Genomic DNA, 57,671 nt, shown 5'->3' on the forward strand with positions numbered 1-57,671 from the left:
CATCAGAAATATAGAAAACATGGCGATCAACAACATTATCCATTCTGTTCATCCTGAAGAGTAAACATAATTATCTGAAAGCATAAATTAAAAGTAACGGGAAACGTATAACTTGTCGCTTATTTTATAAAATGACAGGCGCTTTTTATAATTAATGAAAAGTGTGTTTCATTTCCTGGAAACGCAGTTTATACCGGGGGTTATTCAGGGAATGCCGTGCTATGCGCGGGTTTGCGCAACTACGTAAACAATCTGAAAAAATGAAAAAATAAATTTGCTTGAACGATTCACCGTTTTTTTCGCGGGTTTAAGTATGCCAGGATAAATACGCAACTATGTGTTTCTTAAACTCGTTCATTTATCACAAAAGGATTGTTCGATGTCCAACAATGGCTCGTCACCGCTGGTGCTTTGGTATAACCAACTCGGCATGAATGATGTAGACAGAGTTGGGGGCAAAAATGCCTCCCTGGGTGAAATGATTACTAACCTTTCCGGCATGGGCGTATCCGTTCCGAATGGTTTTGCAACCACTGCCGATGCGTTTAACCAGTTTTTGGATCAAAGCGGCGTAAACCAGCGCATTTATGAGCTGCTGGATAAGACAGATATTGATGATGTCTCCCAGCTGGCGAAAGCGGGCGCGCAGATCCGCCAGTGGATTATCGACACTCCTTTCCAGCCGGCGCTGGAAAACGCCATCCGCGATGCCTATGCGCAGCTTTCGTCGGATGATGAAAATGCCTCTTTTGCCGTGCGTTCCTCCGCCACGGCGGAAGATATGCCAGATGCTTCGTTTGCGGGTCAACAGGAAACGTTTCTTAACGTTCAGGGCTTCGACGCGGTGCTGGTGGCAGTGAAACACGTATTTGCTTCTCTGTTTAACGATCGCGTCATCTCTTATCGCGTTCACCAGGGATATGATCATCGCGGCGTAGCGCTTTCCGCTGGCGTGCAGCGGATGGTTCGCTCCGATCTCGCCTCGTCAGGGGTGATGTTCTCTATCGATACCGAATCCGGCTTTGACCAGGTGGTCTTTATCACCTCGGCATGGGGACTGGGTGAAATGGTGGTGCAGGGCGCGGTTAACCCGGATGAATTTTATGTCCATAAGCCAACCCTGGCGGCAGGCCGTCCGGCCATCGTACGCCGCACCATGGGGTCGAAAAAATCCGCATGGTTTACGCCGCCACCCAGGAGCACGGCAAGCAAGTGAAGATTGAGGATGTGCCGCAGCAACAGCGCGACATTTTCTCGCTCACCAACGAAGAAGTGCAGGAACTGGCGAAACAAGCGGTGCAGATTGAGCAGCACTATGGTCGTCCGATGGATATCGAATGGGCGAAAGACGGTCATACCGGTAAGCTCTTTATTGTGCAGGCACGTCCGGAAACCGTGCGCTCCCGTGGCCAGGTGATGGAGCGTTATACGCTACATGCGCAGGGGAAAATCATTGCCGAAGGTCGCGCCATTGGTCATCGTATCGGCGCGGGTACGGTAAAAGTTATTCATGATATCGGCGAAATGAACCGTATTGAGCCTGGCGATGTGCTTGTCACCGATATGACCGACCCGGACTGGGAACCGATCATGAAAAAAGCGGCGGCGATTGTCACTAACCGTGGCGGGCGCACCTGTCACGCGGCGATTATCGCCCGCGAATTGGGCATTCCGGCGGTTGTCGGCTGCGGCGACGCCACCGAACGCATGAAAGATGGCGAAAAAGTAACCGTCTCCTGTGCGGAAGGTGATACCGGTTATGTGTATGCCGACATGCTGGATTTCAGCGTAAAAAGCTCCAGCGTAGATACCATGCCAGAGCTACCGCTGAAGGTCATGATGAACGTCGGCAACCCGGACAGGGCATTTGACTTTGCCTGCCTGCCGAATGAAGGCGTAGGTCTGGCGCGACTGGAATTCATCATTAACCGTATGATTGGCGTTCACCCACGCGCGCTGCTGGAGTTTGACGACCAGGATGCCGCGCTGCAAAACGACATTCGTGAGATGATGAAAGGGTTTGACTCGCCGCGTGAATTTTACGTTGGTCGACTGACGGAAGGGATCGCGACGTTAGGCGCCGCCTTCTACCCGAAACGCGTCATCGTTCGCCTGTCTGACTTTAAGTCCAACGAATACGCCAACCTGGTCGGCGGCGAACGTTATGAGCCGCATGAAGAAAACCCGATGCTGGGCTTCCGCGGCGCGGGCCGTTACGTCGCAGAAAGTTTCCGCGATTGTTTTGCGCTGGAATGCGAAGCGGTGAAACGCGTGCGCAACGATATGGGCCTTACCAACGTCGAAATCATGATCCCGTTCGTGCGGACGGTCGACCAGGCGAAAGCGGTCATCGAAGAGCTGGCGCGCCAGGGGCTTAAACGCGGCGAGAACGGGCTGAAGATCATCATGATGTGCGAGATCCCGTCCAATGCCTTGCTGGCTGAACAGTTCCTCGAGTATTTTGATGGCTTCTCGATTGGTTCTAACGACATGACGCAGCTGGCGTTGGGGCTGGATCGCGATTCCGGCGTGGTGTCTGAACTGTTTGACGAGCGTAACGACGCGGTGAAAGCGCTGCTGTCGATGGCGATCCGCGCGGCGAAAAAACAGGGCAAATATGTTGGAATTTGCGGTCAGGGTCCGTCCGACCATGAAGACTTTGCCGCCTGGCTGATGGAAGAGGGGATCGACAGCCTGTCGCTGAACCCGGACACCGTGGTTCAGACCTGGCTGAGTCTGGCGGAACTGAAGAAGTAGTGTAATACCGGATGGCGGCGTTAACGTCGCCATCCGGCAATTTATACCGCAGTGTGCTCCTGGCGCAGCCGCTCAATAATATCCTGCCGCAACAGAAACTTCTGCACTTTGCCAGAGGCGGTTCTGGGCAGTTTTTCTACGATGACGATCCGTTCCGGATATTTATACTTCGCTACCCGTTTTCGACTGAAAAAAGCGATCACCTCTTCCAGCGTCAGCGAAAGGTGCGGCGGTTTTAAGACTACATACGCGCATGAACGTTCGCCTAAGCGTTCATCAGGCATAGCAACGACGCAAGCATCGTGTATGCGGGGGTGTTGCAATAAAATATCCTCCACCTCGCGACTGCTGATATTTTCACCTCCACGTATAATAATATCCTTTTTGCGCCCGGTAATTTTGATATAACCGTCTTCATCCATGCGGCAGAGGTCGCCGCTGTAATACCAGCCCTCGTTATCCAGTGCGCGGGCGGTAAGTTCCGGCTCGTCCAGGTATCCCATAAAAACGTTCGGCCCGCGCGAGGCTTCTTCGCCTTCGTGGCCTGCTGGAAGCGTATTGCGATCTTCATCCACGATTTTAATTTCTACACCGGTGGCGGCATAACCATCGGTATTCATCATGCGTGAAGTCGAATCACCCAGATTAACCATCGAGTGTGGAGAACTTTCTGTAGAACCGTAAATACTCAATAATTTGATACCGCGCTGCTGGCAGTCGCGGGCAACCTTTTTGGGAATAATCGTGCCGCCGCATAAGAAGAATCGCAGTGAGGAGAGGTCGGCAGGCTGTTGCTCAACGGCACAAAGCAGATCGTAAATAAACGGCGTCGCGCCTGACATACAGGTACAGCGTTGCTGCGCTAATAAGGTCAGGCAGGCTTCTGGGGTAAAGATGTCCAGCAATACGCTACGCGCCCCGATTAAAAAGGGCGCGGTGACGCCGTGTAAAAATCCGGTGGCGTGGCCCAGTGGCGCAGGCATCAGGAACACATCTTGCCAGGTTAAATTCAACCGCGCGCAATACGCCCGTTCACTGGCAAGAATATTATTGTGGGTCAACATCACCCCTTTCGGCATTCCTTCTGTGCCGGAGGTAAACAGCACTGCCGCCAGTTCATCACCGTGAATGTTAATGTCTGACTGCAACGGTTCGCTGCGGTCGATGATTTGACTAAGCGCAAGCGCTGTGGTGGCAGGCGCCAGTTTATCCACGCCGACAATATGCGTCAGATGGCGCAGTTGATTTTGTAGCGGAAGGATAAGATCGACCGGACGATTCTGTTTGAATACGGTGGGGGCGAAGAATATTTTAGCCTGACATTTGTTCAGCACCCAAACCAGCTCTGCTTCTCGCCAGGCGGGAAGTAGCGGGACAGATACCGCGCTCGTTTTCAGGCAGGCCAGATAAATGAGGGTAAACTCACACCAGCCCGGAAGCTGAAAGGCCACGCGATCGCCCGGTTGAATCCCCTGAGACAGTAACCAGTTTGCCAGGCGGCTTGCCGCGTAGTCGAGCGCGGCGTAGGTCCAGGACGCGCCATGATTATCGACCACGGCGATTTTATCGGGTACGGCGCGTGCGGTTTGCCGCCAGTAGTCGCCCAGTGAAGCATCGCCCCAGTAGCCGGACTCGCGATAGGTTTTCCGCCTTGCGGCGTCAAACGTTAATGTAACACTCATTGACTTGTTCTCTATTAATACAAATGACGTAATCTCCGGGGGCAAGCCGAATAAGAGCCTATCCCATTAGGGCTATTTTACTTGCCATTTTAGACCTGGGCAGTGCTCAAAATCCTCACGTACTACGTGTACGCTCCGGTTTTTGCGCGCTGTCCGTGTCCAAACTGGCTGCGCCAATAACGCCTACTGGGATAGTCTCTAAGACGCCGTAGCGTCGTTATCCGGTGTTTCAGAGCGTCAGCCGTAGCGAAACTCAACGCCGAACGTTCCCGCCGGGTATTCCCATTTTTCGAGAAGAGTATTGCCGCAGAGAACCCTGCAGGTCCCGCATTCCAGGCAGCCCGCGGAGTCAAAATGAATATTTCCCGCATCGTCCAGCTTATAGAGTCCGGCAGGGCAGGCTTTTATTAATTTATTAAACTCCTGCATGTCAGGCGAGGAGCGCAAAATGATATGTGGGTGTCCTTCATCTACGTAAAATTTATTTACGCCCAATTTGACGTCAACATTCACCTTATTGTCCGAACTCATAATGCCGTAGCCCCTTTTATGCCGTCTTTTAATAGATTCACCAGTCCAATTTTTTTCGCATGTGACAGGATAGTTTTACGCAACGGTGGGACTGGACCACCATCAACGGTGAACAGATCGCCCACAATGTTTGCCGCCATTCGCGGGTACTCGGTAAAAAGCCGTGGGTTTTCCATTAATCCGGGGAGTTTGCGGAAATGCCGCATATCGCGTAACACGCTGTTTTTCTCCAGCGCGCGTTTGTAACCGGCAAGACTCGCGGCGGAAAAATCTTGCCGCGCTTTAGCGTCAATGGCGGTTTGAGCGGCCGCTTGCGCGGACGCGATGGCTAAATCCATGCCGCGGACGGTATAGCCGAGATTCAGGCAAAGACCGGCGGCGTCGCCGACAATCATCACGCCGTCATTTGCCAGCTCCGGCATCATTGCTATGCCGCCTTCGGGCACCATATGAGCGGAGTATTCGAGCAGCGCTCCCCCCTGAATCAAAGGGCGTATCGCCGGATGCTGTTTAAAATCTTCCAGCATTTGCGGTACGCTTTTGGTCGCGTGAGCAATGTCGCCCAGGCCACATACCAGCCCCAGAGAAACCGAATCGCGGTTGGTATAAAGAAACCCGCCGCCCATGAGCCCGTTGGAGGGCGCGCCAGCGAATAACCAGGCGGCGCCTTCATGGGACGCCAGATTAAAACGCTCTTCAATAAGTGCCGGAGAGAGCCCAATCAACTCTTTTACGCCGACGGCATAGTGATGCGCAGACGAGGCAGGCACCATGTCCAGTGAACGGCCCAGCATGGAATTCACGCCGTCCGCGAGAATCACAATATTCGCATCAAGAATATCATCCCCGGCCTGAACGCCAGTGACGCGATTGCCTTCACGTACCAGAGCGTCGACCCGTACACCTGGGATAAACTGCGCGCCAGCCTGCTCCGCCTGCGCCATTAACTACGGGTCCAGTTTGTTGCGCAGTACGGTATATGACGTAAGGGGCGGAGTAGGGGGCGCGCGGTGAAAATCAAGTGTGACGGCGCTTTCTTCGGTTAAAAAGGAGATTTTTTCACGGGTAACGACGCGTTCGATGGGGGCGGACGTTGCGAATCCCGGCATAATACTTTCGATACTGTGAGCGTAGAGCCGGCCACCGGTCATATTTTTGCTGCCCGCGCTGTTTCCGCGTTCAATAACCAGTACATCCAGTCCCGCTTTTGCCATCACATACGCGGCGACCGTTCCTGCTACGCCTGCGCCCACCACAATAGCGTCAAATTTATCATCCGACATGCTTTATGCTCCTTTCCCGCCGTATCGACGACGGGAGATGTGCGTTGAAAAAGGAATTAGCGGCTTAACTGGTCGATGAGGGCAGGAACAACCTTATAGATATCGCCCACCAGGCCATAATCGGTATAATTGAAAATGGGCGCGTTTTTATCTTTGTTAATTGCGACAATAATTTTTGCGCCGTTTCCACCCACCATATGTTGAATTTGGCCGGAAATGCCCAGCGTCAGATAGAGATCGGATTTCAACAGAACGCCGGATACGCCAATATAACGCTCACGTTCCATCCAGTTTTCACCTTCCGCAATGGGGCGGGAACAGCCCACTTCTGCGCCGAGAACGGCCGCCAGTTTATGCACCATATCCAGATCGCTTTGCGCCGCCAGGCCTCGCCCTACGCCGATGACCCGTTTGGCTTTGCTCAAATCGACGCTGCTTAGCGATTTCGCGCGCCGCTGCTGGCACAATACCTCGTGGCCTGGGGCAATATATGCCAGCGTGGTCTGCGGGCAAGTATGACCGGGGAGAGGGGCGGCGGGTTCCAGCACGCCGGGTGCCAGCGTAATAATCGCCTGCGGACTGTTTAATTTCTCTTTGCCGAAAGCAAGTCCGCCGTACATGCGATGCTCTGCGTGTAGCGTCCCGTCGAGGAGGTCAATAGACGTCGCGTCGTTCACCATCATGGCGTCAAGCTGGATGCTCAGCCGGGCGCCCAGCGCTTTACAGCGCTTGGTCGCCGCCATGAGCAGCAGCCCATTTTGGTCGCCTAATAATGAGGCCAGCGTTTCGGCATAGTTTTCCACGCGCTGCAAATCCGTATGCGATTCAAGAGCGACTATCTCATCAGCGCCAAGCGCTTTCACGTAGTCGATCTCCGTGTTTCCTTGCACGATGGCGTAAACTTTTTCTCCCCACTGCTGCGCGCCGGTCATTAATTCGGCATAACGCTCTACGTTATCGCTAAATACCCATACGTTAGCTAAATGATTCATGATAATTTTTCTCCGTTGGGTTTAGTTCAGGGATTTTTTCAAATGGTCGGCCAGTGCGGTAATGGCTTCCGGCGAATCGTTATCGAGAATGATATGCTTGCGTTCTGTCTGCGGCGGTACCGAGATGGCGACCAGTTCCGCCAGTGGCGTGGTTGGGGTCCAGTGGATATCGCTCGCCAGCTACGACGTAACGGCTTTTTTCCCGGCGCCGAGAATGGCTTTCATTGACGGGATGCGTGGAACGTTAATATCTGAGGTCACGCAAAGCACCGCGGGCAGCGTGAGCTCGATAATTTCAACGTCTTCTTCCAGTGTGCGTTCAACGATGATTTTGTCGCCGTCGCGTTGAATATGGCTTACTGCGTTGATGACGGGGAGTTTCAGGAGTTCGCCAGTCAGCAGGCCCACCTGTTGGGCATAAATATCGCCGGAGCCCTCCCCGAAGAGCAGCAGGTCAAAGCCAATTTTCTCCGCCGCGGATGCTAGCGCCAGCGCGGTTTCTTTGGGCAGGGCGTGCTCCAGTTGCGCATCCTGAACCATGAAAAGCGCATCCGGCCCGCGGGATAACACATCTTTGCGGACTTTTGAATTTTGTAACAGAGAGCCGCCGACGGTGAGCGCGGCGATCTCGTCGCCACCGCCAGCTAACTGCGCGGCGGCCTCAATTGCATTTAAATCAAACTGGCTGATTTTGGCCTCGGCACGATCAAAATTGAGCGAATGCTCCGGGGTCACGGTAATGTCCTGTTCTTCAGGCACCAACTTAAAGCAGGTTATTATTTTCATTGCATCTCCAGTGAGTCGCGTGTGGATAAGTAAAGTAAATCTGACTGAAAATAGTCTGCGGCAGTCTGAAGAGGTTTACGATGGGTCAATCTGTTTTCCTTGCCAACAATCTTGCACAAAAAATCTGCGAACAGAGAATCGTTAGCAACCATCTGAAAAGGGCGTCATAAAAATATAAATACGGTAGTGAGAATAATAAGTGCGAAGCATATCATCATTTTTTAACATGAAACGTGCGATGTTGTTTCTGTGAGGTTAAAAGAAAACATCAAAGATATGTCGGCTATGTATTTTTGTCTGATAATACGCCATCGACAGGTAATCTGAGCTGTCTGCAAAAGAACATAATATCTTGCATTCGGAACGAATAATCTTGTTTTGCTGGTAATCTCCACGGTTGTACAACACTGACGCTCGCTTTATTTTATCCTGGTTATCTTTTTAAACCTGACAGAGGTTATTATGTATCAGCGCTGTTTTGACTCCGCCGCGGAGACGATTTTTGAACAGGACAAGACCCCTCGATTTTCACGTTTTGTCATTAGCGATGATCCAAACTGGGAGTCTGGCCATCATATGCATGATAATGAAACAGAGCTTATTTACGTCAAAAAAGGGATAGCCAGGTTAATTATTGACTCTTCACTCTACGTCGCGCATGCGGACGATATTGTCGTCGTTGAGCGGGGGCGGCTACACGCTGTAGCATCCGACAGCAATTCGCCGGCTACCACCTATACCTGTGCGCTGTATGGGTTTTGTTTTCTAGGTTGGGAAGAAAACCAACTATTGCAGAGTCATTCCTGTCCGGTGGTTTCCGTGGTTCAGGGGAAAGAGGTCATTAAAAGTATCTTTAATGAATTAAGCGTGTTACTTCCGCAGGGGAAAAACGTATTGGCTTCCTCTGTATACGATGCATTTGCTTACACTCTGACCGCACTTTACTATGAAAATTTTAAAAATGCCTATCGTTCTGAACAAGGCTACATTAAAAAAGATGTATTAATTAAGGATGTGCTTGTTTATCTCAATAATAATTATCGTGAAAAAATCACGCTTGACCAGCTATCGAAAAAATTTCGTGCCAGCGTCAGTTATATATGCCATGAATTTGCCAAAGAATATCATATATCCCCTATCAACTATGTTATTCAACGACGTATGACCGAGGCCAAGTTTGCGCTGACAAACACTGAGTCGCCACTGGCAGAAATTTCATGGCGGGTAGGATATGAAAATGTGGACCATTTTGCCAAATTGTTTATGCGGCATGTAGGATGTTCTCCCAACGATTATCGTAAGCAATTTAAAAATAGTCTGGTTGAGCAGGCGTATTTGCTGCCAAATACCTGACGGCGAAATATATCTGATTTATTCGGCCTGATGCCGTAAAGCAGTCAGGCCGAATAAGACGTTCCGGTACGATCCTTACTTGTTCTGATAGTCTTTCAGAATCTGGCGTCCTGCCACATAGATCATAATTTCATCCGTGCCGCCACCGATACGTTCGCAGCGAACATCGCGCCAGAAGCGGGAGACACGGGCTTCGTCAGTATAACCAAGCCCACCCATAATCTGAATCGCATCGTCAATCACTTCCATCGCTGTGCGTGCGCAATACAGCTTAGCCAGCGCGGCGCTGGTACGCAGTGACTCTTCCCGATCGGCCTGCCAGGCGACTTTCAACACCATATTGCGCATGTTTTCGATTTTGATGGCCATTAACGCCAGCTTTTCCTGGATCATCTGGTTATGGCCGATGGGTTTACCAAAGGCGATACGCTGGTTGGCGTAACGGGCGGCATCTTCAAATGCGCATTCGGCGAAACCTGTACTGCGCGCCGCATTAATCAAACGCTCCATCTCAAAATTGTACATGACATTGAGGAAACCCATGCCTTCTTCACCGACCCGGTCGCTTTCGTCCACCTCGACATTATCGAGATAAACTTCGCATGTACTCAACATGTGCCAGCCAATTTTGTGCAGCGGATTAATCTTTATGCCCGGTTTATTTGAGTCCACCCACCAAAGCGTGAACGCTTTTTTAGGATCTTTTGGCTCCGTATCGCGCGCCAGAACCAGCATGTAAGGATATTCTTTTGCACCGGTGATAAATGTTTTTTGGCCGTTAAGATAAACCTTGCCGTTTTTACGCGTCCAGGTTGTTGTGGCGCTATTATTATCAGAGCCCGCGCCAGGTTCTGTTAAGGCTAGCGCATATGCTGGATCGCCGGTGGCCAGAGTACTTTCTGCTGTTTTACGCAGTTGTTCTGCGGAACCAAAACGGCGCATGCTGTGAATGCATTGGCCGTTGGTAATCAAAAAGGCCGGAGCGCCGCATTTTGAGATTTCCATCAGCGCCAGCATTTGCGTTACATAGTCAGCCGGAATGCCGCCGAATTCTTCCGGGACGCCCAGCATCGAAATACCGTTTTCCGCCAGCGCCTGCATAAATTCTTTGGGATAGGTGCCCGTTTGATCGCAGGTACGGAAATACTCTTCCGGAAAATTGCTGGTGATTAACTCGCGAATACTGGCCAGTAATAGTTCTTGTTCTTCAGTTAATGAAAAATCCATATTTGTACTCCTTTTAATGTGTTGCGTCAGGAAGCGTGAATCCCATAGTGCTATCGGTAAATAATCTTGTGTCCATCAGTTTTAAATCTGGTGAGATAACCGGTGAAAAATCCATCTTGTCAAGAATATCCCGTTGCAGATCGACGCCAGGCGCAATTTCAATTAAATGCAGGCCATCTTGTTTGAGAGTGAAAACCGCACGTTCAGTGATGTAACGCACGTCTAACCCGCGCTCAAGCGCAATTTTTCCACTGAACGTAATTTCCGGCAGTTCGCTGGCGAATTTTTTCACGCGACCTTCCTGCAGAATATTTAATTTGCCATCGGTAATTTCAGTTTTTAAACTTCCGGCCGTCAGAGTTCCGCAGAAAATAATTTTTTGCGACGTTGCGCTAATATCGATAAACCCGCCGGTGCCCATAATTTTGCCGTTGAATTTATGTACACCGACATTACCGTGTTGATCCACTTCGGCAAAACTTAAATAGCAGACATCGAGCCCACCGCCGTGATAAAAATCAAATTGTGAGGTCATATCGAGGATCGCGCGGGTATTGACATTGGCGCCGAAGGCCACACCCTGAGAGGTAATACCGCCCACCGGGCCAGTTTCTACGGTCAGCACGAAGTCATCGGCGCAGCCTTCCTCGCGAGCGACCAGACCAATGCCGTCGGCAATGCCTACGCCCACATTGCCTACCGCGCCTTTACGCATTTCAAACAGCGCGCGTCGGGCTACCAGCTTGCGCTGATTAAGGGGCAGGGTAAGCTGGGTACTATCATCAAGAGTAAAATCCCCGGAGATAAATCGGTTCACCGGCGCGCCGCCATAGAGTTGCGTCTGGTCGGCGTCGACAACCACAATATCCGCCAGATAGCCGGGAATACGCACGGATTTTGGATGCAGCGTGGCTTTTTTTACCATTTTCTGCACCTGCATCATTACAATACCGCCATTATTGTGAACGGCCTGGGCGATCACCAGTGCATCAAGATACATCACCTCATCTTCAAATGATGCATAGCCTTCGCTGTCGCAGGTGGTGGCGCGGATAAAAGCCACATTAGGCGCTATCGCTTTATAATAGAGATATTCTTTATTATCGATCTCTACCAGCTTAATGAGATCTTCTTTAGTCACGTCGTTTAATTTTCCGCCCTGTTGGCGAGGGTCGACAAAGGTACCAATACCGATATCGCTCAGAATACCCGGCTGGTGTGCGGCGCTGGCGCGCAGTGTCTGGGTTAATACGCCTTGTGGGTAGTTATAGGCGGCGATTTTATTTTGTTCAGCCAGTTCAGAAATACGGGGAGATTGCCCCCAATGTCCGCATAGCGCCCATTTTACCAATCCCTCCTGCGCCAGCGGGCTGATGCCGCGATCGGCGCGGTCACCTAATCCGGTAGGGCTAATAATAGATAAATCTCGTGGTGACTGGGTTGTTTGATATTTATCTGCCAGTGCGGTAATTAATGTTGTCGCTTCGAGAATACCGCCGCCAGCGCCCAGAATACATAAAGTGGCCTCATCTGGAATATAATTTACTGCTTCTTGTGCAGAGAGCACGGGAACGCGGCCATTAATGCGTGATGGCTTATTGATTTTCATATTTACTCCACTATTATCCCTGAAAGCAATATCGATATAACCGTGTTAAGGTAATAAAGACAGCGGCTTTCAATGAATATGGAACATATTCATATCAGATAACTATTTATTTTATTGTGGCAGAAAGAGAATATTCCGCCACACGATAAAGTATTACGCCTGGTGCAATATAGTTAATACGGTACGCAGATCGGCTACCGATATTTGTCCCGGCGCAGATGCTTTTTTCACCGCGCCAAACGTTGCTGCAGAACCGAACACTTCGCCGGCAAGACGAGATATTACCCCGGTTTTCGACATCGACATGGTAATAATCGGACGATCCGCATAGCGCTCCTGCATTTCTACAGTGGCGGTAAGTAAGGTCAGGACATCGGCTTTAGTCTGTGGCATGACGGCGATCTTCGGAATATCGGCGCCCAGTTCCTGCATTTTACGCAGACGCTGAACAATCTCTTCCGCTGCGGGCGTTTTATGAAAATCATGGTTAGACATGATCACCGCAACATTGTGTTGATGAGCATAGCCGACGGTGGCTTTCACCTCGTCGTCGCCGGTAAAAAGCTCAAGATCGATCATATCGACCAGACCGCTGTCAACCGCTGCACGATTCAGAGCGATATACTGTCCGGTAGTTAGCGCCTGTTCGCCGCCTTCTTTCGCGCTGCGGAAGGTAAATAGCAAGGGTTTATCGGTAATAATCTCCCGGATGGCGCCGGCGGCCTCAAGTACGCTTTCCGCCGTTGTCACGTTGGCAAAATGGTCAACGCGCCACTCCAGAATATCGAAATCCGCTTCACGGTAGGCGAGTGCTTCCGATTTCACATCGGTAATGGTTTTTCCCATTAGTGACACAATGATCTTTGGCGCGCCTTCGCCAACCACGAGATCTCTTACAGTTACGGTTTTCATTTGGTACCCTTCATTGTCATTCGTCGCAATTATAATTTTACCGGTCAGGCTGTGAATCCCATCACCTGCTTCACATAGTCCAATGGAAATGCTTTTCCTGTCCACAGTTCAAACTGTTCGGCTCCTTGCCATAACAACATGCCGTAACCATCAATTGTTTTGCAACCAGCTTGTTGCGCCTGCTGCAATAACTTTGTCATATGCGGATTATAAACACATTCGGTGACCAGCAATTCAGGGCGGAGCAGGGAAACATCGCCGATCAGGGATTCGTTCTCCAATGGTTTCATGCCAACTTTGGTGCCGTTCGTCAGAATATCTGCGCTGGCAAGCGCTTCAGTAAAAGCGTGCTGATCGGCAAGATCGGTGACGGTAACGACGCAATCGGTGTTTTCATTCACCCGCTTCGCAAAGGCAACCGCTTTTTCGAAAAAGTCATCTTTACGGTTAAACAGTTTAATTTCCTTAATGCCTTCAATGGCTGCCTGGGCGCCAATGGCGGTAGCCGCGCCTCCCGCGCCGAGCAGCACCATGGTTTTTCCCCGAATATCGAAACCGCTTTCTTTAATTGCCCGAATATGGCCCGTACCATCCGTGTTGTAGCCGCGTAGATAGCCGTCATCGTTAACAATGGTGTTGATAGCGCCAACCAGTTTTGCTGCTGGCGTTAATTCATCGACATACTCACACGCGAGCTGTTTGTTTGGCATGGAGACGCCCGTACCGCGCATTTTTAATGCTTTCAGTCCTTCAATGGCGCTGGCAAACGTCGTGTTATCCACTTCGAAAGCCATATAGGTATACGGTAGCCCCGCTTTTTCTAACGCTTTGTTTTGCATTTCGGGCGATAAGCTATGACGGATAGGATACGCCATAAGACCAATTAATTCATATTTTGCGGTAACATCCATTTTATACTCCTTAATAAGTGGACAGTGCAGAGCAGGGCGCATGCCTGTTGCGCATCGTTAACATTTTTACTGGAAATAACGCTCGCCAAATCGGACATCGTTTTGCGGGATCTTAAATACGTGATAATAGCGAATAAATACAATAATGGCGGTGATAAATGTCAGTAGTGCAAAGGCAAAATCTAACAAAATGATATATTGCAGGCCAATAGTAGAGAGATAACCGGTGATCAGTGGAATAATAAAGTTAGCTACGCCCCCCATCATCATATATATACTGGTGACTTTAGCTTTACTCTTAGGGAAAAATTCCGACATTACCGATACACCTAATTGTAAAATACCTCCAGCAGCGGAAAAACCAATCACGAAGGCGCCAGCATTACAGATCAGTGGAGAGGGATACAGGTAAATTGCCGCAGCGGTGAGTGTCGCCAGCCCGGCATTGAAAACATTGGCCCAGATAGGGCGAACCATTTTTTTCAGCAATGCGGCAAAAATAAACACGCAAACCAACGATCCCATACTGTAATAAGAGATGGTTTTCAGCGCGTCGGATTCCGCCATTCCGGCGAAGGCCATCGCATATTTAGGCATCCAGACCACAATCACATAGAAGGTTGAGAACGCGGCGACGCCAAATAAAACGGAAGCTACGCCTTCCAGCCAGACGAGGGGAGTACTGTTCATCTGGGGTAATTCTTTCGCAATACTGGCATCGACAAGTTGGCTGGGAAAACGGCTTTTCAACAGCATCAACGTGATGAGGACGAAAAGGATACCGGGGATTACCACCGCGTAGCCGTACCAGATATGGTTGGCTAACAAGGCGCTGACAATAAGGGGATAAATCATTTGCCCAAAAGAGACCATCGCTTTAACCAGAATAACTGCCGAGCCCGATGCTTTGGGAAAACACTCCATTAATGCAGGGTATCCGCCGGTATCCAGCGCGGAGTTCGCCACGCCGACACACACCGCTAATATGAAAGCGATCATCAGGTTAGGACTGGCGGGAATACCGAAGAAAAATAGCATATATAGTACGGCGCCAAGCAGTATTATTGCCCGACGGCCAAATTTATCGGACAGTACGCCAAAGAATAAAATACTGACCAGACGACCAAGACCAATGCCAGAGATTAAATAGGCGATACCGGCACTATCCGTGGAGAATTTCTGTGCAAGGGAGGTCATGTTCTGGGCTAGTGTAATAACACTCATGCCGTGGAGAAAGTAACTAAAATAAATGCAGATAACAGCCAGCAAATATGGCATGTTGCGAGCCTTGTTCTGAGACATTTGTTCACAGCTCCTTGCTGATGGTTTGATTCAATGTCCTGCTTATTACTGCTTTACTACATGCAGCGATTGTTCAGTAACACTATAAGTCGGTACTGTCGTTATATGTACATAACATGGCGTTTAAAATGCCAGGTTTATTGCATTGATAGCATTTCATTTGTTAGCCAGGAAATATAAAAATTGCTGCGAATTTGTTGTTTAATACATATAACTCGTGATGCTCATCGCAATTTTTCTGATAAGTGTGAAGATAATGAATAATAATTAACACGAAAATTACATTTTTTGTTTCCCGGTGATAATGGCTAACGTTTTATTTTGCATAGCAAGGCAATAATATTGCAACTGGCACGCTAACATTTATTGCGCGGTTGACGCTGCTTCAGCGTGATGTTGTGATTCAGCCCGACTTCGGTAACCGATGAACAGTGCGAGGAGAAATCCCACTGCGGCGATACCGGTATCAAACCACATAATATGTGCAATGCTTATTTCTGAAATCCGCGCTGTGATCAACGGAATAGTGAACGTCGCGATACTGCCGGCGCTGTAATAAATGCCGGTCGCTTTACCTTTCTCCTGTGGAAAACGGGCCGCCATCAGCGTCAGGCCGATTTGTACTACGCCACCGGCGGAAGAGAATCCAATGACGAATGAGAAGATCATAACAACATAGGCCTGAGGATGCAGGCAGACCGTCAGAAGCGCAATAAAAGAGATAAAGGTATAAAACATCAATAATGTGGTAGAGCGAATTGTTTTTCTGACCAGCGGGGCGGTTATAAAAACGCAGAGTAGCGATCCGCAGGTATAAATACTTAACAGTTTGATGGATTGGGTATACGACATTCCTGCGACGAACTGTCCATACTGCGCCAGCCACTGGCTGATAAGATAAAAGGTTGCCATCGAGATATAGCCATAAAGGGTGTAGCTGATAAGATCGATGAGGGAGCAATGATGTACGCCTGCGACAGGCGCTTGCGAGATTTTGGGCTTCAATATCCGACCAGGATAGGGTGGAAAAGGACAGCGTAATAAAAACAGAGCATTAATAAGCATGATCGCCCCGGCAAGCAGGAAGGACCAGCCAAACCACATATTAGCCCAGACTAATAAACTGATAATAATGGGCAACAAGAATTGCCCGCCAGAGACAAATGCTTTGATCAGAATATTTGCCGTACTGGGGGAGCGAGGGAAGGCTTCCATCAAACTGGGATAGGTACCTGCATCCAAAAAACTGTTGGCCATACCCGCTAAAAAGCCACAGGCATAAGCGACAAAAATCGTCTGAGCATAAAGAATGCCAATGAAAAAAATCAGGTAACAGGCGGTCCCCAGAATGATAAAAGGACGGTGACCAAAGCGATCGGAAAGCATACCGGCGATTAACAAAACGCTTAGCCGGCCAATACCAAGCGAAGAGATCACAATAGATACGCCTGCGGCACTGGTATGCCATTGCTGTTCAAGCGATGACATGTTCAGGCTCATCAGGATAACCCCCATGCCATGTACAAAGTAATTAAAATACAACCCTACAGCGGTAGGGAAATAACGATTTTTCATATTATCTGACTCAGAGATGCCGCCTGAAAGTTACAGTGGTATACACAGGCAGGAAGCATATTGGATAGGGTGACAAGTCAATGTCGTGATTGTGTGGTTTTCTATCCGGTATCAATACGATGCGGCGATAAAGTTTACGTCTAACACAGCCGCTCCAGATCATGTGCGAAAAGTTCGGCAGCAACAGATTGATAAATTTTCCACTCGATAAAATCACCCTCTGTATAAATGGACTGAAAAGAAGATAAATCAGGGAAGTAACGCATTGTATTATTGCCGATGCGGTTATTTATTTTGTCAACAATGGCGTTAATTCGTCGCTGTCTCCTGGCTTTCATTTCCTTCAGCCTGGCAATGATTTCTGGAGAGATGGGAGTGTCGCCAGCTTCCCATCGTTGCCAGGTTGTCGAATTATTATCCTGGGTGATATAGATTGTGCATTCTTCAATCGTCATATCAAAAATACGCCGTAGTGCTTGTAGTTCTAACGCGTTCATCATTTTTTAGGCTTTTATATGAAAAAAGTGATGCTATAAATAGCACCACCGACACCGTTTCGACTTGAACAGAATCACACTATTTTGTGCAATATTATTTGTTCGTTGCAGATATCGCGGTGTTGAAGGGAAACGGGAGCTGGCTTATGTAACAATGCAGCGAAAAAAGTTAAAAAAAAAGCCCATCGTAGGAGACGGGCAAAGACTACACACAGCAATTCGTTGTTTCACTCAGGGGATTTCCATGCTTATAAATCAATGTGTTGATTTATAACCGTGTGCTAATAGTAGGCATGAGCACTTTTTGCGTCGATCAGATTCGTCTCAATAGTTTAAAAACTGTAACGGATTTGCGACAGAAATGAGATGCGGCGGGGAACAGACGGGCGAATCAAAATGGGGTGTGCGTTGAATTGATAAACGTCGCTAAAGCATCGGGCGGCGATGCCGCCCGACGGGATTATGACTGCTTGTTGGCTTCCTCGATGTCATCCAGCTCTTCAAGGATCTCCTCTGGTTCATTCGTCGGCGCCGGAACTTCATGTACCCATGCGGAGAACAAACGCCAGGTCACGGCCAGAAGCACCGGTCCAATAAACAGACCAATCATACCGAATGCAATCAGGCCGCCGATTACCCCGGAAAGGATCAGAAGCAGCGGTAAATCGGCACCCATGCGGATGAGTACCGGGCGAATCACGTTATCCAGAGTGCCGACGACGGCGCTCCAAACCAGCAGCACGGTGCCCCAGGTGGTGTCGCCTGTCCAGTAAAGCCAGATAATGGCTGGAATCAATACCGGCAACGGCCCCAACTGAACCAGACACGAAAGGATCATCACTACCGTCAACAGGGTAGCGTAAGGCACGCCGGAAATCGCCAGCCCGACGCCGCCAAGTACCGCCTGTACCAGCGCGGTAACCACCACGCCAAGCGCCACGGCGCGGATCGCCTGGGCAGTCAGCAGAACCGCCGCATCGCCGCGTTTAGCCGCGAGACGACAGGCAAAATGGCGTATACCCATCGCCACTTGTTCGCCGCGCCAGTAAAGCAGGGCGCTAAACAACAGCATCAGGGCACAGTGCATCATAAAGCGTCCGATATGCGCCGCCTGACCGACAAACCAGGTCGTGGTTGTGCCGATATAAGGCCGCACTTTCGCCATAATAGCGCTACCGCCCATATCCAGCAGGCTATGCCATCCGGCATACAGTTTGGCGCCAACCAACGGAATATTATTTAACCATGCCAGATCGGGTAGCGTCATATCGCCGCCGGTCACTGCATGGATGAGCGGGCCGCTACCATCGACAATGCTGTTCACCAGCAAGGCGACGGGAATAACGAAGAGCAGCACTAACAGCAGCGTCATGACCAATACGGCAAGCGAGCGGCGGCCCCACAATATTTTTTGTAATTTCAGCAAAACGGGCCAGGTCGCGATAACAATCGTACCTGCCCATGCAAACCCCAAAATAAAAGGCTGTACTATCCACAAACAGGCCACAATCATGATGGCTAAAAACAGCACCGATAGCAGCACTTGCGCAATATCCCTGGGCTGACGAACATTTACCATAAATACTTTTCACCTTTGTCTTTGCGCCAGAACGTTGGCGCGACGTGAACATGCAAACCACACCCTATAATGATGAGCAATTTCAGCGGTTTTTAACAGGCCGATTCTGCATGTAATTCTGTTGGGCGCACAGGAAAAAAATGTGATACAACAAATAACGCAACACGCAAACGATTAAGCATCCCTTCCTGTGCGTAGACCGCTCGCGCTCGCCGGGTTGGGCGCCACCGTTCACAACATAGACCGCAGGAAAAGGTCAATATAATGATTCCACAAATTTCTCAGGCACCCGGCGTCGTTCAGCTGGTGCTCAATTTTTTGCAGGCGCTGGAGCAGCAAGGGTTTACGGGCGATACGGCAACCAGCTATGCCGACCGTCTGACAATGTCGACCGATAACAGTATCTACCAGCTTCTTCCCGATGCTGTTGTGTTTCCCCGTTCTACGGCGGATGTCGCGCTTCTTGCCCGTCTGGCGGCGGAGCCGCGCTTTACGTCGCTGATATTTACCCCTCGAGGCGGCGGTACTGGCACGAATGGCCAGGCGCTAAACCAGGGCATTATTGTTGATATGTCCCGCTATATGAACCGCATTATTGAAATTAATCCTGAAGAGGGATGGGTGCGGGTAGAGGCGGGAGTGATAAAAGATCAGCTTAATCAAGCGTTAAAGCCGTATGGCTATTTTTTTGCGCCGGAACTTTCCACCAGTAATCGCGCCACGCTTGGCGGTATGATTAATACCGATGCCTCCGGTCAGGGTTCGCTGGTCTATGGAAAAACGTCAGATCACGTCTTAGGCATACGGGCCGTATTGTTGGGGGGCGATATCCTTGACACGCAATCGATGCCCGTAGAGCTTGCCCGGACGCTGGGTGAAAACACGACGACGCCAGGCCGCATCTATCAGACCGTCTATCAGTCCTGCCTGGAAAACCGCCAACTTATCCTCGATAGCTTTCCAAAGCTCAATCGCTTCCTGACAGGCTACGATTTACGCCACGTCTTTAACGATGACATGACCCGCTTCGATCTCACCCGCATCTTAACGGGGTCGGAAGGGACGCTGGCGTTTATTACTGAAGCCCGGCTGGATATTACCCCGATACCCAAAGTCCGCCGTCTGGTGAATGTAAAATACGACTCCTTTGATTCCGCGCTGCGTAACGCCCCTTTTATGGTTGATGCGCGCGCCTTATCCGTCGAGACGGTCGATTCCAAAGTCCTTAACCTCGCGCGGGAAGATATTGTCTGGCACTCCGTTAGCGAATTGATTACCGATGTGCCGGATAAAGAGATGCTTGGCCTGAATATCGTGGAATTCGCGGGTGACGATGAAGCGCTTATTGACGGACAGGTCGAGGCGCTGTGCCACCGGCTGGATGGCCTGATGGCGCGAGCGGAAGCGGGCGTGATCGGCTGGCAACTTTGTACCGATTTGACGGGTATTGAGCGTATTTACGCGATGCGTAAAAAAGCGGTAGGGCTGCTGGGTAATGCGAAAGGCGCTGCCAAACCGATTCCTTTCGCGGAAGATACCTGCGTGCCGCCTGAACATCTGGCCGATTACATCGCCGAATTTCGCGCTCTGCTGGATGGTCATGGCTTAAGTTACGGCATGTTCGGCCACGTGGATGCCGGGGTGCTGCATGTGCGTCCGGCGCTGGATATGTGCGATCCGCAGCAGGAACTGTTGATGAAACAGATCTCCGATGAGGTCGTCGCGCTGACCGCCAGATACGGTGGGCTGTTGTGGGGCGAGCATGGAAAAGGTTTTCGTGCGGAATACAGCCCGGCCTTTTTCGGCGAAGTTCTGTATGGCGAGCTGCGCAAAATAAAAGCGGCTTTTGATCCGCATAATCGACTTAACCCGGGTAAAATCTGTCCGCCGCAGGGGATAGAGGCGCCGATGATGAAGGTGGATGCGGTAAAACGAGGCACCTGGGATCGGCAAATTCCGCTGGCGGTACGGCAGACCTGGCGCGGCGCTATGGAGTGTAATGGTAACGGCCTGTGCTTTAATTTCGATGCGAAAAGCCCGATGTGCCCGTCGATGAAAATTAGCCTTAACCGGATCCACTCGCCGAAAGGGCGGGCGACGCTGGTGCGGGAATGGCTCCGTCTATTGGCCGATCGCGGCGTCGATCCGTTGAAGCTGGAAAAGGAGTTGCCAGAAAAACGCGCCAGCTTACGCACGCTGATTGCCCGCACCCGGAATAGTTGGCACAAACGCAAAGGCGAGTATGACTTTTCCCATGAAGTTAAAGAGGCCATGTCCGGCTGTCTGGCGTGTAAAGCCTGTACGACCCAGTGTCCGATTAAAATCGATGTTCCGGAGTTTCGTTCACGTTTCTTACAGCTTTACCATACGCGTTATCTGCGCCCGGTACGCGATCATCTGGTGGCGACGGTCGAGACCTACGCGCCGCTGATGGCGCGTGCGCCAAAGACCTTTAACTTTTTTATTAACCAACCGGTGGTTCGTAATCTGGCGAAAAAACATATCGGTATGGTGGATTTACCTCTGCTTTCTGCCCCTTCATTGCAACAGCAACTGGTGGGCCATCCGTCTGCCAATATGACGCTTGAGCAACTGGAACGCATGAGCGCCGAGCAAAAAGCGAAAACGGTACTGGTGGTTCAGGATCCGTTTACCAGCTACTACGACGCCCGGGTCGTGGCGGACTTTATCCGCCTGGCGGAAAAACTGGGCAGGAGGCCGGTATTGTTACCGTTCTCGCCGAATGGTAAGGCGCAGCATATTAAAGGTTTTCTTAATCGCTTTGCGAAAACGGCGAAAAAAACCTCTGAGTTCCTTAATCGGATCGCCGCGTTGGGGATGCCGATGGTGGGCGTCGATCCGGCGCTGGTTCTGTGTTATCGCGACGAATACAAACTGGCGCTGGGTGAACAGCGCGGCGATTTTCATGTGTTGCTGGTGAATGAATGGCTGGCGCAGGAAATAAATGCAAGACTGTCCGTCGAGGTGAGCGGCGAACCGTGGTACTTTTTTGGTCATTGTACGGAAGTCACGGCTTTACCCGGCGCGCCTGCGCAGTGGGCCGCCATCTTTGCCCATTTTGGCGCGAAGCTGGAAAATGTCAGCGTAGGCTGCTGCGGTATGGCGGGCACTTATGGACATGAACTCACCAATCATAAAAATTCGCTGGGAATTTATGAGCTATCCTGGCATCAGGCGATGCAACGTCTACCGCGAAACCGCTGCCTGGCAACCGGCTATTCCTGCCGAAGCCAGGTTAAACGCATTGAAGGTACGGGCGTGCGTCACCCGTTGCAGGCATTACTGGAGATTATAGGTTGATCTGGAAACGTGAAGTGACCCTCGATGCGCTTAATGCGATGGGGGAAGGAAATATGGTTGGCCTGCTTGATATCCGCTTTGAGCGTATTGGGGACGATACGCTGGAAGCGACAATGCCCGTCGATCATCGCACCAAACAGCCGTTCGGCTTGCTGCATGGCGGAGCGTCTGTGGTGCTGGCGGAAAGTATCGGCTCGGTCGCAGGTTATCTGTGTACGCAGGGGGAGCAAAAGGTGGTGGGGCTGGAGGTGAATGCCAACCATGTACGGTCGGCGCGTCAGGGGCGCGTACGAGGCGTCTGTAAAGCGTTGCATACCGGGGCTCGCCATCAGGTCTGGCAGATAGAGATCTTTGATGAACAGGGACGTCTGTGCTGTTCTTCGCGTCTTACTACGGCGATTGTGTGACGTTGTCACCATAAAAGTGTGATGCATATTGCTTTTGGTCAAAATGTGCGCAGAAAAAGGTGATATACTGTGCACGTTTACACATAAGCGAGGATGATATGTCTACTGATTTAGACCCGACCCAACTGGCGATTGAATTTTTACGCCGTGATAAAACCGAACTTTCTCCCGCGCAGTATTTGAAGCGTTTAAAACAGCTGGAGTTAGAGTTTGCCGATCTCCTCACCCTCTCTGCAACCGAACTGAAAGAAGAGATCTATTTCGCCTGGCGGTTGGGCGTGCATTAATAAAGTCTGTGTAGGCCGGATAAGGCGTTAGCCGCCATCCGGCTATGTTACCAGGCAATCTCACCAGACACTGTCCCCAGGTAATAGATAACCCCTTGATTTTGTTTAAAAAAATACAGATCGCCATTTGTGCTAAAAAGGCGCGCGTTCTTTATGAGATTATTCTTATGCCCCTTCAAGAGCTAAGCCATTAAGAGTGCCGGAGATAAGCGCCGGATGGGGCCGGAACCCTTAAGCCTGTATTGAACAGACTTAAGGGTTTTTCTTTTCCGGGCGCGTAAAAAACTAAGGTCTGTCAATAACCGCTGGCATGTCGTCAGCCGTATGATTATTCAAAATACGGTTAGCCAGCACACCTGACATCATCGATCCGTTAACGTTCAGAGCCGTGCGGGCCATATCAACGATAGGTTCGATGGCAATAAAAATACCGACCAGCGCAACGGGAAAATTCAACGTCGACAGGACAATCAGCGCCGCGAACGTACCGCCGCCGCCGACGCCGGCTACGCCAATAGACCCTAGCGCAATGGCAGGCAACATCGCGGCCAGAAAATGCAGCGAGAGCGGATCAATGCCGATGGTGGGCGCAATCATCGCTACCATAATAGCCGGATAAATCCCGGCGCAGCCATTTTGCCCCATACTGGAGCCAAACGAGGCGGAAATATTGGCAATAGTGCTTTGTACGCCAAATTTTTCCTGGGCGGAAATGGCCAGCGGGATAGAGGCTGCGCTGCTGCGGGAAACAAACGCAAAGGTTAAGACGGGCCAGACCATACTGAAATAACGCGCTGGATTATTACCGCTGAGGATCAGCAAGATGGCATGCACGATAAACATCATGAAAATCGCGATATAACAGGCGCCGATAAAACCAAGTAAGCTGGCGAATTGTTCAAAGTGGTATGATGAAAATACGGTAGTCATTAATGCCATGACGCCATAGGGCGTTAATGCAATAACGATACGTACCATCTTCATGACCCAGATCTGGATAGCGTTAATGCCTGCGCTTAATTTCTGACCTTCTTCCGGCGCCTCTTTTTTGACCTTTAACAGAGCGATCCCCGCTATTAGCGTGAAGATAACGATGCCGATAACGGAAACACTTCTGGCTCCCGTAAGATCAAGAAAAATATTAGTCGGGATCAGCGATGTCACTAACTGGGGAATCGACACCGCGGCAGTCTTATTGACTTCTTCTGTAGTTAACATTGACGGCATGTGCACAAAAGCGCTGGCGTCAAGCCCCAGCACATGAGCGGTCAGTAATCCGATAAAACCGGCAACCATCACCAGGCATAACATGCATCCGACGATCGTCAGCGACATTTTTCCGATGTCGGCGCTATTTTCTAGTTTATTGATGGCGGAAAGAATAGAAATAAAAATTAGCGGTATAGCGACCAGTTTTAACAGGTGGACGTAACCATTGCCGATGATGCTGTACCATTCGATAATAGTTTTAGTGTGATTTGCTGAAATAAAATGCAGGGATAAACCAATAACAGCCCCTAAAAAGATAGCGATAAAAACGCTTTTCGACAGGGAATCGCTTTTTTGATTAATTCTCAAGATGACCCACGAGAAAACCAAAAAAAGTGCGATATACGCGAGCGTAACAACCATATTTTAAGCCTCTTGCCTCATTCAGCACCTGAAATGCCGGAAAGAGTTTACATAAACCTATAGCTCAAACTGAGTTATAGAACCGCAGCGGATTATAAAGAGCGCAACGCCAGGTATCCATACAAAAAATGGGGTTCTGACCTCGCCGCCCGGCAATGTCGACAGCCTATTAATTAAATAGTCATTTTCTATACATCTTTTCGTTTTTGACCTGCCAGAACGGTTAATATCTTATAAATCATTACTTATCAAAAAGTTAAGTTGTTTTTTGTCTGTCGTATGACCTGGCGGACAGGGTCTATGCTTAATAAAAGGCGCTCAATATGACCATTTGTTGGAAAGCCCCTGCGGTTAAGGGGTTGAAGTGATAATCATTATCACTAACATGCTGTTATATCCTGGTGATTTAGAACGCGAGGTAACTCTATGGAATTGCATTCAGACACGTTTAACCCGGAGGACTTCCCCTGGCAAGGGCTGACGCTAACGCCAGCGGCGGCAGCGCACATACGTGAACTGGCAGAAAAGCAGCCGGGCATGTTGGGCGTGCGGTTAAGCGTAAAACAGACGGGATGTGCCGGATTTGGCTATGTTCTGGATACCGTTCGGGAGCCGGATAAAGACGATCTGGTTTTTGAAGCCGAAGGCGCAAAGCTTTTCGCACCGTTACAGGCGATGCCTTTTATTGACGGAACAGAAGTGGATTACGTACAGGAAGGGCTGAACCAGTTATTTAAATTTCATAACCCCAAAGCCCAGAATGAATGCGGCTGCGGCGAAAGTTTTGGGGTATAGGCGGTACTATGTCTCGTAACACTGAAGCAACGGAAGAGGTCGGTATCTGGACAGGCGGACGCCTTAATTACAAAGAAGGATTTTTCACGCAACTACCCACTGATGAACTGGCAAAAGGCATCAGCGAAGAGGTGGTGCGCGCGATTTCCGCAAAGCGTAACGAACCTGAGTGGATGCTGGAATTTCGTCTCAATGCCTATAGAGCCTGGCTGGACATGGATGAACCGCACTGGCTGAAGGCGCACTACGATAAACTGAACTATCAGGACTACAGCTATTACTCTGCGCCATCATGCGGAAACTGCGACGATAGCTGCGTTTCCCAGCCGGGAGCCGTACAGCAAACGGGCGCGAATACCTTTTTGAGTAAAGAGGTTGAAGACGCCTTCGAGCAACTTGGCGTTCCGGTTCGCGAAGGGAAAGAGGTCGCCGTCGATGCGATTTTTGATTCGGTCTCCGTAGCGACCACATACCGTGAAAAACTGGCGGAACAGGGCATTATTTTCTGTTCTTTTGGCGAAGCGATACACGATCACCCTGACCTGGTCAGGAAATATCTTGGCACCGTCGTGCCGGGGAACGATAACTTTTTTGCCGCGCTGAATGCGGCAGTCGCTTCCGATGGGACATTTATCTATGTTCCCAAAGGCGTGCGTTGCCCAATGGAGTTATCCACCTATTTTCGCATTAACGCCGAGAAAACCGGTCAGTTTGAGCGCACGATTCTGGTGGCGGATGAAGGCAGCTATGTGAGTTATATCGAAGGCTGCTCCGCGCCCGTACGCGACAGTTATCAGCTCCACGCCGCGGTAGTGGAAGTCATCATCCATAAAGATGCTGAAGTAAAATATTCCACCGTACAAAACTGGTTCCCGGGCGACAACAACACGGGCGGCATTCTGAACTTTGTGACCAAGCGGGCGTTGTGCGAAGGGGAAAACAGCAAGATGTCGTGGACCCAGTCGGAAACCGGTTCGGCGATTACCTGGAAATACCCGAGCTGTATCCTGCGCGGTGATAATTCTATCGGCGAGTTCTATTCCGTTGCGCTGACCAGTGGACATCAGCAGGCTGACACCGGCACCAAAATGATCCATATCGGTAAAAACACGCGCTCAACCATTATCTCAAAAGGCATTTCTGCCGGCCACAGCCAGAACAGCTACCGTGGGCTGGTAAAAATTATGCCGACGGCAACCAACGCCCGAAATTTCACCCAATGCGACTCCATGTTGATTGGAGCGGACTGCGGCGCGCATACGTTCCCGTATGTTGAATGCCGCAATAACAGCGCGCAGCTGGAGCACGAGGCGACAACATCACGCATCGGTGAAGATCAGCTTTTCTATTGTCTGCAACGCGGCATCAGCGAAGAAGACGCTATTTCGATGATCGTCAACGGTTTCTGCAAAGACGTTTTCTCGGAACTACCGCTGGAGTTCGCCGTTGAAGCGCAAAAACTGCTGACGATTAGCCTTGAGCACAGCGTCGGTTAATGATGAAGGAAAACCCATGTTAAGCATTAAAGATTTACAGGTCAGTGTGGAAGAAAAAGCGATTTTGCGTGGCCTGAATCTGGAGATTCTCCCCGGCGAAGTTCACGCCATTATGGGGCCGAACGGTTCCGGGAAAAGCACGCTCTCCGCCACCCTGGCTGGACGTGAAGATTATGAGGTCACCGGCGGCTCGGTTACGTTCAAGGGTAAAGATCTGCTTGAACTGTCGCCGGAGGAACGGGCGGGCGAAGGGATTTTTATGGCCTTCCAGTACCCGGTAGAAATCCCCGGCGTCAGTAACCAGTTTTTCCTGCAAACCGCGCTGAATGCCGTGCGCGCCTACCGCGGGCAGACGTCGTTGGATCGCTTTGATTTTCAGGATCTGATGGAAGAAAAGATCGCATTGCTGAAAATGCCGGAAGATTTACTGACCCGTTCGGTAAACGTCGGTTTTTCCGGCGGGGAGAAAAAGCGCAATGATATTTTGCAAATGGCGGTGCTGGAGCCGGAACTGTGCATCCTTGATGAGTCGGACTCCGGACTGGATATCGATGCGTTGAAAATTGTGGCGGAAGGCGTCAACGCGTTACGCGACGATAAACGCGCTTTTATTATCGTGACCCACTATCAGCGCATACTGGACTATATCAAACCCGATTACGTCCATGTCCTCTATCAGGGGCGAATTGTCCGATCCGGCGATTTTACTCTGGTCAAACAACTGGAGGAGCAGGGTTATGGCTGGCTTACCGAACAGCAGTAAAGCGCTACAGCAATGGCAGCATCTCTTTGAGGAAAAAAGAGAAAGTCGAACTGAGCAGGCAAGACAACATTTACAACAGATGTTACGTCTGGGATTGCCGACGCGTAAACATGAAGACTGGAAATACACGCCGCTGGAGGGCTTAACCCATAGCCAGTTTATCCAGCAGTGTGCGACTATCAGCGCCGCACAGCGTGATGCGTTGGCGCTGCAAATCGATGCCGTGCGGCTGGTGTTTGTCGATGGTCGGTTTATGCCAGAGCTCAGTGATAGCACGCAAAACAGCGGATTTGACGTTAGCGTCAGGGATGAGCGCCAGACGCTTGCCGCGCCGGTACAGCCTGAGGTTTTTCTGCATCTGACGGAAAGCCTGGCGCAATGTGTCACGTATATACAGGTACGGCGAAATCAGCGTCCGACCAGGCCGCTACTGTTAATGCATATCACGCAGGGCGTGGATGGCGACGAGCTGAACACCGCGCATTATCGCCACCATCTGGCGCTGGCGGAAGGCGCGGAAGCGACGGTTATTGAGCATTATGTCAGCCTTACAGCGGCAAAACATTTTACCGGCGCGCGTCTGACGATGAACGTTGCAGACAATGCGCAACTGCATCATATCAAACTGGCGTTTGAAAATGCGTCCAGCTATCACTTTGCGCATAACGATCTTCTGCTGGCGACAGACGCCTCGGCGTTTAGCCACAGTTTTCTGCTGGGCGCCGCAGTACTACGTCACCACAGCAGCTCACAACTGAATGGTGAAAACGCGACGCTTCGACTGAATAGTCTGGCGATGCCGGTGAAAAATGAAGTTTGCGATACGCGGACATGGCTGGAACATAACAAAGGCTACTGTAACAGCCGCCAGTCGCACAAGACCATCGTCAGCGACAAAGGACGCGCGGTCTTTAATGGCCTGATTAACGTGGCGCAACACGCCATTAAAACCGACGGCCAGATGACCAATAATAACCTGTTGTTGGGGAAACTGGCTGAAGTCGATACCAAACCGCAATTAGAGATCTATGCCGATGACGTGAAGTGCAGCCACGGCGCGACGATCGGGCGTATTGACGATGAGCAGATGTTTTATCTGCAATCACGCGGCATCAGACAGCAGGAGGCGCGGCACATGATTCTTTACGCGTTTGCCGCAGAGTTAACGGAAGCTATCCATGATAGCGCCCTTAAACAGCAGGTGCTGGCGCGAATCGGCCAGCGACTGCCCGGAGGCCTGGTATGACATTTCCTGTAGAAAAAGTACGGGCGGATTTTCCCATACTGCAGCGTGAAGTTAACGGCCTGCCGCTGGCTTACCTGGACAGCGCAGCCAGCGCTCAAAAACCTAATCAGGTGATTGATGCTGAATCTGCCTTCTACCGTCACGGCTATGCTGCGGTACATCGAGGTATCCATACGTTAAGCGCGCAGGCGACCGAAAGCATGGAGAATGTGCGTAAGCAGGCGTCGCGGTTTATTAACGCCCGCTCCGCAGAAGAACTGGTGTTCGTGCGCGGTACGACGGAGGGCATTAACCTTGTCGCCAACAGTTGGGGAACGGAAAATATTCGCGCCGGGGATAACATTATCATCAGCGAGATGGAGCATCACGCCAACATCGTTCCCTGGCAGATGCTGTGCGAGCGCAAAGGCGCTGAACTGCGCGTGATCCCGTTGCATCCTGACGGTACGCTGCGGCTGGAGACCTTAGCTGCGCTGTTCGATGACCGGACCCGACTGCTGGCCATTACCCATGTTTCCAATGTGCTGGGGACGGAAAACCCACTGCCGGACATGATTGCGCTGGCGCGCCAGCATGGGGCGAAAGTGCTGGTGGATGGCGCCCAGGCCGTGATGCACCATGCTGTTGACGTCCAGGCGCTGGACTGCGATTTTTACGTTTTCTCCGGCCATAAACTTTACGGGCCGACCGGCATCGGCATTCTGTATGTTAAAGAGGCGTTGCTGCAAGAAATGCCGCCGTGGGAAGGGGGCGGGTCGATGATCTCGACCGTCAGCCTGACGCAGGGAACGACATGGGCGAAAGCGCCCTGGCGTTTTGAGGCGGGAACGCCGAATACTGGCGGCATCATCGGTCTCGGCGCGGCGATTGACTATGTGACGTCGCTGGGACTGGATAAGATTGGCGATTATGAGCAGATGCTGATGCGCTATGCGCTGGAGCAACTGGCGCAGGTGCCTGATATCACGCTGTATGGTCCGGCGCAGCGATTGGGCGTCATCGCGTTTAATCTGGGTAAACACCATGCTTACGACGTCGGCAGCTTTCTTGATAATTACGGTATCGCGGTACGAATGGGACATCACTGCGCAATGCCGCTCATGGCCTGGTATGGCGTGCCGGCAATGTGCCGGGCTTCGCTGGCGATGTATAACACCCATGAAGAAGTGGACCGACTGGTGGCAGGATTAACGCGTATCCACCGCTTATTGGGATAACAGTGAGGTTTTATGGCTGCGCTACCGGATAAAGAAAAACTGCTGCGTAACTTTACGCGTTGCGCTAATTGGGAAGAGAAATATTTATATATTATTGAGTTGGGGCAGCGCCTGGCGGAGTTAAATCCGCAGGATCGTAATCCGCAAAATACGATTCATGGCTGTCAGAGCCAGGTGTGGATCGTGATGCGGCGAAACGCCAACGGCATTATCGAATTGCAGGGCGACAGCGACGCGGCGATCGTTAAGGGCCTTATGGCGGTGGTATTTATTTTGTACCACCAAATGACGGCGCAGGATATTGTGCATTTTGATGTCCGGCCATGGTTCGAAAAAATGGCGCTTGCGCAGCACCTCACACCTTCTCGTTCTCAGGGGCTGGAAGCAATGATTCGCGCAATTCGCGCTAAGGCCGCCACTCTTAGCTAAACTGTACAGACAGCGTTCTACCTGATGTCAAATCCTTTGTCGGACGGCGACGTCGCTTTATCCAGAGTGGACAGAGCGTATATTTTGTTGTTCTGATAAGCGAAGCGCTACCAGTCGTCGCAGAGGGCATCACCAGGAATACAGGAGGTTTGGTATGAAACGTGCGTCTTTCATTACGCTAACTATTATCGGCGCGTATAGCGCGTTACAGGCAGCCTGGGCGGTTGATTATCCATTACCGCCCGAAGGCAGCCGTCTTATTGGTCAGAATCAAACCTATACCGTACAGGAAGGTGATAAAAACCTGCAGGCTATCGCCCGGCGTTTTGATACGGCGGCGATGCTCATTCTTGAAGCGAACAATACGATTGCGCCGGTGCCTAAGCCCGGTACGCTAATTACCATTCCCTCGCAGATGCTATTGCCGGATGCGCCCAGGGAAGGCGTTATCGTCAACCTCGCGGAGCTACGGCTGTATTATTACCCGCCGGGAGAAAACCGCGTTCAGGTGTATCCCATCGGCATCGGTTTGCAGGGACTGGAAACTCCCGTCATGGACACCCGGATAGGGCAAAAGATCCCCAACCCGACGTGGACGCCGACGGCGGGCATACGCCAACGTTCGCTTGAGCGGGGGATCACGCTGCCGCCGGTGATCCCTGCCGGGCCAAATAACCCGCTGGGACGCTATGCGCTGCGTCTGGCGCACGGTAATGGGGAATATCTCATTCATGGCACCAGCGCGCCGGATAGCGTAGGTCTGCGCGTGAGTTCCGGTTGCATTCGCATGAACGCGCCGGACATCAAAGCGTTATTTGCGCAGGTCAGAACGGGGACGCCGGTAAAAGTGATTAACCAGCCGGTGAAATTCTCTGTCGAGCCGAATGGCATTCGTTATGTAGAGGTGCACAGGCCGCTATCGCCGGAAGAAGAGCAAAACGTGCAGACGATGCCCTACGTGTTGCCTGCGGAATTTACCGCGTTCAGAAACGCGCAAGGGGTGGATAGTCGCCTGGTCGATAAGGCGCTATACCGGCGAGCCGGGTATCCAGTCAGCGTGAGCGCCGGGCAGACGCCAGCGGTAAATACGACCGCAGTCGAATCCGCTCAGAACGGTTTTGTCGGGGAAGAGGGGCAAACGCGCGCGACGCAGTAGCCTTCGCGTAAACGACGGACAAAAAAATGGCGCACGATGTGCGCCATTTTATATCGTGCGTCAAATTACTTACGGACGTGGGATACTACTTTGTTGTCCAGACGCTGGTTCTCGCGAGCTGCGTCGTCTTTAGCAGCCTGAACGTCGGAACGCATTGCATTTACGTCATTACTCAGTTGCTCAACTTTAGCGCTCAGCGTCTGTACATCGGAAGACAACTGATCGATTTTAGCGTTGCTTGAACAACCTGCCAGTAACGTGGAACCCAGAACTACTGCACCTAAGATCAGCTGGTTAGTACGGTTCATAACAATAACATTATACTTTGCGTGGTTATATGGGTAAAAAAAATGGCGCACGATGTGCGCCATTTTTATTACGCAGGTACTATTACTTACGGTATTTAGTAGCCTGGTTGTCCAGACGCTGGTTAGCGCGAGCTGCGTCGTCTTTAGCAGCCTGAACGTCGGAACGCATTGCGTTCACGTCGTTGCTCAGCTGGTCAACTTTAGCGTTCAGAGTCTGAACGTCAGAAGACAGCTGATCGATTTTAGCGTTGCTGGAGCAACCAGCCAGCAGAGTAGAACCCAGGATTACCGCGCCCAGTACCAGTTTAGTACGATTCATTATTAATACCCTCTAGATTGAGTTAATCTCCATGTAGCGTTACAAGTATTACACAAACTTTTTTATGTTGAGAATATTTTTTTGATGGGAATGCACTTATTTTTGATCGTTCGCTCAAAGAAGCATCGAAATGCATGAAAGTCCCTAAAAAACCGAAAGAAAACAGGGGGCTTCCATCGGATTCTTCTTAGATAATCCGCAATTAGATAGTAAAATCCGATTTGATTTTTTTATTAATAGTGGCTATCGATTAAATAAAAAAAGCGCCGGAAGGGCGCTTTTTTAAACAAATTAATTCACACAACAATTATTACAGTACGTGAACAGAGGCGGTGTTAGTGGTGCCGCTTGGAACCAGCGCGCCGGAGACCATCACTACGACGTCGCCTTTCTGGGCGAGGCCGCTTTGCAGGGCGACATCTTTGCCCAGACGGTAGAAATCATCAGTAGAATTGATTTCTTTCACCAGCTGCGATACCACGCCTTTGCTCAGTACTAACTGACGGGCGGTCACTTCATTGGTGGTCAATGCCAGGATGGTGGCGTCCGGGAAGTATTTGCGCACGGCGCGAGCGGATTTACCGCCCTGGGTCGCTACCACGATCAGCGGCGCTTCCAGTTTTTCGGCGGTTTCTACCGCGCCGCGGCATACTGCTTCCGTAATGCGCAGTTTACGGCTGTCGTTGTTGTAGTCCAGACGGCTGTTCATGACGCGGTCGGTACGTTCGCAGATGGTCGCCATGATAGAAACGGCTTCCAGCGGGTATTTCCCTTTGGCGGATTCGCCGGACAGCATAACCGCATCCGTACCGTCGAGGATGGCGTTCGCTACGTCGCCTGCTTCTGCGCGGGTCGGACGCGGGTTTTTGATCATAGAATCCAGCATCTGAGTCGCGGTGATCACGACTTTACGTGCGCGGATACATTTTTCGATCATCATTTTCTGCGCAAAAATCACTTCTTCAACCGGGATTTCTACGCCCAGGTCACCACGCGCAACCATGATGCCGTCGGAAGCTTCGAGAATTTCATCGAAGTTGTTCAGGCCTTCCTGGTTTTCGATCTTAGAGATAATCTGGATGTTTTCGCCGCCGTGGGCTTTCAGATGCTCGCGAATTTCGACAACGTCAGAACGTTTACGGATAAAGGACGCAGCAACAAAGTCAACGCCCTGTTCGCAACCGAAGATCAGGTCCTGTTTGTCTTTTTCAGCCAGCGCTGGCAGAGCAATAGAAACGCCCGGCAGGTTAACGCCTTTGTTCTCGCCCAGATCGCCGTTGTTCAGCACCTTACAAATGACTTTATTGCCTTCGATGGCGGTCACTTCCATACCGATCAGACCATCGTCAACCAGGACGGTGTTGCCAACGCTCAGGTCGCTGGTGAAGCCTTCATAGGTGACGGCAACGATTTCATTATTACCGACCACGGATTTGTCGGTGGTAAAAGTGAAGGTTTGACCCGCTTTCAGCGAAACGTCGTTACCGCCTTCCAGTTTAATGGTGCGGATTTCTGGTCCTTTAGTATCAAGCAGAATAGCGGCTTTTTTCCCGGTTTTGCTCATCACGTTGCGCAAGTTCTGGATACGCTGACCGTGTTCTGCATAATCGCCATGAGAGAAGTTCAGACGCATCACGTTCATGCCCGCGTCCAGCATTTTGCTTAACATCTCTTCGGATTCGGTTTTCGGACCGATAGTACAAACAATTTTCGTCTTTTTCATGACAGTCTTAGTCTTTAAGTTGAGGAGGATATGGAAATCTGGCTTCGGGCGCGCACGGCCCGGAAGCTAAGCCTGTGTTGCTAAAGTGATGATGCCTCGCTCTAAGGATAGGTGACATCGAAAGAGCGTGCAGAGGAATGTGTGCTCGCGTTTCAGCCCAACGGGAAGGGGATAATTTTAGTCGTTGAGTTTTACAGTCCAATGCGCTGAAACCATTCAAGAGACAATTGGCGCGCATTATACGCTGAAATTTACAAAAAAGGAAAATGAAAACCCTGTTTCAAAAGACATCTGTGCAGATCCACAACGGTTTGTTATTACGCTGTTTACGATGTCGCTGGCGATAACGCCGCCCGAACAGGGGCGGCGTTGCGCAACAGTGGGTGTTGTTGCGCATAATGTCAATCGAGCAACTTTTTGCCTTCCAGGTCGATGGCGATGTTTTGGTTATGTGCTTTTCGATAGCACAGAATCGCTATCCCGATCGCCGCCCAGCTAATTCCGAGTATCAGAGCGTGAATGTTCATGTTTAAACAGACGTAGCCGATGACGATCATCCCCATGATCGGCGAAATGACATGGGCGAAAATGCGCCGCTGGGCTTTCATCCGGAAATTGAACAGGATAAACACACACAGGTTCACGACAAAAAAAGCGAAAAGCGCGCCAAAGTTCACCAGCGTGGAGATAGACTCAATCTTGCCGGAAAACAGGTAGCTGAGCAGCAGGGTGACGCCGCCGGTAAACAGAATGGCATAATCCGGCGTTTTACGCGTGGTATGGACGTGAGCGAGGACGGCGGGCAACATTCGGTCGCGCCCAATTGAAAATAGCACTCTGGACACCGCCGTTTGCGCGGTAATAATGTTGCCGACGGCGCACACAAACGCCACAATGATGGAAAATGCCACTTTGAGCCAGATACCGACAACGTTGCCGGCAATGGTGAAAAATGCTTCATTCGTCGCATTGCCTTCCGCGAAGCGGTCGACATTACCGGTGGCGAACGCCGCAAACGCCACAACGATAATAAACAGTACCGTCGCCAAAACTAACGCCAACAGCGTTGCTTTACTGACGGCGCGTCCCCCGCCTTCGCTTTCTTCACTTAATGTACTGATAGCGTCAAAGCCGAGAAAGTTCAGCGCAGCCACCGAAATCGCCGTCGCGATGAGCCCTGGGGTGAACCACTGTGAATCGAAAAAAGGCCGGAAGGAAAGCGTTATTTGACTACTGTCCAGCAGCATCAGACGGACAATGAGTAGCACGAAAATCGCCAGAATACCGAGTTGAATAAAGACCAGTAACTTATCGAATTTCGCCGTTTGCTGTATCCCGAGATAGTTGACTCCGGTGCCGATAGCCACATAAATCAACGGCCAGACCCAGACCGGGATTTGCGGTAAAATAGCGTGGACCGCGACGCCGCCCAGCACTGCCACGAGCGTAGGGAACAAAAGATAATCCAGCAGTAATATCCATCCGGTCAGAAACCCTACGGCGGGATTAATGCATACGCCAGCATACGCATAGGCCGAACCCGACGAGGAGATATGCTGCGATAAGGTAGAGTAGCTGTACGCGGTAAAAAACATCGCGATAGCGCCAATAATATAAACCAGCGCAACCATACCGTGCGAAAGATTATAAACGACGCCATAAAGAGAGACTGGCGCGATAGGCACCATAAACACCAGACCATAAAGCACTAAATCGGTAAGAGACAATTTTTTGACTTTTTTCATGATAAATACCTTAATGGCTTTTTATGCCAGATCGCGTAAAAACGCGCTTACCGCTGCGAGGCAGGGCGCGATATTTTCTTCATGCGGGTTATGGCTGCTGCCAGGAATAGTGACCGCGCGGCAGTCTGAAATGTGAGAGAGAAGCGGAGAGACGACGCGCTCGGTTGCCTGATCGTTTTCGCCGCGCAGTACCAGAACAGGACAGCGTATCTGGCACAAATGGGGCGTAATATCCCAGTCGGCAAGTTTGCCATTTGCCGCCAGTTCATTGGTTCCCCATAAAATGTGATAACCCGTAGGGTCGGCGGCGAACTGCGCATTAGAGCGCTGAACATGAACGGCTTCTTCCGCGAGGGTATAAACGTGTCTGGCATAATAAGCGACCAGCTGTTCCGGTGGGTTTTGATAAATGACGGCGGGCATAATGACGTTTTTGATATCGTCATCGGACATTGGCGTCAGAGCGTTAAAGAGCCGTATGGCTTCCTGTTGCCACAGGGCGATACTGGCCGGCGAACTGGCCAGTATCGTCCCGCGAAGCCCGGCAGGCTGTAAGCAGGCGTGCTCTGCGGCAAGCATTCCGCCCTAGGAATGTCCCAGTATCGAATACCCGTGTCCAATACCCAGGTGATGAATTAATTGGGTTAATTGACTGAGATAACGCGCAATAGTCCAGAAAGACGCGTCAGCATGAGGAAAATGCGTTGAACGACCGCAGCCATATTGATCGTAAAATATTACCATGCGCCCGTCATCAGCCAGACGGCGATAATTTAATAAATAATCAAAGCCGCCAGAAGGGCCGCCATGAAGGATAATGAGCGGCGTGAGTAATGATTTTCTGTCTCCATAAATCCGATAGCTTGTCAATATGTTTTCAGAAAACATTTCGCCATAGAGATAAGTATCATTCATATTCTTAATGACTCAGTGTGTGGCAGGGCAGGCGAAATTTATATTCGCCTGGGTAATATTATTTTTTTATTGTGTGTAAAACATTACACCAGAAGGTGGCGTAATGTTCCCATTGCAGAAACTGCGGGCTTCCCCAGTGCGGCGAACAATCACTGGCAAAGCAACATACTTTCCCTTTATGGTAAGTACCCATAACTAACAGTGGATCGCCATTAATTTCAGCAAGGACTTGACTATTTTCTTTGGCGATAAGCTTGTTATAGCCCAACAGCGGCGGCCATTCGCTAAATGGCTGGGTAATAACATGCTCTACCGCAGTATTTACTGCTTTACATCCTTGCGGTAGTTCTACGCGGTCATCTACATCCAGCATATCAACCGGCAATACCTCCGCCAGAACCGTATTTTTATAATTGGCTTTTGCTTCTATTCCCGTAAAGGATAAATACCCGCCGATCATCAACAGACCGCCGCCCTCAGCAACATAATCGGCGATAAGTTGTAATGCATCAGGAATAATGTCCATATTATAAAACGTTCTGTTTTGTAGCAGGAACGTATTGCTACCGATATCACTGATGACGATCGCATCATAGCAGGCTAATGCTTCGGCGGTATGTGGAAAACGAGTTTGCACAATATGGGCAGGCATGTAGTCCACATCGATATTACCCTAGCGTAAGCAGGATAATAAATAGTCTGCGCCTTCTTCATATTTGCTTGATGTAAAGCTATCAAAACCTTTAGAGTGAATCATATGAATGTGCCAGGATTCGCCAATAAATAAAATTTTCATTATGTCACCTGTTAATTAATGTGAATGACTTTATTAGATTGGGTACGCATTCGATGTAAAACCTGCAAGTGCTGAGGCATACTCGACGCACCGACTTGTTCCACCGCCAGAGAAGCGAAAGCGGAGGCATATTGAATGGCTGCGACCATGTCTGCTTGTCGCGCCAGCGCGGCGGCTAAGGCGCCATTAAAAGCGTCACCGGCCCCGGCGGCATCTTTTACCACGGCGCTCCACGCAGGAATATACAACGTGCGGGCGTGCTCACAGAGCAGAGATCCACGGGCGCCAAGGGTAATGATGACTTTTTTCACCCCGGATTGCAGAATAATATTTCCGGCTTTTTTCGCATCATTAATATCAGTAATGGTTACGCCGGATAAAAAAGAGGCTTCAGTTTCATTCGGCGTGATGATGTCAATATCAGATAATAAATGCGTTACCTGTTTCTTATAGGGGGCAGGATTCAGCATGATCATTTTATTTTCTTGTTTGCCCAGACGAATAAATTCAGTCAACGCTTCAATGTTCGTTTCGAGCTGCATTAACATAACGTCAGACTCGGCGATATAACGGTGTTGCTCGTTAATCTCTTGCGTGGTGAGCATCATATTGGCGCCAGGGTAGATGGCGATAATATTATCGCCATCCACGGCGGAGACATAGATCAATGCGCTACCGGTGGGCGCTTTATCTGTTTGATACGCGCTGTATGAGGCGATACCTGATTGAATAATATGATTCATAGCAAATGCGCTGAACTGATCTTTGCCCACTTTAAAAATAAAATGTGCCGCAGCGCCGGCATTGTTCGCCGCTAAAGCCTGGTTGGCTCCTTTACCGCCAGGATAGAATCCAAATTGACTGGCCAGAATGGATTCTCCGCTTTGTGGAAACCACGGCACGGTTGCTGAAACATCAATATTGAATGAGCCTAAAACACACACCTTGCCTGCTTTTTTTGGGTTTTCCCGGCGCAGTTTTGCATCCTGATGGATTGGCGTGGCGATAGTGCTGGAGATATCAATCTTATTTTCAGTGATAAGCTTACTCAGCGCGTCACGGTTTAAAATCCCTCCGCCATAGCAACGCTGAAGCATACCTGATTTCTGGAAATAGCGTAGATCGGAACGAATAGTCTCCTGGCTAACCTTATAAAGGTCTGAAAGTTTACTGACGCTAACACTATTATCCTTTATCAGTAAATTAATGATGGCATGACGTCTTTCTTCTTTAAACATATTGCCTCCGGGTAGTGAGTTGAATTGTATTTATGGCAATGTTGTCATGCGGTGAATTCAATCACAGATTATGCGGTCAACCGGAAGTAACCCCAAATGAATGTCAATAATCAGAAGCGCAGCCAATGTGTTAAATATTAATTGCTTACAGAAGGGGAAAATAGTTTTGTGAGTGTTGTCATATATTTTCTATGTAATATGACGGGGTGAACGTAAAATAGTTGGGCTTGCACGATTCAGTGAGTATATGCAGCCGGACAGCGTTCGCTTATCAGTCGCTACCCTCGACGAAATAAGACGATATCGCTCTCCGGCCCGGGGGTTATATACGCTCGATTTTTGCCGGCAGCCCCTGACGTACTGCCGCGCCAGAAACCCAGTCGAGCCAGGTGTTGGTAATGGTTCTTGTCGGATCGGCAAAGCCCAGATCGTTAAGATTTATGCCTGCCCTGATTTGTGGATCATACGGCATAGGCACGCCATCCAGAGAGTGCTGCGTTGCGCCCATCTCGCGGTGGCCATATCCGTGTTCGATGGCGATGACGCCTGGCATCACGCCATTTAACAAACTGATTTGCGCCACGACCTGACCGCCCGGCGTAATGATCCGTACCCGATCGCCATGTTGCAGTCCATAACGCTCGCCGTCTTGCGGATTCAGCGCCACCAGGTTTGCTGGCTTCACATGGTGTAAGCGCGGGATGACGGCTGTTGAGCTGGACATGGTATTTGATTTAAATGAAATCAGTTTCAGCGGCCATTGCCCAATGGGAAACTGGTCGTCAATCGCACGACCATCTGACAAACGCGCCGGATACCAGACCGGGCAACCGCTGAAGCGCTCCCCGGTGATGGCGTGACGGTGGGCGGCGACATCTGCATTCCAGATCTGTAAGGGTTTTTTCCACGCGTTACCTAACCGTTGCTCCGTATAGCCGCTATCCTCGGGCGCAAACCGGCCGCCACGCGAGTAGATAAACGCCACGCGACCGACCTCATCAGCTTTAAGCGTGTGCTGAATTGCTGGCAGAATGCGGCTGACGCCGGTAAGCGAAATATCTTCCTGATTTGCCAGCGCGACCGGCGTCTTGCCCATAAAGGCGATATTAGCGGCTACGCGCAGATAGAAGTCTTCCGCCCGGTTCAGTGGAAAAGTATTGCCCTGCGGATCGGTTATCGCCCGGTCGCCGAAGCCGGGCAGATGGAGCCGTTTTGCTACCGCAATACAAAATGCTTCCATTGAGACAGGTTGCCCGTCCACCGTTCGGCGAGTGGCGGGGGCGACAACCGGCCAGCGGGCGGTAGTGGCTTTACTGGCTACGCCGCCCCAGGGCGCCGTAAAGCCCCAGCTCTCAAAATTGTGCGTATCCGGCACAATGTAATCCGCCAGCGCCGTCGTTTCATTCATAAAGGCGTCAATCGCGATAAAGAGCGGCAGTCGGCGAGGGTCTTTTAGCTTTTCTTCCGCCACGGCGCGTAGACCGGGAACACCGTAAAACGGGTTGCTCATATTGGAAATCCAGGCTTTAAGCGGATAAGGATAGCCTTCGAGCGCGGAGGTCAACAGTTCGGTAAGCTGGCCTGCCACAAAGGGATACCACGGCGCTTTGGCTGGATAAGGGGATTGCCCGCCGGCAATTTTGTCGCGGTATTCTTCCGATGCTTCATAAGCGGTTTTGCTACGGGCAATACTTAACCCGGACGGTTTCACTTTTCCGGCAAAACTGTTCATGTTGTAGCGGGGGCCGTCGCTAACGCCGTTGAATTTGCCGCCGCCGACAAAGACGCCGCCGGACAAGCTGAGGTTGCCGATCAGCGCGTTAAGCATCATGACCGACCAGGCGTTATAAAACCCATTGCCGGCCATCATGCCGCCGTGACTGATGACCGCGGCTTTACGTCCGTGACTGGTAAAGGTTTCCGCCAGCGCGATAATTTGCGCTTCCGGTACGCCGCACTGTTCGCTGTATTGCGCCAACGAGAGCTTTTCTGCCGCCTCTTTCAGGCGTTGCAACCCGCTCTTCACCGTGACCCGTTGGCCGTCGGCGAGCGTAACGTACTGCGTCACGAAAAGCCGTGCCTGTCGGCAAGTGGACGCATCGACCAACTCGCCGTCGGTATTCAGCACGACAGGGGTCTCTTCGCCATCGGGCGTAAGATGGCGCAGCGTCAGGTGTTGTCCGGCAAGCGTCGGCAGTTCATCCGCAATGACCAGGTGCGTGGCGTTGGTCCAACTTTGCTCGCCGGCCTGCTGCATAGCCTGTACGCCGGGAATCGCCAGATAATCAGCATTATAACGTTCATTATCCATGATCCAGCGGATCATCCCCATTGCCAGCGCCGAATCGCTGCCGGGCATGACCGGTTGCCAGCGACCGCGAGGATCGGCGAGCACCGTTGATAAGGGGAGGGCGGGGGCAACCACGACGTATTGAAAATTCTCACGCAGTCGGGCGCTCGCCAACTGACGTGCCTGGCGTTTAAACGGATTGCCGGACTGTGCCGGGGAGGTGCCCATAAAGAGCGCAAACTCCGCGTTTTCCCAGTCGGGTTTGACATGCGGGTTTTTATCCAGATCGCCCATCAATGCCCCGGAGCCGGCCCGGTAAGCCAGTCCACAGTAGGCGCCATGCGCGCCGAAATTCTTGCTGCCGAAGCTATTTAGCGCAAAACGACGCAGAAACGCATCGCGGCCTTCGTCGCTGGTATTCGTGACCAGTAACTGATTGGTTTTGGGCCCGAAACTGGGGTGCTTTGCGTCAATTGGCGTATCCGGCGCATGAATAGCGCGCAGTCCGTCCACATGACCTTCGCCAAACAGATCGCCGCCTTCCACGACTTCTTCAATAAGTTGCTCAAAGCTGATGCGCTGCCATTTCCCTTCGCCGCGTTTACCCACGCGTTTCATCGGTTCAAGCAGTCGTAGCGGACTGTACAGGCTTTCCAGCAGCGTGGCGCCGCGCGCGCAGGCGGTTGAGCGGGCGTCAAGACCGCTTTCTCCCGCCAGTTGCTCCATGGCTTCGCTAAAAGGGACGGACGAGTCAATCGGGTGTTCCTGCGACAAGGGGTGATAGGGATTGCCGGCGATGCGTATCACTTTGCCATCGGCATTAACCCGGGCGCGGATACCGCACTGTGTCCAACAGCCGAAGCATTGCGTCATGGCGATGGTTTGTTGTGGATTTTGCTGCCAGTGCGTTTGCGCCTGCGCCTCCGGAATTAACGCATTGCCAAAGATGCGGTCGCGCGTTACCTTGCCGGATGTCCCGTTTAACAGGCCATCAATTGCGCGTTTCGCCACATCACGGTAGCTCAGACCAAAAGTGACCATCCCACCGACGGCGAGACCGACTTTTAGCCACTGACGACGGGTTAAATTAGCCATGTTGTAATCTCCTGGTGAGTCCGTTCAGCGTTTCACGAATAATAATCAGTAGCGCTATCCACAGGCCGAAGGTGCCGAGAATAGCCAGCCATCCGTTCCGCCTGGTAACGAGTAAGGGTTAAATTGCGCGTTGAACTTGGGGACGGTTTGTACCTGAATCAACAATGTCCAGCGCATCAGCCAACATAGCGCCAGCGCGCTGAGAACCAGCAGGACGCGTCTTAGCTGCGATAACGGATGACGTAGCGTCAGGCTACAGAACAGCAGCGTGAATACCCACAGCGCTAGCCAGCCGACAGCGTAATATTTGGCTGACAGGGCGACGGTAATCCACTGACGGATTGCCGTGCCGGAAAGCGTATCGCCGCTAACCCACATGGCCACAACCAGCCCCAGCGCCGCCAGCGTCCAGATTTGTCCCCACAATATTTTTGGCAGCCTTACCGAGTCGCGTCGGGCGGCGACAATCATCAGCGCGAAGAACGCCTGTAAGGCGCTAAGGAACATAGCCACGGGGAAGGCGTAGCTAAACCAGATTGGGCGCGCCAGCACAACGGAGACTTCGCGGCCGGTATAAATCAACAGGCCCACCGCGCAAAGCGCGCTGGCTAACGCCAACCATTTAGTGACGTTGTAACTTTTATTGAATAATCGTTTAATCTGCTGCGCCAGGAACCACAGAGCGAGAAATCCGGTAAACAGCGGCAGGAACAACGCTCCCCAGGGCATCCACGACCAGGGCGTCGGCCAGGCATAGAAATGCCAGACGCGGGCAGTCTGGTGCAGATCCGCCGTCAGCGCCAGCGGTGCGGTAATCGCACAGGTAATGGCAATCAGTAATGCCCGATTTTCTTCTGTTGCGGCGTCTTTTTTCCGCCAGTGAAGATAACAGGCAAACAGTGCGGCGCAGGCGGCAATGCCAATAAAAAAGAAATATTGTACCGCCCACGGCAGCCAACTAATGTCCTGCGGGTGAGCCAGCACTTCTTCAATGATGAGTGAATGCGTCATTCAGACCTCCTGCCAAAGCGCGGGCTGCGCACGGCCCATTAATGGGGTGACAAAGGCGTCGTCCAGACCCAGGTAGAAAACATGGGGCGACGTGCCGTTTTCCGGCTTTAATACCTTGATAGCGTCGCGATGCTGATGAAGCATGGTGGCGATGCGGCTATGGGGATCTTTGATATCGCCAATAATACGCGCGCCGCCGACGCAGGACTCTACGCAAGCGGGTAACAGCCCGGCTTCCAGACGATGGACGCAAAACGTGCATTTATCGGCAGTTTGCGTTTCATGATTGATAAATCGGGCGTCGTAAGGACACGCCTGGACACAATAGGCGCAGCCGACGCAGCGTTTGTTATCCACCACCACAATGCCATCTTCCCGCTGAAAGGTGGCTTGTACCGGGCAGACCGGCACACAGGGGGGTTATCGCAATGGTTGCACAGACGCGGCAATAGCACATTCGTGACTTCCTGACTACCTTCACGCTGGACCTGGTATTGGTTCACCGTCGTACGAAACGCGCCCTGCGGCGTTTGGTTTTCAATAGTGCAACTTACGGTACAGGACTGACAGCCGATACAACGCCGCAGGTCGATAAGCATGGCGTAACGGTGTCGGGGAGAGCCTTCATGCCGCTCCGGCGAAAAAGGAAATTTCGCTTCAGCCAGCGGAACCAGCGAGGCGCCAGCGGTCAGGACGCCGAGCTGCTGGAGAAATTGCCGTTTACTGCTGTCCATATTGACTCCCGTCCACATTGCCAACAATGAAACATTTGTCACGATGTTGGTTCATGTGTAATGAATAAAAAATGTTGATGATTTACAGTGTAAAAATCGAGACGGGGTGTGCTCTATTGTGGTTAACCACATACCCGGCTTGTTGTTGATCTAAAACAACATAATTGACAGGGATATTGGGGTGAGAGGTAAAACCGTAAGGCGCCTGGCGGTGTTGGCGGCAGTAGGGCTACTTTGTCATGGCGCGTGGGCAGGGACGTGGAATATCGGTATTTTGGCCATGCGCGGCGAGGCGTCTACGCGTAGCCACTGGCAACCGTTGGCAAAGACATTAAGCCAACAGCTTCCAGGCGAAACCTTTCATATCCAGCCGCTGGATCTGCATCAAATGCAGGAAGCCGTTAACCAGGGAACCGTGCAGTTTGTGATAACCAACCCGGCGCAATTTGTCCAACTGAACAGCCATGCGCCGCTGCGCTGGTTAGCTTCCCTGCGTTCCACGCGCGATGGGAAAGCGGTGAGTAATGTTATTGGCAGCGTGATTTTGACCCGGCGCGATAGCGGCATCACCACGGCGCATGATCTCATCGGTAAGACAGTCGGCGCGATTGATGCTCAGGCGTTTGGCGGCTATTTATTAGGCTATAAAGCGCTCAGCGACGCGGGCTTACGCCCGGAGCGCGATTTTCATCTTCGTTTTACCGGATTTCCTGGCGATGCCTTAGTCTATATGCTGCGCGAAAAAGCGGTGCAGGCGGCAATTGTGCCAGTGTGCCTGTTAGAAAATATGGATCAGGAAGGATTGATTAATAAAAAGGACTTTATCGCGCTGCTTTCCCGACCGACGCCACTGCCTTGCTTAACCAGTACGCCGTTATATCCTGACTGGTCGTTCGCGGCGCTACCTGCGGTAAGCGATGCGCTGGCGGATCGCGTAACGCGAGCGCTATTCAACGCGCCCGCCGCCGCGTCATTTCACTGGGGCGCGCCAGCGTCGACCAGTCAGGTGGAAGCTTTGCTGCGTGATGTTCGTCAGCACCCTCAGCAGCGCCGACTGTGGCTGGATGTCAAAAGTTGGTTAATCCAGCACCAGCTAATGGTCGGTGGCGTGATTCTGGCGTTCCTGTTGCTCACGCTCAATTATATTTGGGTCATGCTGCTGGTGCGTCGACGCGGAAAACAACTGGAACGTAATAATGTAGTCCTTCATCAGCATGAGCGGGCGCTGGAAACCGCCCGGCAAATGAGCGTGTTGGGTGAAATGACCTCCGGGTTTGCCCATGAGCTTAATCAGCCGCTTTCCGCGATTCGACATTATGCCCAGGGGTGCCTGATTCGACTGCGCGCTGCAGATGAACAGCATCCCTTGCTGCCGGCGCTGGAGCAGATTGACCAGCAGGCGCAACGCGGTGCGGATACTCTGCGTAACCTGCGTCACTGGGTCAGCCAGGCGCAGGGCAACCCGGTGCTAACCGAAGCGTGGAAGGCCATAGCCATTCGCGAGGCGATTGATCATGTCTGGCAATTGTTGCGTATGGCGCAACAGTTTCCGACAGTGACTCTGCATACCGAGGTTAGCGCTGCGCTGCGCGTAACGCTGCCGTCAGTGCTGCTGGAACAGGTACTGGCGAATATCATTCTTAATGCGGCTCAGGCGGGCGCCACCCATTTATGGGTCGTTGCTGAACGCACTGAACACGGCATCAGTATCGCTTTACAGGATAACGCCGGGGGAATCGATGAGGCGCTATTACGTCAGGCGTTTCAGCCGTTTATGACCACCCGCAAAGAGGGGATGGGCTTAGGGCTGGCGATTTGCCAGCGGCTGGTGCGGTATGGGCGGGGCGATATCAGTATCAGGAACCAGACCGCGCCGGACGGTCTGTCGGGAACGGTGGTCACGATACATTTCTTACATGAAAATGGGGGCAGGGATGGCGACAATTCATCTACTGGATGATGATACGGCGGTCACTAACGCGTGCGCGTTTTTACTGGAAAGTCTGGGATATGACGTAAAATGCTGGACGCAGGGGGCGGATTTTTTGGCGCAGGCCAGTCTGTATCAGGCTGGGGTCGTATTACTGGATATGCGAATGCCGGTACTGGATGGGCAGGGCGTTCATGATGCGTTGCGCCAGTGCGGAAGTACCCTGGCGGTTGTTTTTCTTACCGGGCATGGCGATGTACCGATGGCCGTGGAGCAGATGAAACGCGGCGCCGTCGATTTTCTGCAAAAACCGGTATCGGTAAAACCGCTACAGGCGGCGCTGGAGCGTGCGCTGACGGTTTCATCGGCAGCGGTGGCGCGTCGTGAGATTATACTGTGTTACCAGCAGTTGACGCCGAAAGAGCGTGAGCTGGCCAGCCTGGTGGCAAAAGGATTTATGAACCGTGAAATTGCGGAAGCGATGAATATCGCGGTGCGTACCGTAGAGGTGCACCGCGCCAGAGTCATGGAAAAAATGCAGGCCGGTAGCCTGGCGGAACTGATTAGGCGTTTCGAAAAAATGGCCTCGCCAGAGACCAGAATACGAACAACGTATGAGCCATGAATAATAAACCGCGTTATTTCTTTGATTTTTATCAAATTTTGTTTAATTGAGAAGACTGTTATATTCTGTTGGTTTGAGCTGGCGACGAGTAAAGCGTATGACAAAACCGACAAAAGATGACGAACTGTACCGCGAGATGTGCCGGGTGGTGGGCAAGGTCGTGCTGGAAATGCGCGATCTGGGGCAGGAGCCTAAATATATTGTTATTGCGGGCGTGTTAAGAACTGCGCTGGCGAATCAACGCATCCAACGTAGCGCGTTAGAAAAACAGGCTATGGAAACCGTGATTAACGCTCTGGCGCGGTCATAGCCGGTATCATGGTGGGAACGGCCTGTTGGCAATGACGAAATGCTAGTGGGCATCGCCTTTGAATCGTCGCGATTGTCACCATGGCGGGCTGGTTGCCCGCCGTTAGCGATGCGCAGGGTTATCAGGTGATGGCTAAGCGCAGCCCTAACGTATCAGGGTACGGCTCAAAATAATTCTGGCTGCGTAGATAGTCATCTGGATGTTCCGCCAGATAGTGCTTCAGCAGCGTTAACGGTGCCAGGATAGGTAGTTGGCCCGCCCGGTAGCCGAGAATCACCTCGCGTAATTCCGCGCGTTGCCTGCTGTTCAACGCGCGGTGAAAATAGCCCTGGATATGCATCAGCACATTGGTGTGATTTTTACGTGAAGCGGGGTGGCGCAGGATAGCCATCAGTTTTTCTCTGTATCGGACAAAGAAGGCATCCAGATCGCCCCACTCATGCAGACGCGCGACGAAAGGGCCAATTTCGCGGTAGCCGGCCTGGTGGTGGGCGAGAAGCTGAAGTTTGTATCGGCTATGAAACGCGAGCAAACTGTGACGACTCAAGCCCTGCGCGCGTAGCGCATTTAATTCATGTAGCGCGAAGATACGTGCGATGAAATTCTCGCGTAGTACCGGATCGTGCAGGCGACCATCTTCCTCTATCGGCAGCCAGGGATATTTGTCCATCATCGCGGCGGTAAACAGCCCCGTGCCAGCTTTGCGGCCCCTGTTACCCTTTTCATCATACAGGCGAACGCGCTCCATTCCGCAACTGGGCGATTTTGCACACACAATAAACCCCGCCAGTTCGCCTATTGTTGGCAGAAACCGATCGGCAAAGGCATTCATTCGCTCGGTGACGTCATCGTGCGGGGCATGGCTATAGCGCATCCGAATGTCGCCACAGGTCGTCTGGATAAGACGCAGCGCAGGGCGAGGCACGGGCAGGCCGATCGCCACCTCCGGGCAGATCGGTTTGTAGTCCACCCACGGCGCCAGAGAGTTCATGACAAAATCCATACGCTTATGTCCGCCATCAAAGCGTACCGTGGCGCCAGTCAGACATCCGCTAATGCCGACTACGGGTTTGTTATTCATGATTCCCCCTTATTGAAAGTACGACGACTGACGCCAATGGCGCAAAATGTTATCTCACGCTTATTTAAAACTTACACAACTTTGTTTTTTTGTCTAAGTTTTCGCGGAGATTTTTTTGGCGTAGTTAAATATCAATAAGATAGAATGAAGGGAAGAAATCTATTTCAGCGCTTATAGCGTGATAACCTCCAGCGAAGCGACCACGTTGCGCCACTGGGCAAGCTGTTTTTTCTGCCCGGCAGTGAGCTTTCCGGTGGTCACCAGGAACCATTTTCTCTGGGCGAACAGCTCGGGCGCCAGCGCGGCTGGTGGAGAGGGAAGCACATTGAGCCGCAGCTCTTGTCCGGTACGAGTCAACGCTTCCAGCCAGATTTCACAGTGATCCGAGAGATGCCATCCGCTAATAAAGGCATTGTTGCCAGGCGCTTTTCTGTCGCCTTCAAGGCAAAAAGAGGTGTAAGCAATAATGATGCCATCCAGTATTTCGCGCAGCGTCATCACGGCGGGAGGGTGCGCGGACACTTTGCTGCGCAACGGACGCAATAAATGGGTCACCAGTTCTGCGCGAGGATATTCCCGGCCACAGTCATAAATCAACTGCCGCAGCGCGTCAATTCGCCCTTCGTGGAGATGTTGGAGCATCGTCTCCTGGATCGTTATCCAGTTATCGCCCAGGCGAATGACCGGACGCGACAGTAAGGGTTTGACCTGGCTTATCGGTACGCCTTTTCTCACCCAGTCGAGGATGCTAAGCGCTTGTCGAATATCGTCATCGCTGTATAAGCGATGCCCGCCATCAGTACGCTGCGGTTTCAATAAACCATAGCGTCGCTGCCATGCCCTTAGCGTGGCGGCATTGATACCGCATAGTCTGGCAAATTCGCCTATAGAATACGACATGGTAAAGCCCGTTAAATAAGGGGATTCTACTATATCATGCTCAAATGAAGACTAAGGTAGTGATAAATGGTGCGGCATACTAGGGCATCCGTATGGATTTTGTCGATGATGAGCAATACTGCGTGGCGTAAGGCTCATCAAAATATGACCAATGCTTAATACCATCGGACGCCCCTGGTTAATACTCTATTAACCTCATTCTTCGGGCACAGTTAAGTAACTCTGTCACTTTATGAACCTGTAGCTTTCTCATCATATTCATCCGGTGTGTTTCGACGGTTTTTATACTGATATGTAGCTTTTCGCTGATCCCATGATTGGTATACCCCTCGTCAATAAGTTTAAGAACCTGACGCTCGCGCAAAGTAAGCAGTTGATGATTGGTCGTGTCAGCGTTTAATTCAGCCAGGATAGCTTCCCGATTCAACGTTGGGTCAATGTAACGCTTGTTTACTGCTACTGTTTGCAATGCCGCTAACAGAACTTGCTGACTACTGCTTTTTAAAACATAGCCATTAGCACCTGCGGCTAAAGTTTTAATGGTCATATACTCTTGTTGGTATGCTGTGTAAACCAGAATATTCATTGCTGGCCAACGCTGATGTAATTGAGGAATGATATCCAGGCCATTGATGCCAGGTAAGCTAAGATCAAGGATAAGTATGTCAGGCTCGTATGCGCAACAGGCATTATAAACCTCAAGACCATTTTTAACATGCTCTACAATTTTAAAATGAGGCCAGGGTAATAAGGCATTCATAATGCCGTTAATGATGATTTCATGATCGTCTACTAATAAGATCTTATATTCTTTCATTTTGCTGCCCTCGCGAAAATTAAGATAATATTAAGTAATGGTGTAGTTTTTGAAGATCATACGTATTTTCTGGCGTAAGTCGGTTAGTTCCTTCAGCGCGATGATTTTCCCCATTTTTACGCGATTCTCAATGTCTATGACATAGCATACCAATTCAGTCTGCCCTATTTGACCTAAACAGCCTTTTAATGTGTGAATTAACTGATCGATTTTTTGTCCAGCCGATACAGCATTTTCAATATCAGCCAGCAAGAGGTCCAGTGATTGGAAAATCTTGCTATTAATGACCATATCATCTGTCGCCAGTAACGCTGAGCAGCGACTCGGATCCTGCTCCTGTAGCTCTATATTTCGCAAAAGTTGATATTCTGCGGCAATACTGATATAGCGAGCTAAGGTAGCCAATGTCACTGGTTTGGTAATGTAATGATGAATCCCATTTTTTTTACAACGATGAATATCTTCTGTCGCTACGCTAGCGGATAGCGCCACAAACATGCAGTCAGGATCTAAATTATTCGGCTCATCGTGCCATAATTGTACACATTCAATACCATCTATTTCTGGCATTCTAATGTCAATCAGTACTAAATCGAATCGCTGCTGTTGTGATAAAGTCAGAGCCTCGTTACTACTGGCGGCAACAGTGACGTGTTGTCCCAGGCTGACAAGCATTTTGCCGATGATATCCCGATTAATATCGGCATCATCAACCAAAAGAATCTGCAACTGCCAGGGGGGTAACAAATTATTTATTACTGGTATATTTGGTGTACACAATATTAACTGTTGCGCCAGGTCGTAGAGTTTTCCGGGGAAATACAAAAGCTCTGCGTTGAGAAGCGCATTTTGCTGGTGGGGTGGTTCGCCGCGTATTCCCCAGCAAGCCAGTTGGCGATGCAGGCAGAACGGCGCTGATAGTGTCCCTTTAATTGGTTGAGGCGGCTGGTATTCTTGTAAGGGTAATACTAGCGAGACACAGGTTCCAACCCCGGGGACACTTTTTAGTGTCAGATTACCGCCCATCATTTTAGCCAGGCTTGACGCAATAGTCAGTCCAATTCCTGTACCTTGCGAATTTGTGTCTGCTTGATAAAAAGCAGTAAAGATTTGAGACTGCTGCTGTATTTCAATCCCTTTACCGCTATCGCTAACCAGAAATATTAATTGTTCCTCATGACGCTTGACCGTCAGACGTATCCCTCCGGTTTCGGTAAATTTTACCGCATTCCCGAGTAAATTAACCAAAATTTGCCGTAAACGGATACTGTCGGTATGAAAATAGAGAGGGACATGTTGACCGACAAAAGTACGTAATGACAGTTTTTTGCTTTGCGCTGGCCCCTGGATGGTTTGCATTGCCTGGTCCAGTAACGGCAGTAACGCTGTTTCTTCCATATGTAATGTGAAATGACCAGACTCGATGCATGAAAAATCCAGCAGATTATTAATAATAGCTAACAAAGACAGTGTACAATTTCTGGCGGTATCAGCTAATCCTTGCTGCTCTATGTTTAAAGGGGTGGTTTGTAATAATTCAATCGCACCGAGTACGCCATTCATCGGAGTACGTAACTCATGACTTATTACCGTAAGATGAATGCTTTTACGTTTGTTAGCTCGCTCAGCGCGTTTTTTTGCTTCATTTAGCGCCTGGGTGCGCTCTGCGACTTTGTTTTCCAGATTGTCGTATTGGACTTGTAGAGTATCAAGCAGTTGGTTAAAAGCACCGGCAATACTATCTAATTCATCCAGTCGTTGTGCTGGTAAACGTGTGCTCAGCGGTGCAGTTGCGGTTTTATTAATGACATCGACAAAACGCCATAACGGTTTGGCCAGTGAGCGATGTAGTAACCAGCAAAAAGCCGACGTCATCAACACCAATGCTGTTAATGTAAAGGGGATTTGTTGAAGGATAATTTTTAAGATGCGATTATGTAGATTACCGTATGGGTACAGCGTAACCAGACTCCATCCGGGGCCATGCAAGGTTGTGCGTAATATCAGAAATCCGGGAATTTGCTGCCATCCATCATGCAGCGTTACATTTTCTAACTGTGTACGTATTTTTTGCGGGATGTATGAAAACGGCAATAAGTGGTTGTTTTGATCCAGCCATACTCGAATACTATCATCTAATGGCAGGTGGCTCTTAGTAATGAGATCGGGAAGTTTAACCGTCACCCCAAAAAATACGCCTTGCTGATCGGCAACCGCAACGGAAGCGTGCCATCCTTTGCCGTTTATGTATTCTGGTTCACTCCAGTAAAACCCGGCATGGGTTGGGTATAAAGGAAAGCTTTTTCGCGTTAAAGGCTGTAGAGTTGAATAATCTGAAGGGTTATCAGTAGATAATAACGAAATCTCATTTTTATGATTAAGAATAAAACTATCGCGACGAAAGCTATTTTCATCGATATCAGAGGACTGCAGAAAGAGACGGTGCTTCTCTCCGTTTAGCGTCGGCGTGCAATTTGAAGGACCGACAGATAGATGCCGGCTCACCTCAGGGAAAATATCGTTATGATGAATCTCAGTCGCTAATGAGCATTGATACATTAAATTTTTAGCGTCACGTTCAGCTTCTTCAAACCGTTGATTGCTTAGTACAATATTCATCTCGGATAGAACGGATAAATCCTCTATTATATGCTGCCGTTTCTGAACCATTGATATATAAGCTGCGGTAAGCACAGATAGCAGCCAAATAATTATTGTTGTTAATAAAAATAAAAAAGTTAGCCTGATTACTAAAGATGTTTGCAGCGTATTCTTGAGATTGAGCAAATTCATAATGCTTCCCTCCAGTTGCCTGTTGCAAAATCTTTGGCACTTGATCACTATCGCAGTACATATAGTTTCATCAGAAGATTAATCGATGGTGTTATCATTAGGAAGATAAATTTCTTCATATATAACCCAGTCGATGACTACAATTACTTTTTAATAAGATGGCGATGTAAAAACATCGTAACAGTTTATTTAATAAATAATTTTTCAAATTGTAAGTTTTTATGTCAGTGCTGAAAATGTAATTGTGAATTTATCGGAAAATCCGAATGATAGAATCGCCTGTGACAAGGTATATGTAGACAGCATCCTGATATTGTACAAGAAAAGTATAGTCGAAATAAATGTGAATCAGGCTTTTTACGGATGTGGTTGTGAGCGAATTTGATAGAAACTCCCATTTATGTCTGAGGAGGGATTCATGCTGGCAGTTTTAAAAGGCATTCCATTAATTCAGGATATCAAGGCCGAAGGTAATAGCCGATCCTGGATAATGACTATTGATGGGCATCCTGCCAGAGGAGAAATTTTCTCAGAAGCATTTTCTATTTCTTTGTTCTTAAATGACCTGGAAAGCTTACCTAAGCCTTGTCTTGCCTATGTGACACTACTGCTTGCAGCACACCCGGACGTCCATGATTATGCTATACAGCTCACAGCGGATGGGGGATGGTTAAACGGTTATTATACCACAAGTAGTAGCTCTGAGCTTATTGCTATTGAGATAGAAAAACACCTGGCTTTAACTTGCATTTTAAAAAATGTAATACGCAATCACCATAAACTTTATTCGGGTGGGGTATAAAATGGTAGTAAATAAACGTTTAATCTTAATTTTACTATTTATACTCAATACAGCAAAGAGTGATGAGTTATCATGGAAAGGTAATGACTTCACCCTTTATGCCAGACAAATGCCATTAGCAGAGGTTTTACATCTGCTCTCAGAGAACTATGATACGGCTATTACTATTAGCCCATTGATAACAGCTACATTTAGTGGAAAAATTCCGCCTGGACCACCGGTCGATATTTTGAATAACCTGGCAGCACAATATGATTTGCTTACCTGGTTTGATGGCAGCATGTTATATGTATATCCTGCATCGTTATTAAAACATCAGGTTATCACTTTCAATATTTTATCTACTGGACGGTTCATTCATTACTTACGCAGCCAGAATATTCTTTCATCACCGGGATGCGAGGTTAAAGAAATTACCGGTACCAAAGCTGTGGAGGTGAGCGGTGTTCCCAGCTGCCTGACTCGTATTAGTCAATTAGCTTCAGTGCTGGATAATGCGTTAATCAAACGAAAAGACAGTGCGGTGAGTGTAAGTATATACACGCTTAAGTATGCCACTGCGATGGATACCCAATACCAATATCGCGATCAGTCCGTCGTGGTTCCAGGGGTCGTGAGTGTATTGCGTGAGATGAGTAAAACCAGCGTACCGGCGTCATCGACGAACAATGGTTCACCCGCTACACAGGCATTGCCCATGTTTGCTGCCGACCCACGCCAGAATGCAGTGATCGTTCGTGATTATGCGTCCAATATGGCCGGGTATCGGAAACTTATCACAGAATTAGATCAACGCCAGCAGATGATAGAGATTTCGGTGAAAATTATCGATGTTAATGCTGGAGATATTAACCAGTTAGGCATCGACTGGGGAACGGCAGTGTCGCTGGGTGGCAAGAAAATTGCGTTCAATACAGGTTTGAATGACGGTGGTGCTAGCGGTTTTTCAACGGTAATCAGCGATACCTCAAACTTTATGGTGCGTTTGAATGCCCTGGAAAAAAGCTCTCAGGCTTATGTACTTTCCCAGCCATCTGTGGTGACTTTAAATAATATCCAGGCTGTGCTGGATAAAAATATTACTTTCTATACCAAACTGCAGGGAGAAAAAGTGGCTAAACTTGAATCCATCACTACGGGTTCTTTGTTGCGCGTTACACCTCGCTTGTTAAATGATAATGGCACGCAAAAAATAATGCTTAATCTTAATATTCAGGATGGACAACAAAGTGATACGCAAAGCGAAACAGACCCGCTGCCCGAAGTGCAAAATTCTGAAATTGCTTCGCAGGCCACATTATTGGCCGGGCAAAGTCTATTGCTGGGAGGATTTAAACAAGGTAAACAAATCCACTCGCAAAATAAAATTCCTTTATTGGGCGATATTCCTGTCGTAGGCCATTTGTTTCGCAATGATACGACTCAAGTACATAGTGTAATCAGGCTTTTTTTGATTAAAGCCTCAGTAGTAAATAATGGCATATCTCATGGTTAATCCAAAGAGTTCCTGGAAAATACGTTTTTTAGGTCACGTTTTACAAGGCCGGGAAGTATGGCTGAATGAAGGTAACCTGTCACTGGGGGAGAAAGGATGCGATATTTGTATTCCGCTTACTATAAATGAAAAAATTATTCTGAGAGAACAGGCAGATAATTTATTTGTTGATGCCGGGAAAGCCAGAGTTAGAGTTAATGGCCGCAGATTTAATCCAAATAAGCCGCTACCATCCAGTGGGGTTTTGCAGGTTGCGGGAGTGGCTATCGCGTTTGGTAAACAGGATTGTGAACTTGCTGATTATCAAATACCCGTTTCCAGATCAGGGTACTGGTGGTTGGCTGGCGTATTCTTGATTTTCATCGGTGGAATGGGTGTCCTGTTAAGTATTAGTGGTCAGCCTGAAACGGTAAATGACTTACCTTTGCGGGTTAAGTTTTTATTAGACAAAAGCAATATTCATTATGTGCGGGCGCAATGGAAAGAAGATGGCAGCCTGCAGTTGTCCGGTTATTGCTCGTCAAGCGAACAGATGCAAAAGGTGAGAGCGACTCTCGAATCATGGGGGGTCATGTATCGGGATGGTGTAATCTGTGATGACTTATTGGTACGAGAAGTGCAGGATGTTTTGATAAAAATGGGTTACCCGCATGCTGAAGTATCCAGCGAAGGGCCGGGGAGCGTGTTAATTCATGATGATATACAAATGGATCAGCAATGGCGTAAGGTTCAACCATTACTTGCAGATATTCCCGGGTTATTGCACTGGCAGATTAGTCACTCTCATCAGTCTCAGGGAGATGATATTATTTCTGCGATAATAGAGAGCGGTTTAGTGGGGCTTGTCAATGTTACGCCAATGCGGCGCTCTTTTGTTATCAGTGGTGTACTGGATGAATCTCATCAACGCATTTTGCAAGAAACGTTAGCAGCATTAAAGAAAAAGGATCCCGCTCTTTCTTTAATTTATCAGGATATTGCGCCTTCCCATGATGAAAGCAAGTATCTGCCTGCGCCAGTGGCTGGCTTTGTACAGAGTCGCCATGGTAATTACTTATTACTGACGAATAAAGAGCGTTTACGTGTAGGGGCATTGTTACCCAATGGGGGAGAAATTGTCCATCTGAGTGCCGATGTGGTAACGATTAAACATTATGATACTTTGATTAACTATCCATTAGATTTTAAGTGAGTGGAAAATGACAACTTTGACCCGGTTAGAAGATTTGCTGCTTCATTCGCGTGAAGAGGCCAAAGGCATAATTTTACAATTAAGGGCTGCCCGGAAACAGTTAGGAGAGAACAACGGCAAGTTACAGGATCCGCAGCAATATCAGCAAAACACCTTATTGCTTGAAGCGATCGAGCAGGCCGAAAATATCATCAACATTATTTATTATCGTTACCATAACAGCGCACTTGTAGTGAGTGAGCAAGAGTAAAGTAAAAATATCTTAGAGCCTATCCCACCAGGCGTTAATTGGCGCAGCCAGTTTGGACACGGATAGCGCGCAAAAACCGGAGCGTACACGTAGTACGTGAGGATTTTGAGCACTGCCCAGGTTCAAAATGGCAAGTAAAATAGCCCTAATGGGATAGGCTCTTAGTTAGCACGTTAATTATCTATCGTGTATATGGAGGGGAATGATGATAAAGAAAAAGGCTGCGTTTAGTGAATATCGTGATTTAGAGCAAAGTTACATGCAGCTAAATCACTGTCTTAAAAAATTTCACCAAATCCGGGCTAAGGTGAGTCAACAGCTTGCTGAAAGGGCAGAGAGCCCCAAAAAGAGCAGAGAGACAGAGAGTATTCTTCATAACCTATTTCCACAAGGCGTTGCCGGGGTTAACCAGGAGGCCGAGAAGGATTTAAAGAAAATAGTAAGTTTGTTTAAACAACTTGAAGTACGACTGAAACAACTTAATGCTCAAGCCCCGGTGGAGATACCGTCAGGAAAAACAAAAAGGTAAAGCATAATGTCTTCAGGAAACATCTTATGGGGAAGTCAAAACCCTATTGTGTTTAAAAATAGCTTCGTCGTCAGCAACGCTGATACCGGGAGCCAGGATGACTTATCCCAGCAAAATCCGTTTGCCGAAGGGTATGGTGTTTTGCTTATTCTCCTTATGGCTATTCAGGCTATCGCAAATAATAAATTTATTGAAGTCCAGAAGAACGCTGAACGTGCCAGAAATACCCAGGAAAAGTCAAATGAGATGGATGAGGTGATTGCTAAAGCAGCCAAAGGGGATGCTAAAACCAAAGAGGAGGTGCCTGAGGATGTAATTAAATACATGTGTGATAATGGTATTCTCATCGATGGTATGACCATTGATGATTATATGGTTAAATATGGCGATCATGGGAAGCTGGATAAAGGTGGCCTACAGGCGATCAAAGCGGCTTTGGATAATGACGCCAACCGGAATACCGATCTTATGAGTCAGGGGCAGATAACAATTCAAAAAATGTCTCAGGAGCTTAACGCTGTCCTTACCCAACTGACAGGGCTTATCAGTAAGTGGGGGGAAATTTCCAGTATGATAGCGCAGAAAACGTACTCATGAAAAAAGACCCGACCCTACAACAGGCACATGACACGATGCGGTTTTTCCGGCGTGGCGGCTCGCTGCGTATGTTGTTGGATGACGATGTTACACAGCCGCTTAATACTCTGTATCGCTATGCCATGCAGCTTATGGAGGTAAAAGAGTTCGCCGGCGCAGCGCGACTTTTTCAATTGTTGACGATATATGATGCCTGGTCATTTGACTACTGGTTTAGGTTAGGGGAATGCTGCCAGGCTCAAAAACATTGGGGGGAAGCGATATACGCTTATGGACGCGCGGCACAAATTAAGATTGATGCGCCGCAGGCGCCATGGGCCGCAGCGGAATGCTATCTCGCGTGTGATAACGTCTGTTATGCAATCAAAGCGTTAAAGGCCGTGGTGCGTATTTGCGGCGAGGTCAGTGAACATCAAATTCTTCGACAGCGT

General features: G+C 50.0%; 45 protein-coding genes, 1 other RNA gene and 7 pseudogenes (2 of these 53 running past the window's edge). 22 read left to right on the plus strand and 31 right to left on the minus strand.

The features are described from left to right. Positions 1-43: the beginning of a posphoenolpyruvate synthetase regulatory kinase/phosphorylase PpsR gene (gene ppsR, locus ACQ29O_RS09840; RefSeq protein ID WP_000370991.1), read on the minus strand. The gene continues 791 nt to the left of window position 1, outside the view; 43 of the gene's 834 nt are visible here — the first part of the coding sequence; the start codon lies at positions 41-43; its stop codon lies off the left edge, out of view. 336 nt (positions 44-379) lie between these two features. On the opposite strand from ppsR, the pseudogene ppsA reads away from it, so the two are divergent. Further along, positions 380-2,757: pseudogene (gene ppsA, locus ACQ29O_RS09845) on the plus strand (phosphoenolpyruvate synthase). A 41-nt stretch (positions 2,758-2,798) separates the two neighbouring features. Here ppsA and fadK read toward each other — a convergent pair. The 5 genes and pseudogenes from fadK to ACQ29O_RS09870 form a co-directional block, all read right to left on the minus strand. Beyond that, complete coding sequence (gene fadK / locus ACQ29O_RS09850; protein WP_000117502.1) at positions 2,799-4,439, minus strand: medium-chain fatty-acid--CoA ligase; 1,641 nt, start codon at positions 4,437-4,439, stop codon at positions 2,799-2,801. A gap of 237 nt (positions 4,440-4,676) precedes the next feature. Then, positions 4,677-4,970: a ferredoxin family protein gene (locus tag ACQ29O_RS09855; RefSeq protein ID WP_000093362.1), complete on the minus strand. Its 294-nt coding sequence runs from the start codon at positions 4,968-4,970 to the stop codon at positions 4,677-4,679. Then, positions 4,967-6,253 (minus strand): annotated as a pseudogene (locus ACQ29O_RS09860) (FAD-dependent oxidoreductase). The gene ACQ29O_RS09855 and the pseudogene ACQ29O_RS09860 overlap by 4 nt, the downstream one beginning before the upstream one ends. A gap of 56 nt (positions 6,254-6,309) precedes the next feature. After that, positions 6,310-7,245: an electron transfer flavoprotein subunit alpha gene (locus tag ACQ29O_RS09865; protein ID WP_253336036.1), complete on the minus strand. Its 936-nt coding sequence runs from the start codon at positions 7,243-7,245 to the stop codon at positions 6,310-6,312. A 21-nt stretch (positions 7,246-7,266) separates the two neighbouring features. After that, positions 7,267-8,031: pseudogene (locus ACQ29O_RS09870) on the minus strand (electron transfer flavoprotein). A gap of 462 nt (positions 8,032-8,493) precedes the next feature. Between ACQ29O_RS09870 and ACQ29O_RS09875 the strand changes: the two are divergent. After that, positions 8,494-9,384: an AraC family transcriptional regulator gene (locus ACQ29O_RS09875; protein WP_000284826.1), complete on the plus strand. Its 891-nt coding sequence runs from the start codon at positions 8,494-8,496 to the stop codon at positions 9,382-9,384. 75 nt (positions 9,385-9,459) lie between these two features. Here the strand turns inward: ACQ29O_RS09875 and ACQ29O_RS09880 are convergent, their stop codons facing one another. From ACQ29O_RS09880 to ydiK, 9 genes are all read right to left on the minus strand, one after another. Then, a complete protein-coding gene (locus tag ACQ29O_RS09880; protein WP_000347819.1) occupies positions 9,460-10,611 on the minus strand; it encodes an acyl-CoA dehydrogenase in 1,152 nt (383 codons plus the stop codon). A 13-nt stretch (positions 10,612-10,624) separates the two neighbouring features. Next, the gene (locus ACQ29O_RS09885; protein WP_000700595.1) at positions 10,625-12,220 is read right to left on the minus strand and encodes an acyl CoA:acetate/3-ketoacid CoA transferase; all 1,596 of its coding nucleotides are present in this window, start codon (positions 12,218-12,220) and stop codon (positions 10,625-10,627) included. 153 nt (positions 12,221-12,373) lie between these two features. Continuing rightward, positions 12,374-13,132 (minus strand): type I 3-dehydroquinate dehydratase, encoded by a 759-nt coding sequence (gene aroD, locus ACQ29O_RS09890; protein WP_000860224.1) that lies wholly within the window; start codon positions 13,130-13,132, stop codon positions 12,374-12,376. 44 nt (positions 13,133-13,176) lie between these two features. After that, positions 13,177-14,043: a quinate/shikimate dehydrogenase gene (gene ydiB, locus ACQ29O_RS09895; protein ID WP_000383488.1), complete on the minus strand. Its 867-nt coding sequence runs from the start codon at positions 14,041-14,043 to the stop codon at positions 13,177-13,179. A 66-nt stretch (positions 14,044-14,109) separates the two neighbouring features. Then, positions 14,110-15,345, minus strand: a complete 1,236-nt coding sequence (locus ACQ29O_RS09900; protein WP_000081206.1) for an MFS transporter — start codon at positions 15,343-15,345, stop codon at positions 14,110-14,112. Between the two features lie 363 nt (positions 15,346-15,708). Beyond that, positions 15,709-16,920 carry an MFS transporter gene (locus tag ACQ29O_RS09905; RefSeq protein ID WP_000797661.1) on the minus strand — a complete coding sequence of 404 codons (1,212 nt, stop codon included), beginning with the start codon at positions 16,918-16,920 and terminating at the stop codon, positions 15,709-15,711. Positions 16,921-17,060: 140 nt separating this feature from the next. Beyond that, the gene (locus ACQ29O_RS09910; RefSeq protein WP_000980459.1) at positions 17,061-17,420 is read right to left on the minus strand and encodes a YdiL family protein; all 360 of its coding nucleotides are present in this window, start codon (positions 17,418-17,420) and stop codon (positions 17,061-17,063) included. A gap of 167 nt (positions 17,421-17,587) precedes the next feature. Beyond that, positions 17,588-17,695: antisense sRNA RprA (rprA, locus tag ACQ29O_RS09915), an RNA gene on the minus strand. Positions 17,696-17,877: 182 nt separating this feature from the next. After that, entirely contained in the window at positions 17,878-18,996 is a 1,119-nt protein-coding gene (gene ydiK / locus ACQ29O_RS09920; RefSeq protein ID WP_000248619.1) for an AI-2E family transporter YdiK, read from the minus strand. 264 nt (positions 18,997-19,260) lie between these two features. Between ydiK and ydiJ the strand changes: the two genes are divergently transcribed. From ydiJ to ACQ29O_RS09935, 3 genes are all read left to right on the plus strand, one after another. Next, on the plus strand, positions 19,261-22,317 hold the full coding sequence (gene ydiJ / locus ACQ29O_RS09925) for a D-2-hydroxyglutarate dehydrogenase YdiJ (protein WP_000612922.1): 3,057 nt from the start codon (positions 19,261-19,263) through the stop codon (positions 22,315-22,317). Continuing rightward, positions 22,314-22,724, plus strand: coding sequence for a 1,4-dihydroxy-2-naphthoyl-CoA hydrolase (gene menI, locus ACQ29O_RS09930; protein WP_000637930.1), 411 nt, complete (start codon positions 22,314-22,316; stop codon positions 22,722-22,724). The genes ydiJ and menI overlap by 4 nt, the downstream gene beginning before the upstream one ends. A 98-nt stretch (positions 22,725-22,822) precedes the next feature. Continuing rightward, a complete protein-coding gene (locus ACQ29O_RS09935) occupies positions 22,823-23,011 on the plus strand; it encodes a YdiH family protein (protein WP_001537749.1) in 189 nt (62 codons plus the stop codon). A 285-nt stretch (positions 23,012-23,296) separates the two neighbouring features. Here the strand turns inward: ACQ29O_RS09935 and ACQ29O_RS09940 are convergent, their stop codons facing one another. Further along, on the minus strand, positions 23,297-24,643 hold the full coding sequence (locus tag ACQ29O_RS09940) for an L-cystine transporter (RefSeq protein ID WP_000261852.1): 1,347 nt from the start codon (positions 24,641-24,643) through the stop codon (positions 23,297-23,299). 426 nt (positions 24,644-25,069) lie between these two features. Between ACQ29O_RS09940 and sufA the strand changes: the two genes are divergently transcribed. From sufA to ldtE, 7 genes are all read left to right on the plus strand, one after another. Next, complete coding sequence (gene sufA / locus ACQ29O_RS09945) at positions 25,070-25,438, plus strand: Fe-S cluster assembly scaffold SufA (protein ID WP_000418970.1); 369 nt, start codon at positions 25,070-25,072, stop codon at positions 25,436-25,438. 8 nt (positions 25,439-25,446) lie between these two features. Then, complete coding sequence (sufB, locus tag ACQ29O_RS09950; protein WP_000089384.1) at positions 25,447-26,934, plus strand: Fe-S cluster assembly protein SufB; 1,488 nt, start codon at positions 25,447-25,449, stop codon at positions 26,932-26,934. Positions 26,935-26,950: 16 nt separating this feature from the next. Continuing rightward, positions 26,951-27,697 (plus strand): Fe-S cluster assembly ATPase SufC, encoded by a 747-nt coding sequence (gene sufC / locus ACQ29O_RS09955; RefSeq protein ID WP_253336039.1) that lies wholly within the window; start codon positions 26,951-26,953, stop codon positions 27,695-27,697. Then, positions 27,672-28,943 carry a Fe-S cluster assembly protein SufD gene (gene sufD / locus ACQ29O_RS09960; protein ID WP_000907942.1) on the plus strand — a complete coding sequence of 424 codons (1,272 nt, stop codon included), beginning with the start codon at positions 27,672-27,674 and terminating at the stop codon, positions 28,941-28,943. Before sufC ends, sufD begins: the two co-directional genes overlap by 26 nt. Continuing rightward, the gene (gene sufS / locus ACQ29O_RS09965) at positions 28,940-30,160 is read left to right on the plus strand and encodes a cysteine desulfurase SufS (RefSeq protein ID WP_000143856.1); all 1,221 of its coding nucleotides are present in this window, start codon (positions 28,940-28,942) and stop codon (positions 30,158-30,160) included. Before sufD ends, sufS begins: the two co-directional genes overlap by 4 nt. Before the next feature lie 12 nt (positions 30,161-30,172). Then, positions 30,173-30,589: a cysteine desulfuration protein SufE gene (gene sufE, locus ACQ29O_RS09970; RefSeq protein WP_000729468.1), complete on the plus strand. Its 417-nt coding sequence runs from the start codon at positions 30,173-30,175 to the stop codon at positions 30,587-30,589. A 154-nt stretch (positions 30,590-30,743) separates the two neighbouring features. Further along, positions 30,744-31,745: a L,D-transpeptidase LdtE gene (ldtE, locus tag ACQ29O_RS09975; RefSeq protein ID WP_000817059.1), complete on the plus strand. Its 1,002-nt coding sequence runs from the start codon at positions 30,744-30,746 to the stop codon at positions 31,743-31,745. Positions 31,746-31,810: 65 nt separating this feature from the next. Here the strand turns inward: ldtE and ACQ29O_RS09980 are convergent, their stop codons facing one another. From ACQ29O_RS09980 to ttrB, 11 genes and pseudogenes are all read right to left on the minus strand, one after another. Beyond that, complete coding sequence (locus ACQ29O_RS09980) at positions 31,811-32,053, minus strand: major outer membrane lipoprotein (RefSeq protein WP_001082333.1); 243 nt, start codon at positions 32,051-32,053, stop codon at positions 31,811-31,813. Between the two features lie 82 nt (positions 32,054-32,135). Then, a complete protein-coding gene (gene lpp, locus ACQ29O_RS09985) occupies positions 32,136-32,372 on the minus strand; it encodes a murein lipoprotein Lpp (protein ID WP_001082307.1) in 237 nt (78 codons plus the stop codon). A 310-nt stretch (positions 32,373-32,682) separates the two neighbouring features. Beyond that, on the minus strand, positions 32,683-34,095 hold the full coding sequence (pykF, locus tag ACQ29O_RS09990; RefSeq protein ID WP_000751447.1) for a pyruvate kinase PykF: 1,413 nt from the start codon (positions 34,093-34,095) through the stop codon (positions 32,683-32,685). A 7-nt stretch (positions 34,096-34,102) separates the two neighbouring features. Then, on the minus strand, positions 34,103-34,333 hold the full coding sequence (locus ACQ29O_RS09995) for a hypothetical protein (RefSeq protein WP_418143684.1): 231 nt from the start codon (positions 34,331-34,333) through the stop codon (positions 34,103-34,105). A 163-nt stretch (positions 34,334-34,496) separates the two neighbouring features. Further along, on the minus strand, positions 34,497-35,840 hold the full coding sequence (locus tag ACQ29O_RS10000) for an APC family permease (protein WP_020936952.1): 1,344 nt from the start codon (positions 35,838-35,840) through the stop codon (positions 34,497-34,499). Positions 35,841-35,861: 21 nt separating this feature from the next. Continuing rightward, positions 35,862-36,755, minus strand: a pseudogene (locus ACQ29O_RS10005) (proline iminopeptidase-family hydrolase). Between the two features lie 58 nt (positions 36,756-36,813). After that, positions 36,814-37,551, minus strand: a pseudogene (locus ACQ29O_RS10010) (glutamine amidotransferase). An 11-nt stretch (positions 37,552-37,562) separates the two neighbouring features. After that, positions 37,563-38,789, minus strand: a complete 1,227-nt coding sequence (locus ACQ29O_RS10015; protein WP_020936953.1) for a PfkB family carbohydrate kinase — start codon at positions 38,787-38,789, stop codon at positions 37,563-37,565. 322 nt (positions 38,790-39,111) lie between these two features. Next, positions 39,112-42,174, minus strand: a complete 3,063-nt coding sequence (gene ttrA / locus ACQ29O_RS10020; RefSeq protein ID WP_000002350.1) for a tetrathionate reductase subunit TtrA — start codon at positions 42,172-42,174, stop codon at positions 39,112-39,114. Next, positions 42,167-43,185, minus strand: a pseudogene (gene ttrC, locus ACQ29O_RS10025) (tetrathionate reductase subunit TtrC). Before ttrC ends, ttrA begins: the two are co-directional and overlap by 8 nt. Then, positions 43,186-43,919, minus strand: a pseudogene (gene ttrB, locus ACQ29O_RS10030) (tetrathionate reductase subunit TtrB). Positions 43,920-44,100: 181 nt separating this feature from the next. Here ttrB and ttrS point away from each other — a divergent pair. From ttrS to fumD, 3 genes are all read left to right on the plus strand, one after another. Then, on the plus strand, positions 44,101-45,879 hold the full coding sequence (ttrS, locus tag ACQ29O_RS10035; RefSeq protein ID WP_001214409.1) for a tetrathionate respiration histidine kinase TtrS: 1,779 nt from the start codon (positions 44,101-44,103) through the stop codon (positions 45,877-45,879). Continuing rightward, positions 45,854-46,474, plus strand: a complete 621-nt coding sequence (gene ttrR, locus ACQ29O_RS10040; RefSeq protein WP_000190927.1) for a tetrathionate respiration response regulator TtrR — start codon at positions 45,854-45,856, stop codon at positions 46,472-46,474. Before ttrS ends, ttrR begins: the two co-directional genes overlap by 26 nt. A gap of 97 nt (positions 46,475-46,571) precedes the next feature. Continuing rightward, entirely contained in the window at positions 46,572-46,784 is a 213-nt protein-coding gene (gene fumD / locus ACQ29O_RS10045; protein ID WP_000165779.1) for a fumarate hydratase FumD, read from the plus strand. A gap of 121 nt (positions 46,785-46,905) precedes the next feature. On the opposite strand, the gene mlrB is transcribed toward fumD, so the two are convergent. The 4 genes from mlrB to ACQ29O_RS10065 form a co-directional block, all read right to left on the minus strand. Beyond that, a complete protein-coding gene (gene mlrB / locus ACQ29O_RS10050; protein ID WP_001060733.1) occupies positions 46,906-47,865 on the minus strand; it encodes a transcriptional regulator MlrB in 960 nt (319 codons plus the stop codon). A 171-nt stretch (positions 47,866-48,036) separates the two neighbouring features. Further along, positions 48,037-48,765, minus strand: a complete 729-nt coding sequence (locus ACQ29O_RS10055; RefSeq protein ID WP_000122325.1) for a MerR family transcriptional regulator — start codon at positions 48,763-48,765, stop codon at positions 48,037-48,039. Positions 48,766-48,943: 178 nt separating this feature from the next. Next, a complete protein-coding gene (locus tag ACQ29O_RS10060) occupies positions 48,944-49,582 on the minus strand; it encodes a two component system response regulator (RefSeq protein ID WP_000666335.1) in 639 nt (212 codons plus the stop codon). Positions 49,583-49,612: 30 nt separating this feature from the next. After that, on the minus strand, positions 49,613-52,375 hold the full coding sequence (locus ACQ29O_RS10065) for a two component system sensor kinase (RefSeq protein WP_020936955.1): 2,763 nt from the start codon (positions 52,373-52,375) through the stop codon (positions 49,613-49,615). A gap of 400 nt (positions 52,376-52,775) precedes the next feature. On the opposite strand from ACQ29O_RS10065, the gene spiC reads away from it, so the two are divergent. The 7 genes from spiC to sscA form a co-directional block, all read left to right on the plus strand. Then, positions 52,776-53,177: an SPI-2 type III secretion system protein SpiC gene (gene spiC, locus ACQ29O_RS10070; protein WP_001562740.1), complete on the plus strand. Its 402-nt coding sequence runs from the start codon at positions 52,776-52,778 to the stop codon at positions 53,175-53,177. A gap of 1 nt (position 53,178) precedes the next feature. Beyond that, positions 53,179-54,672, plus strand: coding sequence for an SPI-2 type III secretion system protein SpiA (spiA, locus tag ACQ29O_RS10075; protein ID WP_000261281.1), 1,494 nt, complete (start codon positions 53,179-53,181; stop codon positions 54,670-54,672). Next, a complete protein-coding gene (ssaD, locus tag ACQ29O_RS10080) occupies positions 54,653-55,864 on the plus strand; it encodes a SctD family type III secretion system inner membrane ring subunit SsaD (protein ID WP_000323792.1) in 1,212 nt (403 codons plus the stop codon). The genes spiA and ssaD overlap by 20 nt, the downstream gene beginning before the upstream one ends. Positions 55,865-55,871: 7 nt before the next feature. Further along, positions 55,872-56,114, plus strand: coding sequence for a YscE family type III secretion system co-chaperone SsaE (ssaE, locus tag ACQ29O_RS10085; protein ID WP_000210206.1), 243 nt, complete (start codon positions 55,872-55,874; stop codon positions 56,112-56,114). Positions 56,115-56,316: 202 nt separating this feature from the next. Beyond that, on the plus strand, positions 56,317-56,643 hold the full coding sequence (gene sseA / locus ACQ29O_RS10090) for an SPI-2 type III secretion system chaperone SseA (protein ID WP_000972855.1): 327 nt from the start codon (positions 56,317-56,319) through the stop codon (positions 56,641-56,643). 6 nt (positions 56,644-56,649) lie between these two features. Then, positions 56,650-57,240, plus strand: a complete 591-nt coding sequence (gene sseB, locus ACQ29O_RS10095; protein ID WP_253336042.1) for an SPI-2 type III secretion system translocon protein SseB — start codon at positions 56,650-56,652, stop codon at positions 57,238-57,240. Further along, positions 57,237-57,671 carry the 5' portion of a SycD/LcrH family type III secretion system chaperone SscA gene (gene sscA / locus ACQ29O_RS10100; protein ID WP_000711025.1) on the plus strand. It continues 39 nt past the right edge of the window, so the window shows 435 of its 474 coding nt (coding positions 1-435); it begins with the start codon at positions 57,237-57,239; its stop codon lies beyond the right edge, outside the window. The genes sseB and sscA overlap by 4 nt, the downstream gene beginning before the upstream one ends.

It is taken from the genome of Salmonella sp. GDC200615 (assembly GCF_050574145.1).
Lineage (GTDB): Bacteria > Pseudomonadota > Gammaproteobacteria > Enterobacterales > Enterobacteriaceae > Salmonella > Salmonella enterica.

Excerpts from the sequence above, each read along its gene's own strand:
- pykF (WP_000751447.1), bottom strand. The coding sequence starts at position 34,095 with ATGAAAAAGACGAAAATTGTTTGTACTATCGGTCCGAAAACCGAATCC.
- aroD (WP_000860224.1), bottom strand. The coding sequence starts at position 13,132 with ATGAAAACCGTAACTGTAAGAGATCTCGTGGTTGGCGAAGGCGCGCCA.
- fadK (WP_000117502.1), bottom strand. The coding sequence starts at position 4,439 with ATGAGTGTTACATTAACGTTTGACGCCGCAAGGCGGAAAACCTATCGC.
- sseB (WP_253336042.1), top strand. The coding sequence starts at position 56,650 with ATGTCTTCAGGAAACATCTTATGGGGAAGTCAAAACCCTATTGTGTTT.
- ACQ29O_RS09880 (WP_000347819.1), bottom strand. The coding sequence starts at position 10,611 with ATGGATTTTTCATTAACTGAAGAACAAGAACTATTACTGGCCAGTATT.
- ACQ29O_RS09910 (WP_000980459.1), bottom strand. The coding sequence starts at position 17,420 with ATGATGAACGCGTTAGAACTACAAGCACTACGGCGTATTTTTGATATG.
- sufA (WP_000418970.1), top strand. The coding sequence starts at position 25,070 with ATGGAATTGCATTCAGACACGTTTAACCCGGAGGACTTCCCCTGGCAA.
- ACQ29O_RS09875 (WP_000284826.1), top strand. The coding sequence starts at position 8,494 with ATGTATCAGCGCTGTTTTGACTCCGCCGCGGAGACGATTTTTGAACAG.
- sufS (WP_000143856.1), top strand. The coding sequence starts at position 28,940 with ATGACATTTCCTGTAGAAAAAGTACGGGCGGATTTTCCCATACTGCAG.
- ACQ29O_RS09935 (WP_001537749.1), top strand. The coding sequence starts at position 22,823 with ATGTCTACTGATTTAGACCCGACCCAACTGGCGATTGAATTTTTACGC.
- ssaD (WP_000323792.1), top strand. The coding sequence starts at position 54,653 with ATGGCATATCTCATGGTTAATCCAAAGAGTTCCTGGAAAATACGTTTT.
- sufD (WP_000907942.1), top strand. The coding sequence starts at position 27,672 with ATGGCTGGCTTACCGAACAGCAGTAAAGCGCTACAGCAATGGCAGCAT.
- ydiJ (WP_000612922.1), top strand. The coding sequence starts at position 19,261 with ATGATTCCACAAATTTCTCAGGCACCCGGCGTCGTTCAGCTGGTGCTC.
- ACQ29O_RS09940 (WP_000261852.1), bottom strand. The coding sequence starts at position 24,643 with ATGGTTGTTACGCTCGCGTATATCGCACTTTTTTTGGTTTTCTCGTGG.
- ACQ29O_RS09905 (WP_000797661.1), bottom strand. The coding sequence starts at position 16,920 with ATGAAAAATCGTTATTTCCCTACCGCTGTAGGGTTGTATTTTAATTAC.
- ACQ29O_RS09885 (WP_000700595.1), bottom strand. The coding sequence starts at position 12,220 with ATGAAAATCAATAAGCCATCACGCATTAATGGCCGCGTTCCCGTGCTC.
- ydiB (WP_000383488.1), bottom strand. The coding sequence starts at position 14,043 with ATGGATGTTACCGCAAAATATGAATTAATTGGTCTTATGGCGTATCCT.
- sseA (WP_000972855.1), top strand. The coding sequence starts at position 56,317 with ATGATGATAAAGAAAAAGGCTGCGTTTAGTGAATATCGTGATTTAGAG.
- mlrB (WP_001060733.1), bottom strand. The coding sequence starts at position 47,865 with ATGAATAACAAACCCGTAGTCGGCATTAGCGGATGTCTGACTGGCGCC.
- ttrR (WP_000190927.1), top strand. The coding sequence starts at position 45,854 with ATGGCGACAATTCATCTACTGGATGATGATACGGCGGTCACTAACGCG.
- ACQ29O_RS10015 (WP_020936953.1), bottom strand. The coding sequence starts at position 38,789 with ATGTTTAAAGAAGAAAGACGTCATGCCATCATTAATTTACTGATAAAG.
- ACQ29O_RS10055 (WP_000122325.1), bottom strand. The coding sequence starts at position 48,765 with ATGTCGTATTCTATAGGCGAATTTGCCAGACTATGCGGTATCAATGCC.
- sufE (WP_000729468.1), top strand. The coding sequence starts at position 30,173 with ATGGCTGCGCTACCGGATAAAGAAAAACTGCTGCGTAACTTTACGCGT.
- ACQ29O_RS09995 (WP_418143684.1), bottom strand. The coding sequence starts at position 34,333 with ATGCGCGCCAATTGTCTCTTGAATGGTTTCAGCGCATTGGACTGTAAA.
- ACQ29O_RS09855 (WP_000093362.1), bottom strand. The coding sequence starts at position 4,970 with ATGAGTTCGGACAATAAGGTGAATGTTGACGTCAAATTGGGCGTAAAT.
- ttrA (WP_000002350.1), bottom strand. The coding sequence starts at position 42,174 with ATGGCTAATTTAACCCGTCGTCAGTGGCTAAAAGTCGGTCTCGCCGTC.
- ACQ29O_RS10065 (WP_020936955.1), bottom strand. The coding sequence starts at position 52,375 with ATGAATTTGCTCAATCTCAAGAATACGCTGCAAACATCTTTAGTAATC.
- ACQ29O_RS10060 (WP_000666335.1), bottom strand. The coding sequence starts at position 49,582 with ATGAAAGAATATAAGATCTTATTAGTAGACGATCATGAAATCATCATT.
- lpp (WP_001082307.1), bottom strand. The coding sequence starts at position 32,372 with ATGAATCGTACTAAACTGGTACTGGGCGCGGTAATCCTGGGTTCTACT.
- ldtE (WP_000817059.1), top strand. The coding sequence starts at position 30,744 with ATGAAACGTGCGTCTTTCATTACGCTAACTATTATCGGCGCGTATAGC.
- ACQ29O_RS09865 (WP_253336036.1), bottom strand. The coding sequence starts at position 7,245 with ATGAATCATTTAGCTAACGTATGGGTATTTAGCGATAACGTAGAGCGT.
- ACQ29O_RS09900 (WP_000081206.1), bottom strand. The coding sequence starts at position 15,345 with ATGTCTCAGAACAAGGCTCGCAACATGCCATATTTGCTGGCTGTTATC.
- fumD (WP_000165779.1), top strand. The coding sequence starts at position 46,572 with ATGACAAAACCGACAAAAGATGACGAACTGTACCGCGAGATGTGCCGG.
- ssaE (WP_000210206.1), top strand. The coding sequence starts at position 55,872 with ATGACAACTTTGACCCGGTTAGAAGATTTGCTGCTTCATTCGCGTGAA.
- ydiK (WP_000248619.1), bottom strand. The coding sequence starts at position 18,996 with ATGGTAAATGTTCGTCAGCCCAGGGATATTGCGCAAGTGCTGCTATCG.
- ACQ29O_RS10000 (WP_020936952.1), bottom strand. The coding sequence starts at position 35,840 with ATGAAAAAAGTCAAAAAATTGTCTCTTACCGATTTAGTGCTTTATGGT.
- sufB (WP_000089384.1), top strand. The coding sequence starts at position 25,447 with ATGTCTCGTAACACTGAAGCAACGGAAGAGGTCGGTATCTGGACAGGC.
- ACQ29O_RS09980 (WP_001082333.1), bottom strand. The coding sequence starts at position 32,053 with ATGAACCGTACTAACCAGCTGATCTTAGGTGCAGTAGTTCTGGGTTCC.
- spiA (WP_000261281.1), top strand. The coding sequence starts at position 53,179 with ATGGTAGTAAATAAACGTTTAATCTTAATTTTACTATTTATACTCAAT.
- sufC (WP_253336039.1), top strand. The coding sequence starts at position 26,951 with ATGTTAAGCATTAAAGATTTACAGGTCAGTGTGGAAGAAAAAGCGATT.
- spiC (WP_001562740.1), top strand. The coding sequence starts at position 52,776 with ATGTCTGAGGAGGGATTCATGCTGGCAGTTTTAAAAGGCATTCCATTA.